General features: G+C 54.3%; 39 protein-coding genes, 2 tRNA genes and 1 rRNA gene. 28 read left to right on the forward strand and 14 right to left on the reverse strand.

Features of this window, described 5'->3' with window-relative positions; translation table 11 throughout:
* The 7 genes from rrf to yjfF all read left to right on the forward strand — a co-directional run.
* Nucleotides 1-101, forward strand: a 5S ribosomal RNA gene (gene rrf, locus ACMV5I_RS22390); the annotation flags it as partial.
* A 94-nt stretch (nt 102-195) separates the two neighbouring features.
* Nucleotides 196-272, forward strand: a tRNA-Asp gene (locus tag ACMV5I_RS22395).
* Nucleotides 273-325: 53 nt separating this feature from the next.
* Nucleotides 326-401 (forward strand) — tRNA-Trp (locus ACMV5I_RS22400).
* A 297-nt stretch (nt 402-698) separates the two neighbouring features.
* Nucleotides 699-1,655 (forward strand): galactofuranose ABC transporter, galactofuranose-binding protein YtfQ, encoded by a 957-nt coding sequence (gene ytfQ, locus ACMV5I_RS22405; protein WP_121608339.1) that lies wholly within the window; start codon nt 699-701, stop codon nt 1,653-1,655.
* Nucleotides 1,656-1,677: 22 nt separating this feature from the next.
* The gene (gene ytfR, locus ACMV5I_RS22410; RefSeq protein WP_414825292.1) at nt 1,678-3,192 is read left to right on the forward strand and encodes a galactofuranose ABC transporter, ATP-binding protein YtfR; all 1,515 of its coding nucleotides are present in this window, start codon (nt 1,678-1,680) and stop codon (nt 3,190-3,192) included.
* On the forward strand, nt 3,189-4,211 hold the full coding sequence (ytfT, locus tag ACMV5I_RS22415; RefSeq protein ID WP_094982439.1) for a galactofuranose ABC transporter, ATP-binding protein YtfT: 1,023 nt from the start codon (nt 3,189-3,191) through the stop codon (nt 4,209-4,211). Before ytfR ends, ytfT begins: the two co-directional genes overlap by 4 nt.
* Entirely contained in the window at nt 4,208-5,200 is a 993-nt protein-coding gene (gene yjfF / locus ACMV5I_RS22420) for a galactofuranose ABC transporter, permease protein YjfF (RefSeq protein ID WP_414825293.1), read from the forward strand. Before ytfT ends, yjfF begins: the two co-directional genes overlap by 4 nt.
* A 4-nt stretch (nt 5,201-5,204) precedes the next feature.
* Here yjfF and hdfR read toward each other — a convergent pair whose 3' ends face one another.
* Nucleotides 5,205-6,032, reverse strand: coding sequence for an HTH-type transcriptional regulator HdfR (hdfR, locus tag ACMV5I_RS22425; RefSeq protein WP_121608341.1), 828 nt, complete (start codon nt 6,030-6,032; stop codon nt 5,205-5,207).
* A gap of 119 nt (nt 6,033-6,151) precedes the next feature.
* Between hdfR and ACMV5I_RS22430 the strand changes: the two genes are divergently transcribed.
* Complete coding sequence (locus ACMV5I_RS22430) at nt 6,152-6,490, forward strand: DUF413 domain-containing protein (protein WP_021181829.1); 339 nt, start codon at nt 6,152-6,154, stop codon at nt 6,488-6,490.
* A 28-nt stretch (nt 6,491-6,518) separates the two neighbouring features.
* Here ACMV5I_RS22430 and ACMV5I_RS22435 read toward each other — a convergent pair whose 3' ends face one another.
* Nucleotides 6,519-8,042: a YifB family Mg chelatase-like AAA ATPase gene (locus tag ACMV5I_RS22435; RefSeq protein WP_046808033.1), complete on the reverse strand. Its 1,524-nt coding sequence runs from the start codon at nt 8,040-8,042 to the stop codon at nt 6,519-6,521.
* Between the two features lie 342 nt (nt 8,043-8,384).
* Between ACMV5I_RS22435 and ACMV5I_RS22440 the strand changes: the two genes are divergently transcribed.
* From ACMV5I_RS22440 to ACMV5I_RS22475, 8 genes are all read left to right on the forward strand, one after another.
* Complete coding sequence (locus tag ACMV5I_RS22440) at nt 8,385-9,617, forward strand: MFS transporter (protein ID WP_284122297.1); 1,233 nt, start codon at nt 8,385-8,387, stop codon at nt 9,615-9,617.
* Nucleotides 9,618-9,750: 133 nt separating this feature from the next.
* Nucleotides 9,751-9,849: an ilv operon leader peptide gene (gene ilvL, locus ACMV5I_RS22445; protein WP_071681478.1), complete on the forward strand. Its 99-nt coding sequence runs from the start codon at nt 9,751-9,753 to the stop codon at nt 9,847-9,849.
* A 141-nt stretch (nt 9,850-9,990) separates the two neighbouring features.
* Nucleotides 9,991-11,637, forward strand: coding sequence for an acetolactate synthase 2 catalytic subunit (gene ilvG / locus ACMV5I_RS22450; RefSeq protein ID WP_202729036.1), 1,647 nt, complete (start codon nt 9,991-9,993; stop codon nt 11,635-11,637).
* Nucleotides 11,634-11,891, forward strand: coding sequence for an acetolactate synthase 2 small subunit (gene ilvM, locus ACMV5I_RS22455; RefSeq protein ID WP_121608345.1), 258 nt, complete (start codon nt 11,634-11,636; stop codon nt 11,889-11,891). Before ilvG ends, ilvM begins: the two co-directional genes overlap by 4 nt.
* Before the next feature lie 21 nt (nt 11,892-11,912).
* Entirely contained in the window at nt 11,913-12,839 is a 927-nt protein-coding gene (gene ilvE, locus ACMV5I_RS22460; protein WP_024482841.1) for a branched-chain-amino-acid transaminase, read from the forward strand.
* Between the two features lie 74 nt (nt 12,840-12,913).
* Nucleotides 12,914-14,764 carry a dihydroxy-acid dehydratase gene (ilvD, locus tag ACMV5I_RS22465; protein WP_414825294.1) on the forward strand — a complete coding sequence of 617 codons (1,851 nt, stop codon included), beginning with the start codon at nt 12,914-12,916 and terminating at the stop codon, nt 14,762-14,764.
* Between the two features lie 5 nt (nt 14,765-14,769).
* Nucleotides 14,770-16,314, forward strand: coding sequence for a threonine ammonia-lyase, biosynthetic (gene ilvA / locus ACMV5I_RS22470; protein ID WP_121608346.1), 1,545 nt, complete (start codon nt 14,770-14,772; stop codon nt 16,312-16,314).
* Nucleotides 16,315-16,335: 21 nt separating this feature from the next.
* Complete coding sequence (locus tag ACMV5I_RS22475; RefSeq protein ID WP_021807370.1) at nt 16,336-17,037, forward strand: DUF2461 domain-containing protein; 702 nt, start codon at nt 16,336-16,338, stop codon at nt 17,035-17,037.
* A 182-nt stretch (nt 17,038-17,219) separates the two neighbouring features.
* Here ACMV5I_RS22475 and ilvY read toward each other — a convergent pair whose 3' ends face one another.
* Complete coding sequence (ilvY, locus tag ACMV5I_RS22480) at nt 17,220-18,101, reverse strand: HTH-type transcriptional activator IlvY (protein ID WP_024527663.1); 882 nt, start codon at nt 18,099-18,101, stop codon at nt 17,220-17,222.
* Between the two features lie 167 nt (nt 18,102-18,268).
* On the opposite strand from ilvY, the gene ilvC reads away from it, so the two are divergent.
* Complete coding sequence (gene ilvC / locus ACMV5I_RS22485) at nt 18,269-19,744, forward strand: ketol-acid reductoisomerase (protein ID WP_021181818.1); 1,476 nt, start codon at nt 18,269-18,271, stop codon at nt 19,742-19,744.
* Nucleotides 19,745-20,041: 297 nt separating this feature from the next.
* Here ilvC and ACMV5I_RS22490 read toward each other — a convergent pair whose 3' ends face one another.
* Together ACMV5I_RS22490 and ACMV5I_RS22495 are read right to left on the reverse strand one after the other, a co-directional pair.
* Nucleotides 20,042-20,974 (reverse strand): sugar kinase, encoded by a 933-nt coding sequence (locus ACMV5I_RS22490; RefSeq protein WP_024527662.1) that lies wholly within the window; start codon nt 20,972-20,974, stop codon nt 20,042-20,044.
* 153 nt (nt 20,975-21,127) lie between these two features.
* On the reverse strand, nt 21,128-21,331 hold the full coding sequence (locus ACMV5I_RS22495; RefSeq protein WP_021181815.1) for a 2-hydroxymuconate tautomerase family protein: 204 nt from the start codon (nt 21,329-21,331) through the stop codon (nt 21,128-21,130).
* A 321-nt stretch (nt 21,332-21,652) separates the two neighbouring features.
* Between ACMV5I_RS22495 and pdeH the strand changes: the two genes are divergently transcribed.
* Both pdeH and ACMV5I_RS22505 read left to right on the forward strand, forming a co-directional pair.
* Nucleotides 21,653-22,453, forward strand: coding sequence for a cyclic-guanylate-specific phosphodiesterase (pdeH, locus tag ACMV5I_RS22500; RefSeq protein ID WP_414825301.1), 801 nt, complete (start codon nt 21,653-21,655; stop codon nt 22,451-22,453).
* A 103-nt stretch (nt 22,454-22,556) separates the two neighbouring features.
* Complete coding sequence (locus tag ACMV5I_RS22505) at nt 22,557-24,602, forward strand: AsmA family protein (RefSeq protein WP_414825295.1); 2,046 nt, start codon at nt 22,557-22,559, stop codon at nt 24,600-24,602.
* A 7-nt stretch (nt 24,603-24,609) separates the two neighbouring features.
* Here ACMV5I_RS22505 and ACMV5I_RS22510 read toward each other — a convergent pair whose 3' ends face one another.
* The 3 genes from ACMV5I_RS22510 to yhjD form a co-directional block, all read right to left on the reverse strand.
* Entirely contained in the window at nt 24,610-25,362 is a 753-nt protein-coding gene (locus ACMV5I_RS22510) for a CDP-diacylglycerol diphosphatase (RefSeq protein ID WP_202729018.1), read from the reverse strand.
* A gap of 92 nt (nt 25,363-25,454) precedes the next feature.
* Nucleotides 25,455-26,777: an MFS transporter gene (locus ACMV5I_RS22515; protein WP_021807376.1), complete on the reverse strand. Its 1,323-nt coding sequence runs from the start codon at nt 26,775-26,777 to the stop codon at nt 25,455-25,457.
* Between the two features lie 350 nt (nt 26,778-27,127).
* Nucleotides 27,128-28,114, reverse strand: a complete 987-nt coding sequence (gene yhjD, locus ACMV5I_RS22520; protein ID WP_202671927.1) for an inner membrane protein YhjD — start codon at nt 28,112-28,114, stop codon at nt 27,128-27,130.
* Between the two features lie 321 nt (nt 28,115-28,435).
* Here yhjD and ACMV5I_RS22525 point away from each other — a divergent pair, with 321 nt between their 5' ends.
* Nucleotides 28,436-29,302, forward strand: coding sequence for a crotonase/enoyl-CoA hydratase family protein (locus ACMV5I_RS22525; RefSeq protein WP_121608351.1), 867 nt, complete (start codon nt 28,436-28,438; stop codon nt 29,300-29,302).
* Between the two features lie 19 nt (nt 29,303-29,321).
* Here the strand turns inward: ACMV5I_RS22525 and pdeR are convergent, their stop codons facing one another.
* Nucleotides 29,322-31,313: a cyclic di-GMP phosphodiesterase gene (gene pdeR, locus ACMV5I_RS22530; RefSeq protein ID WP_121608352.1), complete on the reverse strand. Its 1,992-nt coding sequence runs from the start codon at nt 31,311-31,313 to the stop codon at nt 29,322-29,324.
* Nucleotides 31,314-31,724: 411 nt separating this feature from the next.
* On the opposite strand from pdeR, the gene spy reads away from it, so the two are divergent.
* Nucleotides 31,725-32,228 carry an ATP-independent periplasmic protein-refolding chaperone Spy gene (gene spy, locus ACMV5I_RS22535; RefSeq protein WP_202810036.1) on the forward strand — a complete coding sequence of 168 codons (504 nt, stop codon included), beginning with the start codon at nt 31,725-31,727 and terminating at the stop codon, nt 32,226-32,228.
* A 70-nt stretch (nt 32,229-32,298) separates the two neighbouring features.
* Here spy and ACMV5I_RS22540 read toward each other — a convergent pair whose 3' ends face one another.
* On the reverse strand, nt 32,299-33,519 hold the full coding sequence (locus tag ACMV5I_RS22540) for a Tm-1-like ATP-binding domain-containing protein (protein ID WP_414825302.1): 1,221 nt from the start codon (nt 33,517-33,519) through the stop codon (nt 32,299-32,301).
* 385 nt (nt 33,520-33,904) lie between these two features.
* Between ACMV5I_RS22540 and ACMV5I_RS22545 the strand changes: the two genes are divergently transcribed.
* Nucleotides 33,905-34,441: a TetR/AcrR family transcriptional regulator gene (locus ACMV5I_RS22545; protein ID WP_226906696.1), complete on the forward strand. Its 537-nt coding sequence runs from the start codon at nt 33,905-33,907 to the stop codon at nt 34,439-34,441.
* A gap of 409 nt (nt 34,442-34,850) precedes the next feature.
* Complete coding sequence (locus tag ACMV5I_RS22550; protein ID WP_202671925.1) at nt 34,851-35,702, forward strand: helix-turn-helix domain-containing protein; 852 nt, start codon at nt 34,851-34,853, stop codon at nt 35,700-35,702.
* On the opposite strand, the gene ACMV5I_RS22555 is transcribed toward ACMV5I_RS22550, so the two are convergent.
* Genes ACMV5I_RS22555 through ACMV5I_RS22565 form a run of 3 tightly spaced genes read right to left on the reverse strand, consistent with a single transcriptional unit; the run spans nt 35,692 to nt 39,027 of the window.
* The gene (locus tag ACMV5I_RS22555) at nt 35,692-37,479 is read right to left on the reverse strand and encodes a hybrid sensor histidine kinase/response regulator (protein ID WP_141133172.1); all 1,788 of its coding nucleotides are present in this window, start codon (nt 37,477-37,479) and stop codon (nt 35,692-35,694) included. The genes ACMV5I_RS22550 and ACMV5I_RS22555 overlap by 11 nt on opposite strands.
* On the reverse strand, nt 37,476-37,970 hold the full coding sequence (locus ACMV5I_RS22560; protein ID WP_121608357.1) for a molybdopterin-dependent oxidoreductase: 495 nt from the start codon (nt 37,968-37,970) through the stop codon (nt 37,476-37,478). The genes ACMV5I_RS22555 and ACMV5I_RS22560 overlap by 4 nt, the downstream gene beginning before the upstream one ends.
* A 22-nt stretch (nt 37,971-37,992) precedes the next feature.
* On the reverse strand, nt 37,993-39,027 hold the full coding sequence (locus tag ACMV5I_RS22565; RefSeq protein ID WP_414825296.1) for a glycosyltransferase family 9 protein: 1,035 nt from the start codon (nt 39,025-39,027) through the stop codon (nt 37,993-37,995).
* A 303-nt stretch (nt 39,028-39,330) separates the two neighbouring features.
* Between ACMV5I_RS22565 and ACMV5I_RS22570 the strand changes: the two genes are divergently transcribed.
* From ACMV5I_RS22570 to ACMV5I_RS22585, 4 genes are all read left to right on the forward strand, one after another.
* Entirely contained in the window at nt 39,331-40,896 is a 1,566-nt protein-coding gene (locus ACMV5I_RS22570) for a PTS transporter subunit EIIC (protein WP_065683959.1), read from the forward strand.
* Nucleotides 40,897-40,908: 12 nt separating this feature from the next.
* On the forward strand, nt 40,909-42,261 hold the full coding sequence (locus ACMV5I_RS22575) for an adenylosuccinate lyase family protein (RefSeq protein WP_414825297.1): 1,353 nt from the start codon (nt 40,909-40,911) through the stop codon (nt 42,259-42,261).
* Nucleotides 42,254-43,462: an N-acetylglucosamine-6-phosphate deacetylase gene (locus tag ACMV5I_RS22580; RefSeq protein ID WP_414825298.1), complete on the forward strand. Its 1,209-nt coding sequence runs from the start codon at nt 42,254-42,256 to the stop codon at nt 43,460-43,462. Before ACMV5I_RS22575 ends, ACMV5I_RS22580 begins: the two co-directional genes overlap by 8 nt.
* 299 nt (nt 43,463-43,761) lie before the next feature.
* A complete protein-coding gene (locus ACMV5I_RS22585) occupies nt 43,762-47,010 on the forward strand; it encodes a S8 family serine peptidase (protein ID WP_414825299.1) in 3,249 nt (1,082 codons plus the stop codon).
* A gap of 50 nt (nt 47,011-47,060) precedes the next feature.
* Here ACMV5I_RS22585 and ACMV5I_RS22590 read toward each other — a convergent pair whose 3' ends face one another.
* Nucleotides 47,061-48,608, reverse strand: a complete 1,548-nt coding sequence (locus tag ACMV5I_RS22590; protein ID WP_414825300.1) for a hypothetical protein — start codon at nt 48,606-48,608, stop codon at nt 47,061-47,063.
* An 896-nt stretch (nt 48,609-49,504) separates the two neighbouring features.
* Between ACMV5I_RS22590 and ACMV5I_RS22595 the strand changes: the two genes are divergently transcribed.
* Nucleotides 49,505-49,620: hypothetical protein (locus ACMV5I_RS22595; protein WP_414824650.1), on the forward strand; the 116-nt coding region annotated here is incomplete at its 3' end.

Genomic DNA, 49,620 nt, shown 5'->3' on the forward strand with positions numbered 1-49,620 from the left:
GCGGTGGTCCCACCTGACCCCATGCCGAACTCAGAAGTGAAACGCCGTAGCGCCGATGGTAGTGTGGGGTCTCCCCATGCGAGAGTAGGACACTGCCAGGCATCAAATAAACGTTATCAGTATGACATCTGGTAATGCGCGAAATCACCCAGGTGGTTTTGCCAGCATCGAAAGATGCGACGTAGAAGAATCGGTGGAGCGGTAGTTCAGTTGGTTAGAATACCTGCCTGTCACGCAGGGGGTCGCGGGTTCGAGCCCCGTCCGTTCCGCCACTTATTTAAATTATGCCTGCTACTGTTAGCAGGCATAATGTTAAGCGTAATTTAGGGGCGTAGCTCAGTTGGTAGAGCACCGGTCTCCAAAACCGGGTGTCGCGAGTTCGAGTCTCTCCGCCCCTGCCATATTAGAAACCCTTCGCTTTCGCGAAGGGTTTTTTTTGCTTTCTACTCGCCCAGAATTGCCAGTCCTCCCGCTAACGCGTACAAAATTCCCGCCGAAATCGTTCCCAATTTAGACATTTCTAGCTGTATCTATGCACAAAATGGTTGTAATCCCGCGCTGTGATATCGCTCATCATTCCTCCCTGTATTTCAACTACACCTTATAAGCCCCACGAGTTTTTTGGGCACACTCGATGAAAGCGAATACACCCACAGCCATCTCTGTCTGACCGATTCAGGCAGAGCGAGGAGAAAAACATGGTTAAGCGTTTACTGTTAGCGGCCGCCGTAAGCGGTGTGTTGATGGGAGCGGCGCAGGCTGCCCCCTTGGTTGTCGGCTTTTCTCAGATTGGTTCTGAATCAGGATGGCGTTCGGCAGAAACCAAAGTGGCGAAACAGGAGGCGGAAAAACGGGGTATTACGCTGAAAATCGCCGATGCACAGCAAAAGCAGGAAAACCAGATCAAGGCGGTGAGATCCTTTATTGCTCAGGGTGTTGACGCCATCTTTATTGCGCCGGTGGTGGCCACCGGTTGGACTCCGGTATTGCAGGAAGCGAAAGAGGCCAAAATTCCGGTCTTCCTGCTGGATCGCATGATCGAAGTGAACGATCCCTCGCTGTATACCGCTGCAGTCGCCTCTGACAGCGTCCATGAAGGGAAAGTCGCAGGCGAATGGCTAGTGAAAGCCGTTGCGGGCAAGCCCTGTAACGTGGTGGAACTGCAAGGCACCGTCGGGTCCAGCGTAGCCATTAACCGTAAGAAAGGCTTTGCGGACGGTATTGCCTCTGCCGATAACGTCAAAATCATCCGCTCGCAGTCTGGCGACTTTACTCGCAGCAAGGGTAAAGAGGTGATGGAAAGCTTTATCAAGGCTGAGCAGAACGGCAAGAACATCTGCGCCGTCTATGCACATAACGACGATATGGCCATTGGTGCTATCCAGGCGATTAAAGAAGCCGGCCTCAAACCGGGCTCACAGATCAAGGTTGTTTCCATCGACGGCGTGCCGGATATCTTTAAAGCGATGATGGAAGGGGAAGCCAACGCCACGGTTGAACTGACGCCAAATATGGCAGGACCTGCGTTTGATGCCTTGATTGCATTGAAGAAAGACGGCACACAGCCACAGAAATTTATCCAGACCGAGTCGAAACTGCTGCAGCCTGAAACTGCCAGACAGGAATACGATATGAAGAAAAGCATGGGATATTGATCGTTAACAGGCGGAGCAGATAATGGCCACACCTCAGGCAGCATTATTGGCGATAAACGGGTTATCCGTGGAGTTTCCAGGTGTAAAAGCGCTGGAGCAGGTTGATTTCACACTACAACGCGGTGAGGTGGTGGCGCTTCTTGGGGAAAACGGCGCGGGCAAGTCCACGCTGATTAAGGCATTGACCGGTGTTTACCAACGCTCCGCCGGTGAGATCTGGCTAGAAGGCACCGCGATTGCGCCACAGAATACGGCCCAGGCGCAATCGTTGGGGATTGGCACCGTCTATCAGGAAGTTAACCTGCTGCCTAATATCTCGGTGGCCGCCAATCTGTTTATCGGTCGCGAACCTACCCGCTTTGGCCTGATCGATCAAAAAACCATGTTGCGTAATGCCCGTAAGCTGCTGGAAGGCTATGGCTTACCGCTGGATGTCAGCCAGCCGCTGGGCAACTACTCTATCGCCATTCAGCAAATTGTCGCGATTGCTCGCGCCGTCGATCTTTCCGCCAAGGTGCTGATCCTGGATGAACCCACTGCCAGCCTGGATGCCAAGGAAGTCACCATGCTGCTGGATATTCTCAGCCAACTGCGATCTCAGGGAATGGGGATGATCTTTGTCACCCATTTTCTCGAGCAGGTTTACCGCATCAGCGATCGTATTACGGTGTTGCGTAACGGCAAGCTGGTCGGGACCCGTGTCACCGCCGAGCTACCACGGATCGAATTGGTGCAGATGATGCTTGGCCACAGTTTTGATGAGACGCTGCTCAAACGCAGCGAACATCAGGCCGTGCAGGCTCCGCCGTTAGTAGAATTTAGCGGCTATGGCCGACGCGGCATGCTTGAGCCCTTCGATCTGGCGATCCGGCCTGGGGAAATAGTCGGCCTGGCTGGTTTATTGGGATCGGGACGTACCGAGACGGCACAACTGATCTTCGGCATTAAGGCTCGGGATAAAGGTATAGCGAAGGTTGAAGGCAAAACGGTGGCGATCCCTACGCCCCGTAAGGCGGCCAGCCTGGGATTTGGTTATTGCCCAGAAGATCGTAAGACCGACGGCATTGTTGGCGCAGCCACTGTGAGGGAAAACATTATTCTGGCATTGCAGGCGCAACGTGGCTGGTTACGGCCTATCCCGTTGCGTGAGCAAACCCGAATTGCGGAGGATTTCATCAAACTGCTGGGGATCCGCACACCGGGGCCGGAGCAGCAAATCCAGTACCTTTCCGGCGGTAACCAGCAGAAGGTGCTGCTTTCCCGCTGGCTGGCGACTAAACCCCGTTTCCTGATCCTGGATGAGCCAACGCGTGGCATTGACGTAGGGGCTCATGCGGAAATTATCCGCCTGATTGAACGGCTTTGTGATGAAGGGTTGGCGCTGCTGGTGATCTCCTCCGAACTGGAGGAGCTGGCAGGTTATGCCGATCGCATTGTGGTATTACGCGATAGAAAACATGTGGCGCAGCTTGAACATGATGCCATTACGGTTCCCGCCATTATGCAGGCCATTGCCGTGCAACAGGGGGCAGCATGAACCACAGGAGTTTTCCCATGACCGGTGGACCGCGCAAAGTAAGGTGGGTAATGCCCGCCGGAGCGACGCAGCTGGGGGCGCTGGCGGTGATTTTGCTTATCGATAGCCTGGTCGCCCCCCATTTCTTTTCAATCCATATTCAGGATGGTCGCCTGTTCGGCAGCGTGATTGATATTTTTAATCGCGGTGCCCCTGTTGCACTGCTTGCCTTGGGTATGACGCTAGTGATCGCCACCGGTGGGATCGATCTCTCCGTCGGTGCGGTGATGGCGATTGCCGGGGCGACCGCTGCCACCATGACCAGCGCTGGCTACCCATTAGCTTACATCCTGGGGGCCGCATTAGCGGTTGGGGCACTGTGTGGCCTGTGGAACGGCTTCTTAGTTGCGGTGCTGCAAATCCAGCCGATCGTCGCCACCTTGATGCTGATGGTGGCTGGGCGCGGTATCGCGCAGTTGATTACCGAAGGGCAAATCGTCACCTTTGAGAGTGAAGGATTAGCCAAGCTCGGCAGTGGTTCGCTGATGTATCTGCCGATGCCGGTGATCATTGCGGCCATCATGCTGCTACTGATTTGGTTACTGACACGCAAAACCGCGTTAGGGCTGTTTATTGAGGCGGTCGGTATCAATTTACGCTCGGCACGTAATGCTGGCGTCAGTACTCGCTGGGTGATCATTGCGGTGTATATCATTTGCGGCCTGTGTGCGGCGGTGGCAGGGGTTATCGTCACGGCGGATATCCGCGGTGCGGATGCCAACAATGCGGGCTTGTGGCTCGAACTGGATGCGATCCTGGCCGTGGTGATTGGCGGTGGGTCACTGCTGGGCGGGCGTTTTAATCTGCTGCTCTCGGTGGTGGGTGCGCTAATCATTCAGGGTATGAATACGGGAATTCTGCTTTCGGGCTATAAACCGGAGTTTAACCTGGTGTTGAAAGCGGTGGTGGTATTAGCCGTGTTGCTGGTGCAATCCCCCAGTGTGTCATTACAGCGGCTGTGGCGGAGACGTAAATCATGATGAAACGTAACCTTCCCCTATTGATCACTATCGCGGTTTTCCTGCTGGGCTACGCCTTTTGCCTTAGCCAATTCCCCAGTTTCGCTTCTACCCGCGTCTGGTGCGATCTGCTGACCGATAACGCCTTTCTCGGCATTGTGGCCGTGGGTATGACATTTGTGATCCTTTCAGGGGGTATCGATCTTTCGGTGGGTTCGGTGATCGCCTTTACTGGCGTACTGTTGGCCAAGCTGATTGGCACTTATGGTATTGCTCCAGGTTATGCATTTGTCATTGCCTTGCTGATGGGGGCCTCGTTTGGTGCGCTGATGGGGTGGATCATCGACGTACTGAAATTACCTGCATTTATCATCACGCTCGCGGGGATGTTCTTCGTGCGCGGCATGAGTTTTATCGTGTCAGAAGAGTCTTTGCCGATTGATCACCCGCTGTATGCCACGCTGGCAAACTACGCCTGGAAAGTCCCCGGTGGTGGCCGATTTACCTTATTGGCGCTGGTGATGCTGCTGGTCGTGGCGATTGGCATGATCCTGGCGCATCGTACCCGTTTTGGCCATAACGTCTATGCCATCGGGGGGAATCCGGTCTCCGCTGGGCTGATGGGGGTGCCGGTACGGCGTACCACCATCCAGATTTACATGCTTTCCAGCACGCTGGCGGCCCTCTCCGGCATAATTTTCTCGCTATACACTTCCGCTGGTTACGCTCTGGCTGCCAGCGGTGTCGAACTGGATGCCATTGCGGCGGTCGTCATTGGGGGAACGTTGCTGACCGGTGGTGTCGGCACCATCTTGGGTACCCTGTTTGGCGTGCTGATCCAGGGCTTAATCCAGAGTTACATCACTTTTGATGGCTCGCTCAGCTCCTGGTGGATCAAAATCGTCATCGGCATCCTGCTGTTCTGCTTTATCGGCCTCCAGAAGGCGATGAGCGCCTTTTGGCAAACCAGACGGGCGAAACCCCGCCATCCACGCCTGAAGCCGTCATAGCGGCTCAGGTTGCGGTATTTAAAGGTATTTTCAGCAGTTGGCGGATTAACGGCTGCTGGTCGCTGTTTTGCAGCCAGACGGCATAAAGCGGGCGGATGATCGGCTGGGCGTCAGCAACGGCGATCAACTGAGGGTAGTCTTTTTCCCACTGGCTGGGGAGAAATGCACAGCCGCCGGTCGTTTCCAGCAATTGACGCGTCAGATGTGCGGAAGTGGTGGTCAACACAGGCATGCTGTCGCCCTCAAGCATGCGGGCTTCCTGTTGGTGAAAATCGGCACCCCATTCCAGTTTGATGTAAGGCATGGGGGCAGATTTATCGCGTAGCGACGAGGAAAACAGGCGTAGCGAGAAGTTACCCAACAGTTGGCTGGCCAGCTCATCCATCTTTGGCGGTTCGGTGGTGATTAGCAAATCGAGCTGTCTTTCATGTAGCTGCTTCACCAAAGAATGGCGCAGAGCCACCCTGGCCTCGAGCTGCAAGGCCTCCCGCTGCTGGTAGAGCGATTGCAGCCAGGGCGTGAGATAAGCTTCCCATAGCGACGCGGTGGCACCGATTGAAAGTTCGCTGTGCTGTAGCGATCGCACCACCTCTTTCTTTGCTAACTGCCAAGTGTTCATCAGGCTCTCAGCATAGGGCAACAGCCGCTCTCCTGCTGGTGTCAGGCGGATATTGTTACGGTGGCGGGTGAATAAATTCGCCCCTAATTGTGTTTCAAGCTGACGGATACGGAAACTCACCGCAGACTGCGTTAAGTACAGGGATTCCGCTGCGCGGCCAAAGTGTCGCGTTCTACTGACCTCCAAAAAGGTTTTCAGTAATTCGGTGTCCACACCAATCTCCAAAGTTTTTTATCGTTAAGATTTAAATGTTTTGTTTTACACGATGTCAAGCCTATCTAATACTCCGCGCCATAAACAGCACGGCCATGAGAGAATTAGGAGCGTGTCAGATGGCGGATAGCTTCACCACCAACAGTCGTTTTTTTGATAATAAAAACTATCCTCGCGGGTTCTCCCGTCACGGCGATTTCACCATTAAAGAAGCGCAATTGCTAGAGCGTTTCGGGTATGCGTTCAACGAGTTGGATGCCGGCAAACGCCAGCCAGCCACTGAAGAAGAGCAGTTGTTCGTTGCAGTGTGTCGCGGTGAGCGTGAACCGGTAACCGAGCAAGAAAAAGTATGGTCTAAATATCTGGCGCGCACCCGCCGCCCGAAAAAATTCCATACGCTGTCAGGTGGCAAGCCGCAGGCTGATGCGGTAGAAGACTACACTGAAAGCGACGATTGATCATCATGGGGCCATTCGGCCCCATTTTTTATTCCAGGCTGCGGTGTAGCTGCAGCAGCAGGCGATCCATACTGCGATAGCTGAGCGCTTCGCTGAGATGGCGTTTATCAATCTGTTGTTCCCCCGTCAAATCGGCCAGCGTGCGTGCCACTTTCAGGATGCGATGCCAGGCTCGAACCGATAATCCCAGTTGGCTCAGCGTTTTCTCCAAAAACTCCGCTTCCGCCGCAGGCAAATGGCAATCCCGATCCACCTCGCGGTTACTCAACAGCGCATTCACCTTACCAGCCCGTGCCAGCTGCCGCTCGCGTGCCACCAGCACCCGCTGACGAACCTGTTGGCTGCTTTCCCCCGCATGGTGCTGCTTGGCCAGTACGCCCGGTGGCAGCAGTGGCACCTCAATCGATAAATCAAATCGATCGAGGAAGGGGCCGGAAAGTCTGCCGAGGTAGCGCAAGATTTGCTGTGGTGGCGTGCGATTGTGGATTCCTTGATAGTGCCCGGTTGGGCTGGGGTTCATCGCCGCAATCAGCTGCACCCTAGCTGGGAAGCGTACCTTGGCGCTGGCGCGTGAGATGACGATTTCACCGGATTCCAGTGGCTCACGCAACGCATCTAACACTCTCCGTTCAAATTCGGGTAACTCATCCAGAAAAAGCACGCCGTTGTGCGCCATGGAGATTTCCCCTGGACGCGGCAAGGAACCGCCCCCAACCAGGGCAGCCATCGAAGCGCTGTGATGCGGGGCACGAAACGGCCGCTGTCGCCATGGCAGGGTTTCATCAGGGTGATGTAATAAGCTGGCAACGGCGACGCTTTCCAGCGCCTCCCGATCGCTTAACGGTGGCAGCAAACCGTTGAGGCGGCTGGCCAGCATGGTTTTTCCGGTGCCCGGGGGGCCAAGCAGCAATAGGTTGTGGCCCCCGGCCGCGGCAATTTCCAACGCTCGCTTTGCCTGCTCTTGGCCAATGACTTCCTGCAGGTCGGCAGTTTCCGTTGACGTGGCAGCCGCAGGAGGCGCTACGGCGATCGGCAGATCCCCCTTTCCCTGCAAAAAAGCGCAAACCTCCAGCAAATGTTCCGCAACTCGGGTCGTGCTGTTGGGAAGCAACCCCGCCTCTTTGCCGTTGGCCGCTGCGAGGATCAGCTCACGCTTGGCCTCGGCTGCCGCTATTGCCGCCGGAATTGCACCGTGTACCGCCCTCAATGCGCCAGAAAGCGCCAATTCACCCAGGAACTCATAGTGCGCCAACTTATCTGCTGGCAGTTGCTCTGAGGCTGCCAGAATGGCCAGCGCAATGGGTAAATCATAGCGCCCCCCTTCCTTAGGCAAATCGGCCGGTGCCAGATTGACGGTGATGCGTTTGGCCGGAAAGGTGAAGCCGTTGTTGATCAGTGCGCTGCGCACCCGGTCACGGGCTTCTTTCACCGTGGTTTCCGGCAGGCCGACCAGTGTAAGGCCGGGTAATCCGTTGCTGATATGGACTTCAACCATGACCGAAGGCGCCTGCACGCCGATCGTGGCACGGGTATAGATTACCGCCAGTGACATATTGCTCTCCTCGCTGAAGGCAACATGATGCGTGAACAGCCCGATAGCCGCGCGCTGCTCATCGTCAGCTTGCGTAGTGCTACAAAATTAAAAGTAATTTATTTCATCATGTTAGTGATGTTTTTCGAGTCGGTACGCATTTCGTTGTAATACCCCTTAACAATTACCACAAGGTTGCAACAAATTAGCAGGCTAACCAAGTTGCAACAGCAGGGCTAATGGGTGTATTTAACAATTGGTTAAAATAAAAATCACTTCTTTAACAAAGCCCCGACCGCTACCGCACCCGCTGCGGCCGCCGCTAAACCTGATGACCTCGTACTCTACGGTAGGGATAACACTATGTTTGGTTGGACTCCGCTGCAGCGCAATGCGGCAATTGCCAGCTTTTCAAGCTGGACGCTCGACGCTTTCGATTTCTTTGTGCTGGTCTTTTTGCTCAGCGATATTGCTCAGGCTTTTCAGGTGGGGATGGAACAAGTCACCCTGGCGATCCTGCTGACGTTGGCGGTACGCCCGATTGGCGCGCTTATTTTTGGCCGTGCGGCGGAAAAGTATGGCCGTAAACCGATCCTGATGTTGAATATCGTGTTTTTCTCGGTATTTGAGCTGTTGTCGGCGGCCGCTCCTTCTTTGACCGTCTTTCTGTTGCTGCGTGTGCTTTACGGCGTGGCGATGGGCGGCATCTGGGGTGTGGCCTCTTCGCTGGCGATGGAAAGCATCCCAGACCGTTCGCGCGGCCTGATGTCCGGTATTTTCCAGGCGGGGTATCCGTTTGGCTATCTGTTGGCAGCGGTGGCCTACGGCCTGCTGTTTGAAGTGGTCGGTTGGCGTGGCATGTTCGTGATCGGGGCCGCGCCAATCCTGTTGCTGCCGTTTATCTACTTCTGCGTTGAAGAGTCGCCGGTGTGGCTGGCGGCACGGGCACGTAAAGAAAGCACCGCTCTGCTGCCAGTTCTGAAGAGCCATTGGAAGCTGTGTGTCTATCTGGTGCTGCTGATGGCGGCGTTCAATTTCTTCTCTCACGGCACGCAGGATATGTATCCGGCCTTCCTGAAAATTCAGCACGGTTTCGATCCTAAAACCGTCAGTATCATCGCCATTAGCTACAATATCGCGTCCATTATCGGCGGTATTTTCTTTGGTGCCCTGTCGGAAAGAATTGGCCGTAAGAAAGCCATTATTATTGCTGCCCTATTGGCGTTACCGGTGATCCCGCTGTGGGCCTTCGCCAGCGGTTCGTTCATGCTGGGGCTGGGGGCGTTCATGATGCAATTCATGGTGCAGGGCGCGTGGGGGGTGATCCCAACCTACCTCAACGAACTGGTACCAGCGAATACCCGTGCGGTGTTGCCGGGGTTTGTTTACCAGTTGGGTAACCTGATTGCTTCGGTGAATGCGACCTTGCAGGCCACGATTGCGGAACATCATGGGCAAAACTACGGCCTGGCGATGGCGATGATCGCCGGGACGGTGGCGATCGTGATCGCGGTGCTGGTGTATTTTGGCAAGGATACGCGCGGCAAAGCGATTGCGGTAGAAAGTAAAGCGCCCGGTGCTGGTGTTAGCGTTTGAATTTCATGCGCTTTGTTGCCGCTTTGACCCGGCAGCGCCGAATAATAACGCAAAAAAAGTGTTGTCAGGTTACCGGCTGCTATGGTAACTCTGTAGGCATTAGTTCGAAACGAGCACAGTGAACAAACCGATTATGAAAGCCCTAGCCCAAGTGATTAGCCTAGTCGTGATTAGCGTGGTGGTGATTATTATCCCACCGTGCGGGGCTGCACTTGGACGAAGAAAGGCTTAGAAAACAAGCCGGAATCGCAAGATAACCCCCGCACCCAAAAGGTCCGGGGGTTTTTTTATGCCAAGAAAATGTGAACAAGGAGCAGAGAATGACCAACAGAATAAAATCCTGCGCTTCTCGCAACAAGGCGGGGAAATAACCATGAATGGTGCTCAGTGGGTAGTTCAAGCGTTGCGTGCACAGGGGGTAGACAAGGTATTCGGCTATCCCGGTGGTGCGATCATGCCGGTCTACGATGCGTTGTATGACGGCGGGGTTGAACATCTGCTGTGTCGTCATGAGCAGGGCGCGGCGATTGCGGCCATTGGCTATGCCCGTTCCAGCGGCAAAGTTGGCGTCTGTATCGCCACCTCTGGCCCTGGCGCGACCAACCTGATCACCGGGTTGGCGGATGCGCTGCTGGACTCGGTGCCAGTGGTTGCGATCACCGGTCAGGTAGGCTCTGCGCTTATCGGTACCGATGCTTTTCAGGAGATCGATGTTCTGGGCCTGTCTCTGGCCTGTACCAAACACAGTTTCCTGGTGGAGTCGCTGGAAGCGCTGCCAGGGATCATGGCAGAGGCTTTTGCCATCGCCACCAGCGGCCGCCCAGGCCCGGTACTGATCGACATCCCGAAAGACATCCAACTGGCGCAGGGCGATTTGCCTCCTCATCTGATGCCGGTAGAAGACCAGTTTGAACATCCTACGGCGGAGCTGGCTATGGCCACGCAGTTGCTGGCACAGGCGCAGAAGCCGATGCTGTATGTGGGCGGTGGCGTGGGGATGGCGCAGGCAGTCCCGGCATTACGGAAATTTGTCGAGCTGACGCAGATCCCAACCGTGGCGACCTTGAAAGGCCTGGGCGCGCCGGATGCCAACCATCCGTATTATCTCGGCATGTTGGGTATGCATGGCACTAAGGCTGCCAACTTCGCCGTGCAGGAGTGTGATTTATTGATAGCCGTAGGCGCGCGTTTTGACGACCGGGTGACCGGCAAGCTGAACGCCTTTGCGCCGCACGCCAAGGTGATCCACATGGATATCGACCCGGCGGAAATGAGCAAACTGCGTCAGGCGCATGTGGCCCTGCAAGGGGATCTGAAGACGCTGCTGCCAGCTCTGCAACAGCCAATGCAGATCGCCCCCTGGCTGCAACGGGTGGCGGAGCTGAAAGAAACCCACCCTTGGCGTTACGACCATCCGGGCCAACCGATCTACGCTCCGTTACTGCTCAAGCAACTGTCTGAACGCAAACCGGCCAATACCGTGGTGACCACCGACGTGGGCCAGCACCAGATGTGGACCGCGCAGCACATGAGCTTTGAACGCCCAGAGAACTTCATCACCTCTAGCGGGTTGGGGACGATGGGCTTCGGTATCCCCGCAGCGGTAGGTGCGCAGATGGCACGTCCGGAGGACATGGTGATCTGCGTGTCCGGGGATGGTTCCTTCATGATGAACGTGCAGGAGCTGGGCACCATCAAACGCAAACAGTTACCGCTGAAGATCGTGTTACTGGATAACCAGCGTTTAGGGATGGTTCGCCAGTGGCAGCAACTGTTCTTTGATGGCCGTTACAGCGAAACCAACCTCTCCGATAACCCCGATTTCCTGATATTGGCCAGCGCCTTCGGCATCCCCGGCCAACGTATTACCCGCAAAGACCAGGTCGCAGACGCGCTCGATACCTTGCTGAACAGCGAAGGGCCTTATCTGCTGCAGGTTTCCATTGATGAACTCGAGAACGTCTGGCCGCTGGTGCCGCCGGGCGCAGGCAACGAAACCATGTTGGAGAAAGTATCATGATGCAGCATCAACTCTCGATCCAGGCCCGCTTCCGCCCTGAAATGTTAGAGCGCGTATTGCGCGTTGTCCGTCACCGTGGCTTCCAGGTCTGTGCTATGAATATGGCTTCGGGCATCAATAGCGACGATATAAATATTGAATTGACCGTTGCCAGCCAGCGCCCTGTGGATTTACTGTCATCTCAGTTAAGCAAACTGATGGATGTCTCCAGCGTTGAGATCCAGCAACAATCATCACAACAAATCAGCGCCTGATGGCGCAGAAGGAATAACACAATGACGAAGAAAGCCGATTATATCTGGTTCAATGGTGAGATGGTTCCCTGGGCCGATGCCAAGGTTCACGTAATGTCGCATGCGCTGCACTACGGAACGTCGGTATTTGAAGGAGTTCGTTGCTATGACTCACATAAAGGCCCGGTAGTATTCCGCCACCGTGAACATATGCAGCGTCTGCATGACTCGGCCAAAATTTACCGTATGCCGGTAACGCAAAGCGTCGATGAGCTGATGGAAGCCTGCCGTGCTACGCTGCGTAAAAACAATCTGGTCAGCGCGTATATTCGTCCTTTGGTGTTTGTTGGTGATGTTGGCATGGGCGTTAACCCACCGGCAGGCTATAAAACTGACGTGATTATCGCGGCGTTTCCTTGGGGCGCGTATCTGGGTGAAGAAGCGCTGGACCAAGGTATCGATGCGATGGTCTCTTCCTGGCACCGTGTGGCACCAAACACCATTCCTACCGCGGCTAAAGCCGGGGGTAACTACCTTTCCTCACTGCTGGTGGGCAGCGAAGCACGCCGCCACGGCTATCAGGAAGGTATCGCGCTGGACGTTCACGGCTATATCTCTGAAGGCGCAGGCGAGAACCTGTTTGAAGTGAAAGACGGCGTGCTGTTTACTCCACCGTTCACCTCTTCTGCCCTGCCTGGTATCACGCGTGACGCGATCATCAAGCTGGCAAAAGACATGGGCTTCGAAGTGCGCGAGCAAGTGCTTTCCCGTGAGTCTCTGTATCTGGCGGACGAAGTGTTTATGTCCGGCACTGCGGCGGAAATCACGCCGGTGCGCAGCGTGGATGGTATTCAGGTTGGGATCGGCAAGTGCGGTCCAATTACCAAGCAGATCCAGCAGGCGTTCTTTGGCCTGTTTAGCGGCAAGACCGAAGACAAGTATGGCTGGCTCGATCCGGTTAATCCGTAAATAACAACGACAGACAAGACTAAACGGGCGGTTCGTTCGCCGTCCGTAATATGACAATTTTTGGAGTGAAGAGCATGCCTAAGTACCGTTCCGCCACCACCACCCACGGCCGCAACATGGCGGGTGCCCGCGCATTATGGCGCGCGACCGGGATGACCGACGACGATTTCGGCAAACCGATTATTGCGGTGGTCAACTCCTTCACCCAGTTTGTGCCGGGCCATGTGCACCTGCGCGACTTGGGCAAGCTGGTTGCAGAACAGATCGAAGCCTCTGGCGGTGTTGCCAAAGAGTTCAACACCATTGCGGTGGATGATGGGATCGCCATGGGCCACGGCGGCATGCTCTATTCTCTGCCGTCGCGCGAGCTGATCGCCGACTCGGTGGAGTATATGGTGAATGCCCACTGCGCCGATGCGATGGTGTGTATTTCCAACTGCGATAAGATCACCCCAGGGATGCTGATGGCGTCATTGCGCCTGAATATTCCGGTGATCTTCGTTTCCGGCGGCCCGATGGAAGCCGGTAAAACCAAGCTTTCCGACAAAATCATCAAGCTGGACCTGATCGATGCGATGATCCAGGGGGCCAACCCGAACGTCAGCGATGCCGACAGCGCGCAGATCGAGCGTTCCGCTTGCCCAACCTGCGGCTCGTGCTCCGGGATGTTTACCGCCAACTCCATGAACTGCCTCACCGAAGCGTTGGGCCTGTCTCAGCCGGGCAACGGCTCGCTGCTGGCGACCCACGCCGATCGTAAGGACCTGTTCCTGAACGCCGGTAAGCGCATCGTTGAACTGACCAAGCGTTACTACGAGCAGGACGATGAGAGCGCACTGCCACGCAGCATCGCCAACAAGGCCGCGTTCGAAAATGCGATGACTCTGGACATTGCGATGGGTGGCTCCACCAATACCGTACTGCACCTGTTGGCGGCAGCGCAGGAAGGCGAGATCGACTTCGCCATGGCGGATATCGATCGCCTGTCCCGCAAAGTGCCACACCTGTGCAAGGTGGCGCCAAGCACTCAGAAATACCATATGGAAGACGTGCACCGTGCCGGTGGCGTGCTGGCCATTCTTGGCGAGCTGGATCGCGCCGGGCTGATGAACCGCGATGTGGATAACATCCTGGGGATGAAGCTGCCAGAGACCCTGGAAAAGTACGACATCATGCTGACCCAGGATGAAGCGGTGAAGAAAATGTTCCGCGCAGGCCCGGCAGGTATCCGCACCACCCAGGCATTCTCACAGGACTGCCGTTGGGACACGCTGGACAACGATCGTGCCCATGGCTGTATCCGCTCCTTGGAAAACGCCTTCAGTCTGGAAGGGGGCCTGGCAGTGCTGTATGGCAACATGGCCGAAGACGGCAGCATCGTTAAAACCGCTGGCGTGGATAAAGACAACCTGACTTTCCGTGGGCCAGCCAAAGTTTATGAGAGCCAGGATACGGCCGTTGAGGCGATTCTTGGCGGTAAAGTGGTGGCCGGCGACGTAGTGGTGATCCGCTATGAAGGGCCAAAAGGCGGGCCGGGCATGCAGGAAATGCTCTACCCAACCACCTATCTGAAATCGATGGGGCTGGGCAAGGCTTGTGCGCTGATCACCGATGGTCGCTTCTCAGGCGGCACCTCCGGTTTATCCATTGGTCACGTTTCGCCGGAAGCGGCCAGCGGCGGCCTGATTGCGCTGGTGGAAGAAGGGGACATGATCGATATCGATATCCCGAAACGCAGCATGGTGCTGGATGTGCCGGAGAGCGTACTGGCTGCACGCCGTGAGGCGGAACTGGCACGCGGTGATGCGGCCTGGACACCGAAAGCGCGTGAGCGCCAGGTATCTTATGCGTTACGTGCTTACGCTACGCTGGCCACCAGTGCTGATAAAGGCGCAGTGCGGGACAAGAGCAAGCTGGGAGGCTAACCACCATGGCGGTATCACAACCCCTACCCGACGCCCCCTGTGGCGCCGAATATTTGCGAGCGGTACTCCGCTCGCCAGTTTACGAGGTGGCTCAGGTCACCCCGTTACAGACCATGGGCAAGATCTCTGCACGCCTCGGCAATACCATTCTGGTGAAGCGCGAAGATCGCCAGCCGGTGCACAGCTTTAAGCTGCGCGGGGCTTACGCGATGATTGCCAGCCTGGATGAAGAGCAGAGGGCGCGTGGCGTGGTCACGGCCTCTGCGGGCAACCATGCGCAGGGCGTCGCCTTTTCTGGCAACCGTTTGGGGATCAAAACCCTGATCGTGATGCCGGTGTCGACGGCGGATATCAAGGTTGATGCGGTGCGGGGCTTCGGCGGTGAAGTGTTACTGCACGGTGCCAACTTCGACGAAGCCAAGGTCAAGGCGATTGAGCTCTCGCAGCAGCAGGGCATGACCTTCGTACCTCCGTTCGATCACCCGGCAGTCATTGCCGGGCAGGGCACTTTGGCGATGGAGCTATTGCAGCAGGACGCGCATCTGGACCGGGTGTTTGTCCCTGTTGGCGGTGGCGGCCTGGCGGCCGGTGTGGCGGTGCTGATCAAGCAACTGATGCCGCAAATCAAAGTGATTGGCGTGGAAGCCCAGGATTCGGCTTGTCTACGTGCAGCTCTGGATGCTGGGCAGCCGGTCGATCTGGCGCGCGTTGGGCTGTTTGCCGAAGGCGTGGCGGTAAAGCGCATCGGTGATGAGACCTTCCGTCTGTGCCGTGAATACCTTGATGATGTGATCACCGTAGACAGCGATGCGATCTGCGCAGCGGTGAAAGATCTGTTTGAAGACGTGCGGGCCATCGCCGAACCTTCTGGCGCACTGGCGTTGGCGGGGCTGAAAAAATACGTGCAGCAGCACAATATTCAAGGTGAGCGGCTGGCCCACGTGCTTTCCGGTGCCAATGTGAATTTCCACGGCCTGCGCTACGTTTCCGAACGCTGCGAGCTGGGCGAACAACGTGAAGCGCTATTGGCAGTAACCATTCCAGAGCAGAAGGGCAGCTTCCTGAAGTTCTGCCAACTGTTGGGCGGCCGTGCGGTCACCGAGTTTAACTACCGCTATGCCGATGCTGACAATGCCTGCATCTTCGTCGGTGTCCGCCTGACCAGAGGCCATACCGAGCGGCTGGAAATCATCGATGAGCTGAACCGTGATGGCTATCAGGTGGTAGATCTGTCCGACGATGAGATGGCAAAACTGCACGTGCGTTACATGGTTGGTGGGCGGCCTTCGAAACCGCTGCGTGAGCGTCTGTACAGCTTTGAGTTCCCAGAGTCACCGGGCGCTCTGCTCAAGTTCCTGCAAACGTTGGGCACGCATTGGAATATTTCGCTGTTCCACTACCGCAGCCACGGCACCGATTTTGGTCGCGTGCTGGCAGGGTTTGAGCTTTCTCAGACTGAGCCAGAGTTTGAGCAACACCTGCAGGCGTTAGGTTACGACTGCCATGATGAAACCGACAACCCGGCGTTCCGTTTCTTCCTGCAGGGCTAACATCGGCGACAAGGATAGCGTATGAGTAATGAGTTCACCGGGTTCAGCCAACAAGGGCTGGACTTCCTGCAACAGGTGCGGATCGAGAACGACAAGGAGTGGTTTGATGCCAATCGGGGCGTGTATGACCGTGAGCTGTTAACGCCGTTCCGTTCGCTGGTGGATGCGCTGAGTCCTGCGATGCTGATGATTGACCCGCAGTTTGAAACCCGTCCGGCCATTGGTAAAACGCTGTCGCGCATTCATCGCGACACGCGTTTTTCCCATGATAAATCCCGCTACCGTAGCCGCATGTGGCTGACCTTCAAGCGGCCAAGCAAAGACTGGAAACTGGCACCGGTGTACTTCTTTGAACTGGGGCCGGACATGTTGCGTTATGGCCTGGGTTATTACAGCGCCGACAAAGCCACCATGGATCTGTTTCGCCATACCTTGCTGCGCAGGCCACAGCCGTTTTTGGAGGTGGCCGAGTGCTGCCGCGCGCCGTTCGAGCTGGTGGGGGAAAGCTATAAGCGCCCGCTGGTGAAGGAACAGGCACCGGAGATTGCCACCTGGTACAACCGTAAGTCCTTTGCGGTGATGGCCACAGATAATCAGGTGGAAAAGCTGTTCAGCGCCGATCTGGTCGCTACCCTGACCCAGAGTTTCCAGCAGTTGGAGCCGCTGTACCAGTGGCTGATGCAAGTGGAAGCGATGAAGCAGATCGACCCCGCAGACCTATGAATACCCGTCGTCTTTCAAGCCACAGCGTTGTTGGCTGCACTCACTCACCCCAGTCATTTACCCAAAAGTAAGCTCCTGGGGATGAGCGAGCTGGCCGCCTAGCTGTGACTTGAAATCCATAGGGTATTATTAAGTTGTGATAAACAACCTCATTGAGTTTTGAGTGGGAATCGCACTTCTATTCACAAAAGTTGCCAGAACGCCTCAATCAGCGGTTCGTTGAGGCGTTTTTTCGGCACGCAGACCCCCAGTTCGAACGGTTCGACCATCGAGATATTCTCCAACTGAGAGATGCGGTTGCGAACGGGCTCCGGGCTATTATCTACCACAACGCTAGGGATCAGCGCGATACCGCAGCCTAATGCCACCATCGAAACAATCGCCTCATGCCCGCCGACGGTGGCGTAAATCAGCGGATTGGTGATGTGCTGGCGGCGGAACCACAGCTCGATGCGTTTTCGTGACGGGCCATGCTCCGGCAGGATAAACGGCATATTGGCCCAGTCCGGCTGCTCGGCAAAAGCCTGCGTTCGTACCGCACACGGCAGAGCGGGAGCAATCAGCACCAGCGGGATCTCACCGATTTGGGTGAAGGCGACGCTGGTGGGGAGGGTTTCAGGCCGCCCGGCGATACCGAGATCGGCTTCGTTAGATTGCACCTTGTCCACCGCATCGGCGGCATCACCGGTGGTCAATTTGATTTCAACCAGGGGATGCTGAGCACGGAAGCGATCGAGGATCGGCGGCAGATGGCTGTAAGCGGCGGTGACCGAGCAAAACAAGCGCAGTTCGCCGCTCAGCGATGGGCCGTGCTGGCCAAGCGAATGTTTCAACTGCTGATACTGCAGCAGCGTTTGTTGTGCGAACACTTTCAGCTGTTCACCCGCATCGGTCAGCTCTACGGTGCGGTTATCACGCAGAAACAGCGGTTGTCCAAGCGTTTCTTCCAGCCGTTGGATCTGGCGGGAAAGCGTGGAGGGGCTGACGTGCATCGCCTTGGCCGTACGGCCAAAGTGATGGCTTTCAGCCAGGTGCAGGAACAGCTTGAGATCACGTAAGTCCATAATCAGTACGCTCGCAGCGGGGTGTTGCAGAAATTGCAACGTCACGTTCGTAATATATCAATTTAAGCAACGCAATTCCTGTTATACATTGGTTTCAACGGATCCCGTACCGACAGGGTTGGGATGAAAATAATATTGCACGACACAACATTAACTGGAGCATCACCATGGCTAACTATTTCAACACATTGAACCTGCGTCAGCAGTTGGCGCAATTGGGTAAGTGCCGTTTCATGGCGCGTGACGAATTTGCGGATGAAGCTGGTTACCTGAAAGGGAAAAAAGTGGTGATTGTCGGCTGTGGTGCTCAGGGTCTGAACCAGGGTCTGAACATGCGTGATTCCGGCCTGGACGTGGCTTATGCGCTGCGTAAAGAAGCGATTGCCGAGAAGCGTGCCTCATGGCGCAAAGCCACCGAGAACGGCTTCAAGGTTGGCACCTACGAAGATCTGATCCCGCAGGCCGATCTGGTAGTTAACCTGACGCCAGACAAGCAGCACACCTCAGTAGTTCGTGCCGTACAGCCGCTGATGAAAGACGGTGCTGCGCTGGGCTACTCCCACGGCTTCAACATCGTTGAAGTGGGCGAGCAGGTTCGTAAAGACATCACCGTAGTGATGGTTGCGCCTAAGTGCCCAGGTACCGAAGTACGTGAAGAATACAAACGTGGTTTCGGTGTACCAACGCTGATCGCGGTTCACCCGGAAAACGATCCAAAAGGCGAAGGCATGGCGATTGCCAAGGCATGGGCGGCAGCCACCGGCGGCCACCGTGCAGGCGTGCTGGAATCCTCCTTCGTGGCAGAAGTGAAATCTGACCTGATGGGCGAGCAGACCATCCTGTGCGGTATGCTGCAAGCGGGTTCTCTGCTGTGCTTCGACAAGCTGGTGTCTGAAGGTACCGACCCGGCGTACGCAGAAAAACTGATCCAGTTCGGCTGGGAAACCATCACCGAAGCGCTGAAGCAGGGCGGTATCACCCTGATGATGGATCGCCTGTCCAACCCGGCGAAACTGCGTGCCTATGCGCTGTCTGAGCAGCTGAAAGGCATCATGGCTCCGCTGTTCCAGAAGCACATGGACGACATCATCTCTGGTGAGTTCTCCAGCGGTATGATGGCAGACTGGGCCGCAGACGATGTGAAACTGCTGACCTGGCGTGAAGAGACCGGTAAAACCGCTTTCGAAACCGCGCCGCAGTTTGAAGGCAAAATCAGCGAGCAGGAATACTTCGACAATGGCGTACTGATGGTAGCAATGGTGAAAGCGGGCGTTGAGCTGGCCTTCGAAACCATGGTGGATTCAGGCATCATCGAAGAATCTGCTTACTACGAATCACTGCACGAGCTGCCGCTGATCGCCAACACCATCGCGCGTAAGCGTCTGTATGAAATGAACGTGGTGATCTCCGATACCGCAGAATACGGTAACTACCTGTTCTCTTATGCGGCGGTACCGTTGCTGAAAGAGTTCATGACCACTCTGCAGGCGGGCGATCTGGGCAAATCTGTTGCTGGTACCACCGTTGACAACGCGCAGCTGCGTGACGTGAACGAAGCGGTGCGCAACCACCCAATCGAATCCGTTGGCCGCAAACTGCGTGGTTATATGACCGATATGAAACGTATCGCAGTAGCCGGTTAAATACCCGTCGTCTTTCAAGCTGTAGCGTTGTTACCTGCACATAGCTATTCGGCCCATCCGTGGGCCTTACCCCTTCGGGGCCGCTGTGTACAGCGTTCAAATCTGTTCCCGACAGATTTGTCACCCCAGTCACTTACTAAACGTAAGCTCCTGGGGATGAGATAGTTTGGCGCCTAGCTACAACTTGAAATCCATAGGGTATTAAGATTGGTTTTCGAGTCCAATAAACTCGGTTCAGTGCACCAATTAAAAAGGCCAGCATAGTTGCTGGCCTTTCGCCTATCTAGACGACGGGTATTATTGTGGCATTGCTTCGCGTGGGATAATGGCCCCGCGATACTGGATCACCGTGCTGGCGGTCAGGTGGCCACGTTTGGCCGCGCTAACCGCATCACCGCCGGTCAGGCGCACAGCCAGATAGCCCGCGCTGAAGGAATCCCCGGCGGCGGTGGTATCAATCACTTTCTCTTTTGGCAGTTTGACCGCCGGTACGTCATGGGTTTCCCCATCGGCGCTGAACACCAGGCAGGAATCTGCGCCACGCTTAATCACAATCTCACTTACGCCAAAGTCGCGGGTACGGCTCACCACCTGCTCAACCGGCTGTTTACCCCACAGTAAATCTTCATCATCCAGCGTCAGGAAGGCGATGTCGGTACAGGCCAGGATCTCGCGATAGGCCTGCTGAGTCTCTTGCTGGTTTTGCCACAGCCGCGGCCGATAGTTGTTATCGAAGATCACTTTGCCGCCGTTGGCCCGGCATTGGCGCAGCAGGGTCAGCAGTTTTTCCCGGCTGGCAGGGTTGAGGATCGCCACGCTGATACCGCTCAGATACAGGTAATCAAACTGCGCCAGCTGCGCGCACAGGCTCTCTGCCTGCGGGCCATCCAGCCAGTAACGGGCGGCAGCATCGTTGCGCCAATAATAGAAGGTGCGCTCGCCGGTATCGTCGGTTTCGATCACGTACAACCCCGGCAGCTTGTTGTCCAACTGCTGGATCAGATCGGTTTTCACCTGCTCCTGCTGCCAGGTTTGCAGCATTTCCCGGCTGAAGCTGTCGGTGCCCAGTGCGGTGACGTAATGCACGTTCAGCGCCTGTTGCGGCACTTGGCGGGCAATATAAACGGCAGTGTTGAGAGTGTCGCCACCGAATCCACGGCTGAGATCGGCGCCTTTCTGCGACAGTTCGATCATGCATTCGCCGATCACGGCGAGGTTTTTGCTGTTCATGATAATCCCTGGCTTGATAATGAGTCTGGTTGCTGCGAATACGTCCAGTCTCAACGCAAGGGCGAAGCGAGTCAATAGGAATAAAACAGCGTTTTAATTAGTTTATGATCGCGATCGGGAAACGCGTGGTTTCCCGCCGCTGAGGAAGGAAAACTACTTGGCCGCCGCGCGCAGATCGGTGACGCATTGACCACCAATCCCCCAGTTATCGGTTTCCACTTCATCGATTACCACCACGGTAGTGGCCGGATTTTTGCCGAGCGTATCGACCAACAGTTGGGTCACGCCAGCGATTAGCTGTTTTTTCTGCTCCGCGGTTGCACCTTCGCGGGTAATTTTGATATTTACGTAGGGCATTCTACTTTCCTCTTGTTATAAAAACGCTTACCCGTCGTCTTTCAAGCTGCAGCGTTGTTACCTGCGCTCGCCCACCCCAGTCACTTACGAAAAGTAAGCTCCTGGGGATGAACGAGCTTGTCGCCTAGCTGTGATGTACAGGGATGTACAAACGCCGCGAGCGCATGGACGCGCAAGAGCGGCCAACTTGAAATCCATAGGGTAATTTTAGGACGGGTAATGGCTTAATGTAGAGGGCTTTGAACGGAGCTTAAAGTTTTATTGCGCGTTGCCGATAACAAGATCGACAATTTCCGGCAACGTTATCGTTCCCATTCCCTAATGGCGATAGTACCGATGATAACCAACATGATCTCTGGTCTACTGACGCCATTGTTTGCCGCCTGGCAGCGTGCCAAAGTCTTCCGTTACTGGCGACAGTGTCGGCGTTTGTATACCTTTCAACCCATTTACCGCACCTGCGGCAAACTGCTGGCGGTGGAGTTGCTCACGGCGGTACATCATCCGGCGTCACCGGGCAAGCCGGTATCCCCAGAACATTACTTTGCCGCGCTGGGGCTACGTCAGCGCCTGGCGGTCATTCAGGAACAGCTCGATTTACTGCAGCAATGGCAGACGTTGTTTACCCATCATGCGCTAATGGTCTCCATCAATATCGACGGCAAGGCCTTACAGGCCCTACAGCGGCACCCGGCGATGCAGCGGCAAATCAGCATCATGCCTTATCTGCGTTTTGAGCTGGTTGAGCACGCGGACAGGGCGTTAAATGGGCCACTGCAGCATATCCCCGGGGCGGAGCGCCTGTGGCTGGATGATTTCGGTAGCGGGTTGGCGAATTTCTCCGCGGTCAGCAGTTGGCGTTATCAGTATATCAAGGTGGCGCGCGAGCTGTTTATGTTGCTCAAGCAGAGCGATGAGGGCATCCAGCTGTTTTTTACCCTGGTGCGCCTGATGAGCCAGCACAGCGACGGGGTGATTGTCGAAGGGGTAGAAACAGAGCAGGAATGGCGACTGGTACAGCGCTCTGGCGCGTTTGCCGCCCAAGGGTATTACCTTAGCCGCCCTGCACATTTTGACCAGCTTAAAACCCTGCCTACGCGGTTTATTGCCCCCACCCCCTGACCCATTAGTTCCCAAAGCGTGAACTCTAGCCTATCCTCTACTAGGCTTTCAGTAAGGCTGCTTATCAATTTGAGCAGTCTGCTATCGCCTCGAGGGAACCGTTATGACAAGAACAGGCAAAACATTTAGCTGGATTGGCGGCATCGTGCTGTTGATCATCGTGGTTTTGGTGGTGTTCATTGCCACCTTCGATTGGAACCGTCTCAAACCCACCATTAATAGCAAAGTCTCTGCCGAACTGCAGCGCCCGTTTGCTATTCGTGGCGATCTGGGCGTTAACTGGGAACGTCATCAGGATGAGGGGGGATGGCGCGCCTGGGTACCGTGGCCTCATATCCACGCCGAAGATATTATGCTGGGCAACCCGGCCAAGATACCGGGCGACGAGATGGTCACACTGCAACGTGTCGATGCCTCGATCGCGCCATTGGCGCTGCTGGGCAAAGAGGTGCTGATCCCGCGTATCTGGTTGAAGCAGCCAAATGCCTCGCTACAGCGCTTGGCGAACGGTGACAATAACTGGACCTTCAACCTGGCCAACAGCGCCGATAAAGACCCCAACCAACCACAGTCAGACTGGTCGGTCAGCATTCACGATATCGTGTTCGATCGCGGCCAGATTGACTTTAAAGACGCCACGCTCAAGGCCGATTTCCAGGCGTTGATCGATCCACTTGGCAAGCCTCTGCCCTTTAGTGAAGTTGCGGGTAAACAGCCGGGGGATAAAGCGACGACGCCGGATTATGTTTTCGGCTGGAAGGTTAAAGGAAAATACCACGGTGAAGCGCTGTCAGGCAGCGGCAAAATGGGTGGCATGCTGTCACTGCAAAGCGCTGATATACCTTTCCCACTGCAGGCCGATGTCCGTTCCGGCAATACCAGAGTACAGGTCGCGGGGACGTTGTCCGATCCGCTGAACTTTGGCGGTCTGGATCTACGGCTGAAATTCTCCGGTGACAGCCTGGGAAACCTGTATGCGCTGACCGGTGTGTTGTTACCGAATACCCCTCCTTATTCTACCGATGGTCATCTGATCGCCCAGTTGCATCAACCGGGCGGCGCGGTATTCCAGTATCAGGGTTTTGACGGCAAGATCGGTGACAGTGATATCCACGGTGATTTGAAGTACGTTGCGAGCCACCCTCGGCCCAAGTTGAGTGGTGAGGTGCTCTCCAAACAGCTGCGTTTCGCCGATCTTGCGCCATTGATCGGCGCGGATTCCAATCAGCAGAAAGCCAATCGCGGCGAGAAAACCCGCCAGCCGAGCGATAAAGTGCTGCCGGTTGAGAAGTTCGAAACCAAAAGCTGGGGGGTAATGGATGCTGACGTCAAATTTACCGCCAAACGTATTGAGCATGGCAGTTCGCTGCCGCTAAGCGATCTGAATACCCACCTTAAGCTGGATAACGCGGTGATCCTGATGGACCCGCTGCGCTTCGGCGTGGCGGGGGGCAACCTGAATGCCATCGTCCGTCTTGATGGTAGCAAGAGCCCGATGCAGGGGCGGGTAGATATGCATGCGCGTAAGTTCCAGCTGAAACAGCTGCTGCCGAACGTGGAGTCGATGAAGCGCAGCCTGGGAGAATTGAACGGTGATGCCAAGCTAACGGGTAGCGGCAACTCGGTGGCCGACTTGCTGGCGACCAGCAGCGGCGACCTGCGCCTGCTGATCAATGACGGCGTGATCAGCCGCAGCCTGATGGAAATCCTGGGCCTGAACGTAGGTAACTACCTGGTAGCTCAACTGTTTGGCGATGACGAAGTGGGGATCAACTGTGCGGCGGCGGATGTCGGCATTCGCAGCGGGTTGGCGACGCCACGGCTGTTCGTGTTTGATACGGAAAACGCCATCATCAACATCACCGGCAACATCAATTTCGCCACCGAGCGGCTGGATCTGTCCATCGACCCGGAAAGCAAAGGGATGCGGGTGCTGACCCTGCGTTCGCCGCTGTATGTTAAAGGGACATTCAAAAAACCGGATGCGGGCGTGAAGGCCGGGCCGTTGATTGCCCGCGGGGTGGCTGCTGTGGCGTTGGGCGTTGTCGTTGCTCCGGCAGCGGCATTGCTGGCCCTGGTTTCACCGAGTGACGGTGGCGAGGAAAACCAGTGTGGCAAGATCCTGCAGCAGATGAAGAACAAGAAGTGACCCAATATTACTGTAGTACCTGGCAGCTGTGATCCTGGATCTCTTCGGCGGAGGCCAGATTCAGCTGCCATAGGTTACGTTTCACAGCCAACAGCAGGAAATCCCCTCCCGGCAAGGCCGTCATCGCCATGCCGTAGCTCCCCATGCTTTCACGTGCGCCCTCAACGCCCTGAGCCAGCAAACGGAATGCCCCAAGCTGCTTGAGTTCAGCAGCGCTGGCGCGGCGAGCCAAATAATCATGCCCCAGTAACCCACCAGGTAGCGGCTGCCAGCTTTCGCTGAAATCCCCTGGCAGCTGTGCCAGCCGGGTTTTTACCGCCGGTTGCAGGCAGGAAATATGAATATGCAGCTGATTTTGCGTACGGCCGTATTCGGAGTTGATCGCCAGTGAGATGGCGGCATCGTCGATCGGTTTACCGAGTTTATCCGCCATAAAATGCCGGGCCTGCCAGGCTAAGGCGAAGAAGTTGGCGGTGTCGGGTTGTAATACTTGCGGACTTTCGATGCCGGTGATTTTGGCCGTTGGCATCAACAGGTATTGCAAAGGCCCATTGCGGTCTTTCAGCACCACGAACCCTGCCTGCTCATCTACCTGTGCGCAGGGGGCCGGATTATGGTTTTGTTGCTGATTTGGCAGGCATTGCTGGCTGACGATATGCCACAGTGCATCCGGGTGGGCCGGTTTCAGCCAGAAATAGGCGGCAATGGCGATAATAATCAGCAACGTAACAGACAAACAGAGCCAACGGCGCAATGACATGGGCGGGTTTCCTCAGCAAATGGGGGGATAGCATAGCCGGGATTTGTGACAACAGACAAACAGGCCCCCATAGGCAGGGGGCCGGGAGAGGATTACAGAGACGTGTGGCGGGTTTCTTTCATCAGCAGCAGCGCGATCAGCGTCAGGCTAGCCATGGCCGCCAGGTACATACCAACGTAGAACAGCCCGTAGTTGTTAGCCAACCAGGTCGCAATATAAGGCGCTACCGAAGCCCCCAGGATCGAGGCCACGTTATACGAGAACGAGGCCCCGGTGTAGCGCACTTCTGTTGGGAACAGTTCAGGCAGCAGTGCGCCCATCGGGCCAAAGGTCAGGCCCATAATGCTCAGCCCAAGCAGCAGGAAAGCCATCACCAACAGCTGATTGCCGGAACCCAACATGCTCGGGAACAGGAAGGCAAAGCCGATCATCAACAGGGTGATGACAATCATGGTTTTGCGGCGGCCAAAGGCATCGGCCAGCAAACCGGCGATCGGCACCATCACGCCAAAACCAATCACCGCCACCATCAGCATCCACAGGAAGCTGTTACGTGAATATCCCAGCCCCAGCGGCTCTGCGGCCGTGCCGTAGGTCATGGAGTAAACGGTCATCAGGTAGAACAGCGTATAGGTAGCCAGCATGATGAAGGTACCCAGGATGGTGGCCTTTTTGTGCTTGCTCAGCAGTGTTCCGAGCGGGACCTTCACCTGTTTGCCTGCTTTGGCCACCTTGGCAAAAACCGGGGTCTCGTGCAGCGAAATACGCACATACAGACCCACCAGCACCAGCGCGGCAGAGAGGATAAACGGTACGCGCCAGCCCCAGGTCATGAACTGTTCGTCAGTCAGCAACCAGGAGAGCAGCAGGAAGGTGCCGTTGGCGAAGAAGAAGCCGATCGGTGCACCCAACTGCGGGAAAGAGCCGTACAGCGCACGTTTGTTGGCAGGCGCATTCTCGGTGGCCAGCAACGCGGCACCGCCCCATTCGCCACCCAGACCCAGGCCTTGGCCAAAGCGTGCCAGCGCCAGCAGGATCGGTGCAAAGATACCAATGGTTGCATAGCTTGGCAGCAGGCCGATCAGCACGGTGGAAATCCCCATGGTCAGCAGTGAAGCCACCAAAGTCACTTTCCGCCCGACGCGATCGCCGAAGTGGCCGAATAGAGCAGAGCCGATTGGCCGTGCCACAAAGGCGATGGCGAAGGTGGCCAGCGATTGTAGCGTTGCAGCAGCCGGGTCACCCTGTGGGAAGAAGATATGCGGGAACACGATCACCGCAGCGGTGGCATAAATATAGAAATCAAAGAACTCGATGGCGGTACCGACCAGAGAGGCGACGATGACTTTTCCCCGGGAGTTAACCGGTGTGGACGCGGCATCGGCGTCCAAGGGGGTAGCGATGGTGGCTTGCATAGTTATTTCTTATATTTTGACTAGGGAAAAATTCATCTTAGTCATAGCAAAATGGCTTTTCAACGGGGAGATTTTGTACTATCTGGCAAATAAACTGTTAAAAAGACTAATGTTTTAACGAGTTGATGTTCTATGGTCGTTAACGTGGTGAAGTGAGCTATAAGCAGAGAGAATGACTGGAAAAGGTGCAAAGAAAAGTTATAGGGTAGTTTGTTGTGCTGGTTTTGGCCGGTTGATTAGTCTGGTTTTAGAGTTATTGACTGCTTTTTGGTTTGATTATCGAAATAAAAAACCAGTCGCAACCTTGCGACTGGCATGAATGCAATGCTGATGGTGGATATTCACTTGCCCTACGGCAGGGTTTTGTCTTCTTTATACTGTGCCGTGGCAATCCAGGCGGCGCAAAACAGCGTCAGGCGGGCAAAAAAGTAGAAGAACGCCATCAGCCCGATCACCGAGCCAAAGGCGGCGCCGGAAGGCGATTTGGCGACCTGCGGTAGCGTCATGGTCATCACAAACTTGATGGCTTCAAAGCCAATTGCGGCGATCAGCGTGCCGCGCAGCAGCGCTTTTTTCTTCGGCTTATGGCGCGGCAGCATCCAGAAGATCCACAGAAACAGCAGGTAGTTGGCAAAAATGGAGATCGATAGCGCGATCAGCGTCATCGCCGGCCGCAGCCATTCAATGCCATCCAGCCCCAACGCATGCACGATGGCCGCCTGGGCAGAACCCGCAATCGAGGTTAACGACAGTGTGACGATCAGTGCCACCACCAGACCGGTTAATGAAATAAAATCGCGGGTGTAGCGAAAATAGATTTTCTCCTGATCCTGCGGATTACGTTCCCAAACGTCACGGGACTGGGCGCGGATCGCCTCACGCAGATTGCCCATCCAACTGATGCCGGAGTACAGCGCCAGCGCCAGGCCGGTCAGGCCGACGGTGGTACGTTGCTGAATGGCGGTGTTCACCGTGTTCTTCAAGGTACTGGCCAACGTGGGATCGCTGATGCTATTGACGATCTTATTGATCAATTCGGCCAGCAGGTCCGGGTTGGATGCTAGCACAAAGCCCACGGCGGCAAACGACACCATCAGGATCGGAATCAAAGAGAGAAACGAGAAGTAGGTAATGGCGGCGCCAAACTGGCTGCCAAGACGGTCGTTGAAGCGTTCGGTGGCTCGCAGCAGGTGAGCGATGGTGGGCCAGGCTTTAACGCGCTCTATCAGGCGAGCGAACCCCGAAAGGCCTTTATCCAGTTTTTGGTTGCCGGTTTTGATGGCGATCGTCGGTTTCTCAATGGCCTCAGGCTGCTCTGGAGCGGCTTTATTCTGCATTACGTCACGGTATCCTTCAGATAAATCAATGGGCATGTGCTTGATTATAGCCAAATATGCCCTCGATTTGGTCGCTAATGGACGAGATTGGGTTAATTCTGATGATGGCCTCTACCAACCGCTGCGAGCAAGAACGCTCGATTTTGTCCTATTCACCACACGTCTGTTTTTCTGCCGGATCCCTGCAATTTTATCTATCTCAGCGCCAGAAAGGCTTTTACTCATCTTATGGCGCGCGCTTTTTCACCCGGTATGCGCCTACTGCAGCCGTAGGGGCTGGAACGGTTATCTCCTGAATCAATAGATAAAATGGAAGGTCTTATGAAATTATTCAATCACCCCACCTGTCGCCCATTTACCGAAGCGGGCAACCTGTCGCAACTTTCCGCTTATTACGAGGAAGATCGCCACATTATGTGGATGCTAATGCGTGCAGAGCCGCGCCCTTGTTTCAATCAGGCGCTGATAGAAGACATCATGACGCTGGCGCAGGCGGCGAAAGAGTCGACGTTGCAGTTCGACTTTTGGGTCACCGGTTCGCTGGTGCCAAACATGTTTAACGTCGGTGGGGATCTGAGCTTTTTTGCCGAAGCGATCAAAAACCGCAAGCGTGAGGCGATGATGGCGTATGCCCGGGCCTGTATCGACTGTGTGCATGCCGCAGCACGAGGCTTTGATACCGGGGCCATCAGCATTGCCATGGTGGAGGGCAGCGCGCTAGGGGGCGGTTTTGAGGCGGCATTGGCGCACCATTTTGTTTTGGCGCAGAACAACGCACGGATGGGGTTCCCAGAAATCGCCTTCAATCTGTTTCCCGGTATGGGCGGTTATTCACTGGTAAGCCGCAAGGCAGGCATGCGCCTGGCGGAAGAGCTGATCTGGAGCGGGGAATCTCACACCGCCGAATGGTTCGAAAGCTATGGGCTGGTGGATAAGCTGTTTCAACCGGGTGATGCCTATATGGCGACTCGTACCTTCATCGACACCATCAGGCCCAAGCTGAACGGTATGCGCGCCATGTTGCGCGCGCGTCAGCGAGTATTGCAGTTAACCCGCTCCGAGCTGATGGACATTACCGAGGATTGGGTGCACTCGGCCTTTACTATCGAGGAGAAGGATCGCCTGTACATTGAGCGGTTGGTGATGCTGCAGGATCGGCACACGCTTAATCAGCGTCACGCTGGCTAAGCGTTAATTCCCGCCCGCATCACTTTGGTGATCGCGGGCTATAGGTTTTCAGCCACTGTTCTAATTGCTCGGGTAGCATCGGCCGGGCGAACAGGAATCCCTGTTTTTCATCGACCCCTACGCAGTCCAGGAAGCGATTTTCACTGTCCGTCTCAACCCCTTCGGCAATCACCTTAAACTGTAGCGCTGCGGCGACCGCGACGATGGCGCGGATCAGTGATTGTGATACCGGGGCCAGATTGACGCCGCGAACAAAGCTTTGATCCAGCTTGATGGCGTCCAGAGGGATACGTGCCAGCTGGGCCAGAGAGGAGTAACCGGTGCCAAAGTCATCCAGATGAACCTGTGCACCCAAGGCCCGTAGCCGGGCTATCACCTCACGCGCCCGGCTCTCATCTTCTATCAGGCTGCTTTCGGTCAGCTCAAAATCCAGAGTGCAGGGTGCAAGCTGGTTTTCCCGCAGTACTTCAACCAGATCGTTTACCACGCTGTCATCCACCAACTGCCTGGCGGAAAGGTTAACCGCGATGCGTAAATTCAGCCCCTGTCGTTGCCAAATGGCAGCCTGTTTCGCGGCGGTTTGCAGCACCCAGCGGCCAAGTGGGGCAATCAGCCCGGACTCTTCGGCATAGGAGATAAACTGTAAAGGTGGGATCAGCCCGCGTTCCGGCGAATCCCAGCGGACCAGCGCCTCTACGCTGTGCACGGCTCCGTTGAGCGTTGTGATCTTGGGTTGGTAATACACCACCAGTTGCTCCTGTTCCAGCCCCTTACGAAGGTTGGTATCCAGCCACATGTATTCGGCAACGCGGCGGTTCATTTCCGGCGAGAAGACGATAAAGGTGCGTTTGCCGTGCTCCTTGGCGACGTACATGGCGGTATCGGCGCTGCGGATCAGGCTGTCCAGATCGTGACCATGTTGCGGGCACAGGGCAATGCCAATCGAACAGCCGGTGTAGACCTCGATCAGGCCGATGCGGAAGGGCATTTGCAAGCGATCGATAATGCGCTGGGCCAGCTCTTGCAGCATGATCCGGTCGGCCTGGGTGACCAGCACCAGAAATTCATCGCCCCCCAGACGGGCAAGTTTTTCTCCATGATCCAGGCAACTGAGAATGGCGTGAGACACCTCGATCAGCAAGCGATCGCCAAACATATGCCCATAGGCGTCGTTTACTTTTTTGAAGTTATCCAGATCGAGATAGACCAACCCAACGTGGCTGTCACCGCGTTCGCTAATCGCCCGGTTAATATCATCCTGAATGGCGTTGCGGTTTGGCAGGCCAGTGATGGTATCGGTATTGGCCAATAGCCGCAGGCGTTCCTGGGCGCGGCGTTCTTCGGTGATATCCGTGCCGGAACAGATCAGGAACACCTCTTTTTTGCCGCTGCCGCTGTGGACGAACTTGTTGCGAAACAGGAATAACCGCTCGCCTTTGACCGTTTTGATCCAGCGCTCCACCTCATAGGAGGCCCCGTTGCGAAAGAAGGTGGCAATATTGCGCCGGGATGCAGCGGCCTCTTCGGGGCTCATAAACATCTTGAAGACGTTTTTGCCGATCACATCCTGTTCCTGCAGGCCGGTATACTCTTCGCTCAGGCGGTTAAAGCGCTGGACGCGGCCGTGTTGGTCAACGATGACAATGACGGAATTAGCCTCTGACACCACCTGTTCGGCAAACGATAGGCCGTGCACCAAATCACGTGCCACGGCCTCGGTATCGGTATAGGCAGAGGCGGTGCCCGCCCACTCTAATTTATTGACCCGGCGGCCGACCAAATGCAGGTGGATGGGTTGGCCGCTGAGCAGAATGGTCAGATCCAGGCTGGCGGTGACCCCGCTCAGACGGCGGATTTTCGCTGCCTGCATTTCGTCGAGGGCCACGGCAAGGTGTGTTTTGCCTTTGATTGCCGTCAACTGCAGGGCATTGCTGTCAAACGCCAGATGCCAGTAAGGGCTGCTGGTGCCAAAATGGGTGTTAAGGAGTATCGGGCCTTGGTCTGCGAACATGATCATTCCTCAAAAAGGGACAGCCGGACCCTACGCTGCAGCCTGAAAGACGATGGGGATCGCGTGAGCGACGTCTGTATAGAGTGTAAAAGAGAACCGCGCAGTGTGCGAAAATCAGTTTTTGGCTTCGTTGAGCCAGGGTTGTGGCCAGGAATGCTAAATTAATCCCTAGCTGGAGGTGGACAAAAGCCACACTAATAATTACGCTTGGGCAATCTAATCTTCCAAATAACAGACGCCTTCTCCATAATTTATTCATAATTGACGAATATTACCATTTTTGATTTTAAAAAATTTACACTCCCTCGCATTACTATATATTCATGCGCATATTATTATTTCCGACGACGAGATAGTGAGCCTGTTAACGTACAGCGCTCCTGATGAAGAATAACTTTTAAGGAAATAATTATGCGTAAACTGACCGCTTTATTTGTCGCTTCAACGTTAGCCCTGGGTTCTGCTTCTGCCGCCTTTGCAGCCGACGCAACTACCGCCCCGGCAACCGCATCGGCCACAACCGCCGCCCCGGTGAAAATGATGCACTATAAAGACGCAAAAAGAGAAAGTCCTTTTGCTGGCTTGAACCTGACCAAAGAGCAGCGCCAGCAGATGCGCGATATCATGAAAGAGTCGCATCAAAAACGCGGCCCGGGTGCTAAAGACGAGCGCCAGGCACTGCACAGCATGATCGCTTCGGAAAGCTTCGACGAAGCCAAGGCAAAAGCCCAGATCGATGCGATCGGTAAAGTGCAATCTGAGCACATGCTGGAACGCGCCAAAGCGGAAAACAAAATGTATAACCTGCTAACGCCAGAGCAGAAAAAGCAATACAATGAGAATTATCAGAAACGCGAGCAGAAGATGATGGAGCATATGAAAAAAATGCGTGATCATGTCCCTGCTGCTGAATAATTAACATTGCTAGCATAATAAAAATGCCGGGTTATTTGCCCGGCTTTTTTTATTTTATTTTCTGACAGGATTATTTAGTCGTAGCAGCAATGGCATTAAATTGTTCGATAATAATCGCGGCGAACAGGGGATCGTTGATATGGTACGGCACTTTGAGCAACCGGCGTTTTGCGGTCTGTACCAGCGTCCGTTCCAGCGAGTGAACAAAAGCGCTCAGCGCCTGTGGATCCCAGAAGGGCTGCCCTGGCGCATCCAAAGTTGAAAAGCCACCCAGCGGTACGACAAAGCATACCTCCCCGGCACACGCGTTCAGCTTGTCACCAATCCAGCGCCCTAACTGGGTATTCTCCTGCGCCGTGGTGCGCATCAGCGTTACCTGGCTGTTGTGGCAATAAAATTGACGATTGGCGTAGCGGGCCGGAATGGTTTTCGGGTGACCGAAGTTGATCATATCCAGCCCTCCGCATGACATCACACCAGGGATCTCAGTGCGGGCGATGGCCCCAAAGCGATCTTCGTTGCAGGCCAACACGCCATCAAACAGATAGTCGCACACCTCTGTGGTGGTCAGATCCAATACGGCGTTGAGCAAGCGGCTGTCGATCAGCTTTTCCATTGCCTGGCCACCACTGCCGGTAGCGTGAAACACCAGGCAATCCCAGTCGTGCTCAATGGCGCTGGTCACGGCCTTGATACAAGGCGTAGTGACGCCAAACATGGTCAGGCCGGTGGCGGGTTTGCTGTCGGCATCATCATCGATATGAAAGCGGATTGCCCCGGCTATCTGGTTGGCGGCATTGCTCAATACCTTGCGTGAAATACGATTTAGCCCGGCGATATCGGTGACGGAATACAGCATGGCAATATCGCTGGAGCCGACATAGCCAGCGACATCACCCGCAGCCATACTCGATACCATCAGCTTTGGCAGGCCGATGGGCAACTGTTGCATGGCGGGTGTGATGATCGCGGTGCCACCAGACCCGCCCAAACCGAGCAGCCCAGCAACATCACGACGTGAGAGCATGAAGCGCTCAAAAGCGATAGCCATGGCCGCAATCGCCTGCCCGCGATTAGCACAAAAAACGGCTTGTTCACCTTCCGGATGGTAACCCGCGATCTCATGTGCAGAAACGTCCGCATGATACAGAGAAGGCTTACCGGAAGTGGAGAGATCGAGGGTGATGACGGGTAAATCGAGATTGGCGATCAGATGACGGACATATTCCAGTTCTTGTCCTTTAGTATCTGCTGTGGTAGCAATATAGACAAAACCTGGGGTGCTGCTCATCATCTGTTCCTGAAAAAGGTTCAGACAAAGGTCTGAACAAATTGATTTTAATGCTATTTTTTATAGTGGGTTGTGAACCCTGGTGTCGGACAATAAGGTACTATCGTTTATTTGTTGGTCATAATGAGACTGCCGTATCATTTTTGCAAGCATTAATTTGCTTAAAGTGAGACTTGTGTCCCGTTTTTGGCTATCTTAGCGGTAATTTTTTACGTTGCCGATGGGCCAGGATCTGTCGGTGAGGCTGTCTATCGTATTGACTCCAAGGCTGGAAGATACGAGGAAGTTCGAGGAAAACGTGCCAATATCCGCATTTCCCGCTCCACGGGATGAATCTTTGACACATACTCGTGCCAAAACCCGCAGCTTGCTGCTGGCCTGTGCGATGGAGCTCTACGATGGTGGGGTCTTCCCTTCGATTACAGAGCTGGCGGCGCATGCGCAGGTCTCCCGTGCCACCGCTTATCGCTATTTTCCCACCCAAAGCGCCCTGATCTCCGCCGTTGTGGCGAAAAGTCTGGGGCCGATCCTTGAATGGCAACCGCAGGATAATGATGCGCTCAAGCGCATTCATCAACTGTTGGCGTTTGCCTATCCGCAGATGGAGCAGCATGAAGGCGCGCTACGTGCGGCGTTACAGCTATCGCTCCAGCAATGGGCTAACGCGACGCCGGGCGAAAAGTTTGTGCGTGGCAATCGCAAACGGCTGTTGAAGCTGGCGGTGGAGCCCTTGCAGAACAAACTCCCTGCTGAAGCCCTGCAACGCGTAATCCACGCCTTTTCGCTGATTTATGGTTCCGAGGTGTTCCTGGTGCTGAAGGACATTTGGGGTTTAGAGCTCGATGATATTCAAGATGTGACCCAGTGGATGGCCAAAGCCATCATTCGCCAGGCTGAAGAAGATGCCAACGCTGGAGGGTAATCTGCCGATCGAGGTTGGCCATGCTGACGGGCCGGGGAGTGTTCTCCGGCCTTTTCATTGGTTTTTTGGCTAATAAAAAACCGGAACCCTTGCGGGCCCCGGCTTAACGAGGGGTGAAGCAATTAACTCTGCGGTTAAACTTGCTCAGCTTGCAACTCCCTGTCGATACTTTAATCAGGTGTTGTGGCCGGCTTATAATTTCCCTGGTGTTGGTATGGTTATTACTAACTTATCGTTCTACTATCGTTTTTATAATATATCACTTCTGATACCATGTTTGACCATAAAAGATGGTATGTCAAGCAAGCTATTAGGCTAAGATTGTATAGTATGCGAGATTTCGATAACGTTTTTGTACGGATGGGTGTCAAAGCGACTGAAAAATCAGCGAGATATATCGAAGGATAAAATGTTTAACAATCATCAAAAATTCGATTCGCAGTCGATTGCAGGCAAGGTCAGGGAACTCTTTTTGCAGCATGGGATCGGCAAGCGACAACATGCCAAGGAACTCAGCCGCATTTTGGATCTGAGTTTTTCCCATGCTCACCGCAAGCTGAAAGGCCAGAGCCCATGGACGCTGGAACAAATCAACAGCGTGGCACTGGCTTTGGGAGAAACGCCGGCGTCCATCGTCGACATTCTGCCCGAAAGCGAGCCTGTTGGGTCCACTGTGGCACAGGATGCCATCTTTTCTGTGGCCGGGGTGGTGTTACCTTGTGTGGCGCACATTAGCAGCGAACTAGTGGGCAGCAAGCAGGCCGAGTTTGTTGGCTTGCAGCAGGATGGGCAGTGGATGGTTTATCGAGCCAGCGAGGCCCCACAGGGCAAGCGTTTTGCTGTCGAACTGATCGAGATCCGCCCCAGCCATAGCGAAGACGATCGCCTGAGCATTGCGGTATTGGATGATGCACATCAGGCCGCTGATGAGCTAACCAAGTATCTCAATAGCCAAGGATTCAACGCCGTGGCTTTCTATGACGTCAGCAGTTTCTGCCAGGCGCTGGCCAAAAACCCGTTTGATGGCTACGTGGTGGATTGGTTGATAGGCCACGAAACGGCGCAGAAATGCATCGAAACTATTCGCACTTCCGATCATGCAGATGCGCCGATCCTGGTGCTGACCGGCCAGTTGGGCACCGATTTGCGTGAGTCAGAGATTGCCAGAGCGATGCGCGATTATGACGTGTTAGGCCCGTATGAAAAACCGGTGCGGCTCCATGTGATCGAAGCCGCACTGCAACGGTGCTTTAATCTGTAGTGACAAACAGCGACGTGAGTGAGGTGGATAGCGCCTCCATGCGTACCGGTTTCATCAGATAATCGTCAAACATGGCGCGTTGCTCGCTAGGCAGCAGCTCCGGCGTATAGGCGCTGATACCGATAATCGGGATATTACGGTTCGGGCCGCGCTGGTCACGCAGCTGTTGCGCCACTGCCACACCATCGATGCCGGGCATTTGCAGATCGAGCAGCAAGGCATCGTAAGGCCGCCGCAGCAGCTTTTGCAGCGCACGTTCCGACGAGTCACACAGCTCATATTGATAGCCCAACTTGTCGAGCAGGGCGATAAAGGCCATGCCTGCGGCAGGATTGTCGTCTACCACCAGGATTTGCTGCTCTTTTTTCAACAGCGTCGCTGCCGGACGTGGGCTTTGCTCTGGCAACTGTTCTTCACTGATCTCAACGGGAATGCTGACGATAAAGGTGCTGCCTTCTCCCACTTCGCTGTACACCGTGATCGTGCCGTCGAGCAATTCAACCAGGCCGTGGACGATCGCCAATCCCATGCCAACCCCGCTGTATTGGCGAGTATTAGACTGATCGAGCTGGGTAAAGGGCTCAAAAATCTGCGGTAGCAGGGCATTGTCGATACCGATGCCAGTATCCGTAACTTCAATGATCAACGAACTCCCCGCAGGTTGACTACGCAGGCAGCTGTGCAGCGTGATGGTACCGCTTTCGGTATATTTAAAGGCGTTGGTCAGCAGGTTAACCACGATTTGCCGTAGCCGCTGAGGGTCGGAATAGACCTGCGCATGGGTGAATTCCACTTCACGTACCAGTTTGACCCCAGGTTTATGGGTCAGCATGGCGATTTCATCCGTCGTTTCGTCGATCACCTGCTGGGCATTAAAGGGAACAATGCGCAGCTCCATCATGCCGCTGTCCAGGCGCGCATAATCGGTGAGATCCTTCATCTGGCTTTCTATCTGCTCGGCGGCGGTTTCCAGCCGGTGGAAAGTATCTTTGTGCTCATGGGATACGCGGGTATTGGTCAGCACATCAATGGCGGACATGATGCTTTGCAGCGAGGTGCGCAGTTCATGCCCGATGGCCCCGAGGAAGGCGTTTTTGGTGCGGATAGCCTTTTGCTCTGCGCGAATGGCCTTCGACTGTTGGCTGATGGTTTGGCGCTGCTGGCGGATGACGATCAGCGTGATGGCAATCAGCGCGATCACCGAGAACATGATGATCACCAGGCCATAAAAGATGATGTGCCTTTTCTCGATAAAATCTTCGTAAGCCCCGGTGCGCTGCTTCACTTCAGCGTGGTCCGCCAGGTTGGCCATCATAATCGCGGAGGGTTTGATCTGTTGCATGGCCTGCGAAATCAGCCCCAGATCTACCTGAGGGCTGTTGACCAACTGATCCAACTGGGTAATTTCATTGCGCATCCGTTCAACGAGCTCGGGATATCCAGGCTCGTGATACAGCGGCAGGGTCGATTCTGACGGGCGGGCGAGCACCGAATAGCGAGAATAGAGAATATCGAACCTTAGCCTCAGATTATCGATATCCACCTGGTTGGTGCTTTTTTGCTGTTCCACCAGGGTTTCAAATTCCGCCAGCTTGATGGCGAACTTGGCGATCGACCAAGAGTAGTTTTCCTGCGTACCGGCAACGGCATACAGCCCTTTTTTGGACAAGGTGGCGCTGTAGTAATACAGCGTCACCGTTGAGGCGAGCAGGAATAAGGCGGCAAAAATGGCCGGAATGGCCAACCTGCCGCTGTCTTTGAACCTGACTAACTTCATTTAATGACGATCCTGTTGATCTGCCAGATAAAGCGCGAGTTATACAGCGGAGAGTTGAGCTCCGCGCCCCCGGCATCGCGGGGATAGATCAGAAACAGCGGCCCGAAATCGCGCACCTTTAACATTTCCCCGCCCATTTTATAGGCCAGGATCATATTGTATTTAGCCACGTCCGAGATGGGCACATCAATATAATAATCGTTCAGCGCGTAGAGCGTCATCATGGTGCCTTCGGCACCCACTTTAGCCAAAATATCCGCCAGCAATACGCCATCGAATTTTACTCTGGGCGTCCACGAAGTGGTGGTCGTGATGCTGTGGACCGGCATGGCAAACAGCTCTTTATCGGTAAAGACATAGGTTTTGTTCTCGGCGTCGGTGATGTTTTTAATCTTGCCGCCGACTTCCAGGGTAAAGCTGAGAGCACTGGTTTGGGTAATGACCAAAGCCAGCAGGGCAAACGCGGTATTTCTTATTGCGGTCAACAGCATCGGTAGTTCTCCAGACCGGGGATCAGGCCCACGGCAATTCGTTTAGCATCAGGGTAGTGAAGGCTAGTTCGACCTGCTCCAGGTCATGCTTTCTGGCGCTGGCCTGCACGTTGTTCAGCTCGGGGAGGGCAAAATAGACAGGCTGACATAAAGGATAGTCTCGCACCCGCAATTCGGGAGCGATTGAGGTAAAGAAGGCGGTAGTTGGGACATCGTAGCCTGCGGCAATATGCACCGCAGCGGTATCCGATGTCAGAACATAGCGGGCATGCTTCACCCAGGCCAGGAAATCCGCGGTAGCGGTGGAAAGCGGTTGAATATCCACATAATGCGGGTGATCCACCGCGCCGAACCCCAGCACCGGGCAGGCAAACTTCTCCCACAGGGCATTCACCAGTGGCACATGAGCACTGGCCGGGATGCTGCGTAACGGCGTACTGGCGGTGGGGCAAAACAGCAGGTAGGGCTTGTTCTGCCAGCACTCAGGTAATGGCGGCAGACACAGTTTTTGCATCCAGCGGTTGGCTTTCGCCGCAGCAGGAATAGCGGCAGGTTCAACGCCCAGTGCCTGCAGGAAAAAATCAATCATCGGCAACGTGGTGAAGGCTGGCCAGAACAGTTGATTACCGGCATCGATACACAGTTCTTGCTCAGGAATATGCTCCGCTTTCCACGGCAGCCAACGGAGATCCGCCACCACGCCTGCCGCCAGATGATAAAGCTGATCGACATAGTGGGGCGCGCGCCCTGGCCGATAGATAATAGTACGCAGGTTGGGATTAAACTCGCGCAGCGCCTCAAGCGCGGTCAGGCCAATAATGGAATCGCCCAGCGTTACGCCCATGCCGTTAATGATGTGCACGACCGATTCGTTGCAATAATCCACGCTGAAAGGGGCCGCAGCGGCGTTGCGGATACCGCGGTAGCCAGCCAGGCTAAAATAATCACCGGAAAAACTCTCCTGTTGTTCAAGATCCCATGAGGCGACCATGACGCCGTCTGCTGTCAGCAAACTTCCCCGGTGATATAACACTTCATCCTTTGTTAACACTTCCATTATTTGTCCTGTCTACGAAGGCGTGGCTAAGGCTAGGAGGAATAGGCAAAAGAATGGCAGAAAACGCCGCGTTTTGCAGGTGAGAATAAGCGAAATAGCATTAAAAAGATTGGAGTTTACGCCTTACCGCTAGCCGCCTGTCTGAAAACGACCGGGGCGGCTATTTGCCGTACCTGTTAATTGGCCCCAAGCCCTGATTTTTGACGGGCAAAAAATGAGCCTTGAATCAGCCAGTATTTGGCCTTGATGGTGGGCGCGCTGGCATTGTTTGATAGAGCGGTAAAGTAAACCAGGGGCCACATAATGAAATCCAACTTTAAAAACGAAATACAGACGTTTGGGCGTTCCCTATTATTGCCTATTGCCGTGTTAGCCCCGGTGGGGATGCTAATGGGGATCTGTAGCGCGCTGGGCCAGGCGTATATGATCGATAAACTGCCGTTTCTGGGAAATGCCTACTGCAAGGCGATCTTGTCTTCGGTGGGATTAATCAGCAGCGTAGTGTTCCAGAATATCCCATTGCTGTTTGCCATGGGGGTCGCTTATGGCATGTCGAAGAAGGAAAAGGGCATTGCGGTCTTCGCTTCGGTCATCGCCTATCTAACCTTACTGATCTCCATGCACGTGCATCTGAAAGTGATGGATCAATTGGTGACGGAGAATATGGCGCTGGTCGGGCAGGGCATGGTGCTCGGCATCCATACGCTGAAAATAGAGGCGCTGGGAGGGATCATTGCCGGTTTGCTTGCCGCCAAGGTGACAGACCGGTTCTACCGGCTACAGCTGCCGTTGGCCTTTGCCTTCTTCAGTGGGAAGAAATCGGTCGCCATCCTGTCGATTGCCTTCACCATCCCGGTCGGCCTGCTGATCCCGTTCGTGTGGGATGTGTTTACCTATGGGATGCGGAGCATCTCGACCGTGATGATGGCGCCGAATATCGGTGCAGGGATCTACATGACTCTGAACCGTTTGCTGATCCCGTTTGGCTTGCACCATGTGCTGAGTTCAACGGTGCGCTTCACCGAAGCGGGTGGTACCTATCTGATTGATGGTCAAACCTATGTCGGCATTCTGCCCGCCATGAACAAGATCCTGTTTGAACTGGGACCCAACCATCCAGCATGGAATGAGTTCATGCCAACGCTATCAAGCTACCTGGCTTCGTCGCAGATGCTGACCACGTTGTTCCGCGTTCCGGCTATCGGGCTGGCGATGTACCACATGGCCTATTTCAAAAACAAGAAATTTGCCAAAGGGATGATCCTGACCGTGGTACTGACGGCGTTTCTCGGCAATATCACCGAGCCGCTTGAGTTCTCCTTCCTATTTATTGCGCCGCAGCTCTTTGTTATCTATGCGATCTTATGCGGTCTGTTGACCATTCCTCTGCAAATGTTGGACGTCTCGATTGGTTATATTCGCGGCACGATCTTTGACTTCGGCATCTTCGGGCTGATGTACGAAAACACCCACTGGCCGAACCTGCTGCTGCTGGGCGCGATTAACTTTGTGGTGTTCTATGGCGTGTTCCGCTATGCCATTGGCAAGTTTGATATCAAAACGCCTGGGCGTGAGAAAGAGATGGCGGACAGCGCGCTGCTCAATAACAAAGAGTACGACAAGGTGGCGGAGCTGGTCGTAGAAGGGCTGGGCGGTAGGCAGAACATCAAGCGGGTAGAAAACTGTGTGTCGCGGCTGCGTATCGACCTTGGCGACCAGAAGCTGATGAACATGGAGTTGCTGAAAGAGGCCGGTTCATTGGGGACCTTTATTCCCTCCAGTAACCATATTCACGTGGTCTTCGGGCCGCACGTCGAGTTTGTCCGTAACGCGGTAGACGACAATCTTGCTGGCATCCAGCAACGTTAAGAGGAACATAGCATGCGCGCACTTTATGATTCCAAAAGTAAAACCATCGATCATCAGGGTATGAAAGACCTTTTCACCCACGAGGCCAGGGTACAGTCATGGCTAGATGTGGAAGGCGCTCTGGCGATGGCGCAGGCCAAGGTCGGTATGATCCCTGCTGCTGCGGCAGAAAATATCGCTGCCAACTGCCAGTTAGAACGGATCGATCTGGCGGAGATCGACCGATTGATGCGTCAGATTGGCCACGGGTTTGTGCCTGTCATTAAGGTGCTGGTGAAGGCTTGTGATGCAGAAAGCGGCAAGTACGTGCACTACGGCGTGACGACCCAAAACATACAGCAGACTGCTCATCTGCTTATCGTGCAGACATTCCACCGTCATCTGATGAAGTTTGTCGATGACACGCTGGTCAATCTGGCCCGCCTGGCGAAGGCACATAAAAATACCCTGATGGCGGGGCGCACCCACGGCAAACACGCCTTGCCCATCACCTATGGCTATAAGGTTTCCGTGTGGATTTATGAGTTGCTGGCGGCGGTGGAACGTATGCAAGAGGCAGAAAAGCGAGTTTTCACCGTGATGATGGGCGGCGCGGTGGGCGCTTTTCACGCCACGGGGGAAGCGGGCAGAACGGTGCAGGATCTGGTCGCCGAACAGCTCGGGATGCATTCGATGCTGGTGCCTTCACGCAATGCCAGAGTGTTCCGCGCCGAGTACATCAGCAACCTGTGTTTGCTGGCAACCACCCTGCATAAAATTGCCGAAGAGGTTTATCAGACGTCCAGCGAGGAGTTTGGCGAAGTCTCCGAGGCGTTCACCAAAGGCACCGTGGGCAGCAGCACCATGCCGCAGAAGGTCAATCCCAAGCTGGCAAAGGGCATCATTGCCAACGCCCAGAAGCTGTATTCGGTGATGACGGCGGTGCTCTATGTCTGCCCAAGGCCGTTTGAGGCGGACAGCTCGGCCTACTTTATCTTTGATGCCAGCCTGCAGGAAAGCATTGAGCTGATGGCCGAGATTATCCTGCGTGCGGAGGAACTGACGCGCACGCTGGTGATAAACCCTGAGCGGATGCACGACAACGTGATGCTGACGCACGGGCTGATCAACAGCGAGAAAATCATGATGAAGCTGGTGGATAAGCTGGGTAAGGATCCGGCCCATGAGCTGGTTTACAACATGGCGATGCGCAGCACCCATGAACACCTCGAATACGGTGAAATACTAAGCCAGGATCCGGTCATGGCCGAAAACTTCACGGCGCAGGAGATTGCGGAGCTGCTGGATCCCGGTGCTTATACCGGCCTGTGCGCCGTATTGGCCGATGAACTGGCTGACCGGGTCTTGGAGAGAAGCCATGAATGACCAGCGCTCCGGGGTCATTAAATCCAACCGGATCGTGTTCCCCGACGGTATCAAGGCCGGTTATCTATTGGTGCAGCAAGGGCAAATAAGCGGGTTCGCCAGCTACTTTTCCGGTAGCTGCATCGACCATAGCGAGCGGATCGTCATGCCCGGGTTTGTCGACATCCATGTACATGGCTGGGGGCGGGGTTCGTTCGGCTACAAGGGCAATAAGGAGTCGCTGAAGTGGATGAGCCACGATTTGGTCAAGGCCGGTGTCACTTCTTACCTGCCCACTTCCGGCACTATGCCAAATGATTTCCTTGAGACGTCGTTAATAGAGGCTGCCGACTATATTGCCACGGCAACGCCAGCGGACGGGGCCGAAGCCATCGGCATCCATATGGAAGGCCCCTACATCAGTGAAAAACACCTCGGCATGCAGCGAGCCGACTGTTTGCAACGGCCAAGCATTGAAGGATTCGAACGCTTTAACCGGCTAGCGGGGCAGAACATCCGCCTGATGACGCTAGCGCCAGAGCTGGAAGGGTCGTTGGAGTTGATTCGCCATCTGCGGGCGCAGGGAATCACCGCGTCGGCAGGGCATACTGATGCTACCTTTGCTGAGGTTACGGCAGCGGTAGAGGCGGGATTAAATCACTTCACCCATGCTTACAGCGGGATGCGTGGCTTCCATCACCGTGAGCTCGGGGTGGTCGGTGCGCTGATGTACTATCAGGATACCTACGCGGAAGTTGCGAAACAGAGCGGCATCACCATCAAACCGGAGGCCTTTGATCTGCTTTATCGCCTGAAGCGCGATCGGCGCATGGTGCTGATGAGCGACTGTATGGGCTATGTCGATTTCCCGGAAGGCTATGAGTTTCACCATTACCTGCGCAAAGAGACCTTCCGTATCAAACAGGGGCAGTTAGAGATTACCTCAGAGGGTGGCGATACGCGCCACGTTTGCCCCTGCGACTATGGTGCGGTCCAGCAGTTGGAGATGAACTTTCTCGATTCGGTGAAGAACATCGTCGATCGTCTGGATAAGGGGCTGGTGTCTGTCGCCAGCATTGCTTGCGAGAACCCGGCGTTTCTGGCGGGTGCACAGAGCCGGAAAGGATCACTGTGCCCGGGGAAAGATGCCGATATTCTGGTGTTGGATGAAGGGCTGGAGCTGGTGGAGGTCTACTGCCGGGGCGTTCGTCAGACACTATAACCTTACCTAATGCACGGCCAACGTTGGTTGGCCGTTGTACCCTCCCAATCCCTCCTAGCTAAAACTCTCAGTGGTACAACCTCAAAAAATTTCAGCGATTTTATTGATGAAGGCCGTCACATAATCTAATTATTTGATGGGCTGTAAAAAAATATGTTGATATTTATCAATATGTGTCAGTTCAAAAAGTGAGCAAACTGCGGGTGCTCGTTTGAAATGGTATACAAATCAATAAAAAAGGTGTGGCCAACTTGGCACAAAGAAATATTTCTGTGAGCATTATTGAAAGGAATATCAACATGAATTTGATTTCAAAGGTATTTTTTCACAAGGCTTTGCAACAACCCAACAAAATAAATCAAAACCAGGGGAAAAAAGTCACGCTTAACAAGTCACTCATTGCCTTGACCATTTCCGCCGCCATCTCGCCGATGGCCGGGGTGGCCACCGCAGCTTATGTGGAAACAGGGCAGATAGGCGATAAAGCCAGTTGGGAAACAGAGGAATACAGCAGGGATTGGGGTATAACTGCGATGAAAGCATCCAGCGCCTATGCGCTGGGGTACTCTGGGCAAGGGGTTAACGTTGGCGTAATGGATTCTGGTGCTCTGTTATTTATTCATCAAGATCTTAACGGCGATCGCTTCCATGCAGTCCAGGCTAATGGCATCTACGGTTCGTCCGGTTTGCGTTACCCACAGTCGGCCCCGGGGTTACAGGGCGAATATATCGAGGGTGAAGCATTTGATATCAGCGGCCAATGGGTAGCCGGTGTTAACGATGGCCATGGGACCCACGTAACCGGCACCGTTGGGGCTAATCGTGATGGTGAAGGCATGCACGGTGTTGCCTGGGGCGCCAATATTTATGTCGCTAATACCGGTGGCACAGATAGCAATAACTATGGCCCGTTCCAGGATTACCAGTACTTCTATACCGGTTGGAAAGCGCTGGTTGATTCCGGTGCAGAGGTGATTAACAACAGCTGGGGCACCAACATTCGTATTGTCGACAACGGGTCAACCGGCAGTGATGGTGGCAATACCGGTGTGCATATACCTGCCAATAACATGACCCAATCAGAATATGAGTACTTTTATTTCAATAAAGTCTATGGAGACAATCCGTCCTTTGTTGATGCTGCCTATGATGCCGTGAAAGGCACCACGGTGGTGCAGATATTTACCACGGGCAACCGCGATTTTGCCAATCCATTCTATCGTGCACTTTACCCTTATTATCACCCTGAAGCCGAGCAGCACTGGATTGCTGTTGCCGGGTTGCAACGGGTAACCGGTACCGATAAATACTCCCTCTCTTATACCTGGAATGAGGCTGGCGAGGCCAAATGGTGGACCGTGGCTGCGCCGGGAAATGGCATCTATTCAACCACGGTGAATGCGACAACCGGGGCTCCGGGCTGGGGAAACTCATCAGGTACCTCCATGTCGGCTCCCCATGTGGCTGGTGCCATGGGCGTACTGCTTTCACGCTATCAGGATATGAGCGCTCTTCAGGTTCGTGATGTGATGTTCACCACTGCCAGCCACCAGAACCCAGACGGCAGTACGCTGGCCAACTGGACTGCGGCTGACGGCGTTCCCGATGTTCGCTACGGCTGGGGAGTGCCAGATCTTGATAAAGGGATGTATGGGCCCGGTCAATTCCTTGGCAAGGTTGAATACAACATGGCCACAACACCGCTTGATGTCTGGAGTAATAACATCAGCCAGCAAGCGCTGGATGCGCGTAAACAAGAAGATTTGGCCTGGCTACAGAACTATAAAGATCAGGGTATTGCGGCTGGTGGAGCCTATGAGCTGGGTAACAGCTTCGTAGTCAATGACGGTAACAGCGATCCGACGGATCATATCGTTAGCCAGGAGGATGCGGAAAAATGGCGGCAAGATTATTACGCTGCGCGTGCTGCTGCTATTGAGGCCAAAATTGACGCCGGTCTCTATACCGGTTCACTGGTTAAACTCGGTGCGGGCACGTTGATCATGACCGGTGATAACAGCTATCAGGGTAATACCACCGTGGAGAATGGTGCCCTGTATGGTTTCACTGAGTCCTTTGGTAGCGGCACCGTAGCGGTGAATGGCGGTAAGTTCGGGGTCATTGGCCACTATAACGATACGTTTACACTGAAGGGGCCACTGACATCGACAGCAAGCCATAAGGCCAATATTGACGTCAATGCCGGGGGCACTTACGTCGTCAGCACGGATGAACATGTCAATGTGGGTCAGTTGACCTTTAACGACGGTTCGATGATTACGGTGGGCTCCAACGACAGGGACGTGTACGCAGACGTGTTTAATAATGGCACTGTCGCTGTTGGCACGGTCACCGCTGATGCCTTAACCGGTGTTGATAAGGCTATTGCCACACCTCAGTACGCGTTCTTCAACACCGAGGTCGAGGTTTCTGGTAATGCTCTCACCGCCAGTTTTGGCCGTAATGATGATGTGACGTTTGCCTCTTATGCTTCAAACCACAATGGTCGCTCTATTGCCAATACGATTGAGGGCACGGGTAGGGGGACGCTTTTCGACTCCCTGCTGATGGCATCTGGTGAGGAGGTTAGTAATACCTACAATTCACTCGGTAGTGATATGTACCTCAATACGCAAAATGCCAGCATCGTTAATTCAATGACTATGTCGCGCGTTATCAAGGATCAGGCGGTTGGCATAGGTGGAGGGCGTTATGTCGAAACGGCCGATGGTTCGGGCCGCTTCTGGATGGCGCCTATAGGTAGCTGGTCTAATGTGGATTATGGTCAATCCAGCATGGACGTCGATTTCTTCGCGGCCTTAATCGGCAGTGAAATCGATGTTAGCAGCAGCACTAAACTCGGGCTGTACTTCGGGGCGGGTAGCACCGATTTCAAAGGGGGAAGCAGCGGTAAAATCGACAGTGACGACCTGCACTTCGGGGTTTACGGCGTCTCGAAAATCGCTGATGTGGCTTCGCTGAATTATGGTGCGATGTACACCAAGCAGGATCGTGATGCTAATCGTACTTTGAGTGTTCTCGATCAGGTTGGCACAAATTCTGTTTCCCCAAATGTGGATATTACCCAGCTGTTTGCAGAGGCGGCCTATTCAGGATTCAATACCGATAGCTATTCCGTTGAGCCTTATTTCGGTATCAGCTGGATGCATATCAAATCCGATGGCTATGTGGAAACGGTTAATAATATGGTGTTTACCACCAACGTTGATAACCAGGATCTGCAGGTCACCACCTTTGGCGTGCGTACCGCGGTGCCATTTACCTTGGCTAATCTGGATATGGCAGTGAAGGGCGATCTGTATGGTACGCACTTCTTCGGTGACACCACTCCAGAAGCGACAATGTCTCTTGCAGATAGCGGAGTAGCCAGGATCCAGGGGGGCAAATTGTCTAACCTGGTTGGCGTGGGGTTAGGTATTGAAACCAAGCTCGGTAAAGCGACCACCTTCGGTCTGTCATACACCGGTGCCTATAATAGCGATATCACCTCAAACGGTTTTTACGCCAAGTTAAAAATCGATTTCTAGAGTGATTACGCGATAAAACAACCACCGGCCAAGGCTGGTGGTTGTCCCGATCAAATGAAAAAGTCAGGGTATCTCTGTTCTAGCAGGGCGCGCAGCTGCTGACGATCCAATCCTGCAATCTCCTGAATAAATCCCTCTGCCGGGATCTTCTTCTTCGCCCGGGAAAGCCCGTGCTGGCTGAGCAGCGAGATATCATCGCGGCTGAGATAGAAATTCACCTTGATGTAATCCAACTGATAATACTTCAGATAGCTCGAGATTTTATTGGTGAAGGTGATCAGCAAATCAAAGGGGATCTGCTTGAGCGTGTGTATCTCATTGATATTCACGTAGCCGACAATTTCAATATGGAAGTGCGACTTCAGCACCTCCTTGAAATAGCCCACCTTACTTTCCGAAGAGTTGGTCACGATAATGACGCGCTTTTTCTCCTCGCTGTGGACTCGGTTTTGCAGCTCGTATTTCTTCAGGATCAACACCAGCGTGGACAGATGCACCGGTGAAAAGGTGGTTTGATAGTGCTGCGCGATGGGCGCGGTGGCCTGGGCTACGCCCTGATAGAGCTGGGCGTGCCGGGTCTGCACCTGATGCAGCTTTTTATCGTCAAAGTAGAGATTGAACTTGTTTTGTACGATGGTCGAATAGACGAACTGGTAGATCTCGGCGAAGAAGGGCGAACGGTTGTGGATTTCTGCCCGCAGCAACGGGGTCAGGGTTTCACAAAGGCGGCCAACGAGCGTAATCAGCGTGGGATCGTAGATATCGAACGGTCGCCAGGTGTAGGTCAGCGATGAAATCAGCAGGTCGAGAAAGCGGTTTTCGTGCTCGCCATCCAGCAACCCAAAGTCAGAGGATTGAATAAAGCTCAGGTTATCGCTGTGGGTAATAAAATGCCCGCGCCGCATGCGATGTAGCGCAATGCTCATATACACCAGGAAGTATTTTTTGCTGTTATAGCCCAGCGTGATCCGCTGGCTCAGCCGCTGTTGGTATAGCTCGGCAGCGGCACTGATTTCCTGTTGGCACACCTTTAAGAACTGCGTGGCAATGGAGCGATTAATCGGCTCATTGGCCTTGTGGGGCACCAGCAGGTGATCTTCGCCGATCTCGATGGTTTTCAGGATCGTCAGACAAATGGCGATGCGCAGCAGGATCTCGTCGCCATCCAGCCGCGACCCCTGTTTGGGAATGGCGGTAACGGCGAGATGGTTCGCCTGTAAAAATGCCGACAGCGTCTGGTTATCGTTTTTGAGCGTGGTTGGGCTGACGTTAAACTTGCGGTAATACTCGCTTTTGTTCACCACGTTCTGCAGGCACAACGCCACGCTGAGATCTTTAATGCGTTCATCGGCGGTGGTGATGTAGCGGTTAAACGGGATTTGTTCCAGAAAGGCGATATATTCCCGGTAGCCGATTGCCGTGACGATCCACTGCCCATCGATATGCAGGTGGCAATCTGGCTCCAGGAACTCGTTAATCTCCTTCATGGAGCGCTTCAGCGTCGACGTGGTTTTGCCAAACCTGGAGGTGACATCCTCGATTATCACCGGGCTGTGTTCCTGAATATATTTCAATAATGACAGGTCAAAACTGTTCACTAAGGCGTCTCAACGTCTGGTCTGGAGTCGGATAGTTGAGGGTATAGAAATTCGCGGGGATTGTCTGTGAGCCGGGTGGGCAAGGTGAGTGTAGTGGCACACTGAACACCTAAAAATCACATTAATTTAAATCTAATTGAGTATTATGTTCTAAATATCATCTACTATCAGAAAATATAATCCTATCAAGTGGGGAAAATACACTAAATATGTCGGAGTATTTATATAAGTCTTTCTCAGAAAAATAAAGATAAATTTGCTGGCAAGCATCTCGACAAATTAGTCCCCTAAGCGAGGTGCTCCTGCTGGGTTCTTGATAAAAAGTAGAGAGGGTAGGTATGCGGCCGCCTGCCTGGCTCAAAATTTGGTCGAGTGTTATCTGTTACTCGCGGTCCGGGAGCGTCCTTTCCGATGTCTGCCCTTTTCGGAAGCTACTATGTCTGACCAAGAATGTGGCTTCCGTACTTTGTTAAAGTCGGAATTCCCGTACAAAAATAGTTCCATTTTGCTCGGCGACTAAGTTGGACATTTTTTCGATAGCGTCGGTTTGTCAAGGTACGCCATGCGGCCGCTGGCACTGAATGGGGCAAGCCCAACACACGACATGTTATGCACTGGTCAGATGCGTTCAGGCTTTGTTGAATAAATAAGATTTAGATAACAGATCCTCCAGTCAGTCATTTTCTCAAATAATCCGTATATTTATAGCCATAGCCTCACCAACCTGCGCATCATAGTCTCGTAGAGTAAGAATGCTTGACCGATTCGATTTATTCAAAAAAGCAGATACTATTTGCTGTAGTGTATTCCAAAACCACTTGTCTATTTCTTTCAAAAATAAGGTCATTTAATGGCATGATATCTTGGGTATTTCTAACGCCAAGTGGCGTTGTTGAATAAATCGAACTTTTGGCCGTAGTCAGGATCAGATCACCACACTCCTCATCCTGCAGCGATATCACGTGGCAAAACAAAAGTTCAAAATCACCAACTGGGCCACCTACAACAAGGC

The organism is Serratia sp. T13T92 (assembly GCF_047530105.1).
Taxonomy (GTDB): Bacteria; Pseudomonadota; Gammaproteobacteria; order Enterobacterales; family Enterobacteriaceae; genus Chania; species Chania fonticola.

Bases quoted from the DNA above. Each gene is read 5' to 3' on its own strand.
- ACMV5I_RS22540 (WP_414825302.1), bottom strand. From the start codon at position 33,519: ATGAGCAGCACCCCAGGTTTTGTCTATATTGCTACCACAGCAGATACT.
- ACMV5I_RS22555 (WP_141133172.1), bottom strand. From the start codon at position 37,479: ATGAAGTTAGTCAGGTTCAAAGACAGCGGCAGGTTGGCCATTCCGGCC.
- ACMV5I_RS22560 (WP_121608357.1), bottom strand. From the start codon at position 37,970: ATGCTGTTGACCGCAATAAGAAATACCGCGTTTGCCCTGCTGGCTTTG.
- ilvY (WP_024527663.1), bottom strand. From the start codon at position 18,101: ATGGACTTACGTGATCTCAAGCTGTTCCTGCACCTGGCTGAAAGCCAT.
- ilvA (WP_121608346.1), top strand. From the start codon at position 14,770: ATGGCGGTATCACAACCCCTACCCGACGCCCCCTGTGGCGCCGAATAT.
- pdeH (WP_414825301.1), top strand. From the start codon at position 21,653: ATGGCGATAGTACCGATGATAACCAACATGATCTCTGGTCTACTGACG.
- ilvL (WP_071681478.1), top strand. From the start codon at position 9,751: ATGAAAGCCCTAGCCCAAGTGATTAGCCTAGTCGTGATTAGCGTGGTG.
- ilvM (WP_121608345.1), top strand. From the start codon at position 11,634: ATGATGCAGCATCAACTCTCGATCCAGGCCCGCTTCCGCCCTGAAATG.
- ACMV5I_RS22510 (WP_202729018.1), bottom strand. From the start codon at position 25,362: ATGTCATTGCGCCGTTGGCTCTGTTTGTCTGTTACGTTGCTGATTATT.
- ACMV5I_RS22505 (WP_414825295.1), top strand. From the start codon at position 22,557: ATGACAAGAACAGGCAAAACATTTAGCTGGATTGGCGGCATCGTGCTG.
- ACMV5I_RS22575 (WP_414825297.1), top strand. From the start codon at position 40,909: ATGCGCGCACTTTATGATTCCAAAAGTAAAACCATCGATCATCAGGGT.
- ACMV5I_RS22545 (WP_226906696.1), top strand. From the start codon at position 33,905: ATGGAGCTCTACGATGGTGGGGTCTTCCCTTCGATTACAGAGCTGGCG.
- ACMV5I_RS22475 (WP_021807370.1), top strand. From the start codon at position 16,336: ATGAGTAATGAGTTCACCGGGTTCAGCCAACAAGGGCTGGACTTCCTG.
- ACMV5I_RS22585 (WP_414825299.1), top strand. From the start codon at position 43,762: ATGAATTTGATTTCAAAGGTATTTTTTCACAAGGCTTTGCAACAACCC.
- ACMV5I_RS22565 (WP_414825296.1), bottom strand. From the start codon at position 39,027: ATGGAAGTGTTAACAAAGGATGAAGTGTTATATCACCGGGGAAGTTTG.
- ytfQ (WP_121608339.1), top strand. From the start codon at position 699: ATGGTTAAGCGTTTACTGTTAGCGGCCGCCGTAAGCGGTGTGTTGATG.
- spy (WP_202810036.1), top strand. From the start codon at position 31,725: ATGCGTAAACTGACCGCTTTATTTGTCGCTTCAACGTTAGCCCTGGGT.
- ACMV5I_RS22515 (WP_021807376.1), bottom strand. From the start codon at position 26,777: ATGCAAGCCACCATCGCTACCCCCTTGGACGCCGATGCCGCGTCCACA.
- pdeR (WP_121608352.1), bottom strand. From the start codon at position 31,313: ATGTTCGCAGACCAAGGCCCGATACTCCTTAACACCCATTTTGGCACC.
- ilvG (WP_202729036.1), top strand. From the start codon at position 9,991: ATGAATGGTGCTCAGTGGGTAGTTCAAGCGTTGCGTGCACAGGGGGTA.
- ACMV5I_RS22495 (WP_021181815.1), bottom strand. From the start codon at position 21,331: ATGCCCTACGTAAATATCAAAATTACCCGCGAAGGTGCAACCGCGGAG.
- ACMV5I_RS22570 (WP_065683959.1), top strand. From the start codon at position 39,331: ATGAAATCCAACTTTAAAAACGAAATACAGACGTTTGGGCGTTCCCTA.
- ACMV5I_RS22525 (WP_121608351.1), top strand. From the start codon at position 28,436: ATGAAATTATTCAATCACCCCACCTGTCGCCCATTTACCGAAGCGGGC.
- ACMV5I_RS22440 (WP_284122297.1), top strand. From the start codon at position 8,385: ATGTTTGGTTGGACTCCGCTGCAGCGCAATGCGGCAATTGCCAGCTTT.
- ilvE (WP_024482841.1), top strand. From the start codon at position 11,913: ATGACGAAGAAAGCCGATTATATCTGGTTCAATGGTGAGATGGTTCCC.
- ilvC (WP_021181818.1), top strand. From the start codon at position 18,269: ATGGCTAACTATTTCAACACATTGAACCTGCGTCAGCAGTTGGCGCAA.
- ilvD (WP_414825294.1), top strand. From the start codon at position 12,914: ATGCCTAAGTACCGTTCCGCCACCACCACCCACGGCCGCAACATGGCG.
- ACMV5I_RS22430 (WP_021181829.1), top strand. From the start codon at position 6,152: ATGGCGGATAGCTTCACCACCAACAGTCGTTTTTTTGATAATAAAAAC.
- ACMV5I_RS22550 (WP_202671925.1), top strand. From the start codon at position 34,851: ATGTTTAACAATCATCAAAAATTCGATTCGCAGTCGATTGCAGGCAAG.
- yhjD (WP_202671927.1), bottom strand. From the start codon at position 28,114: ATGCAGAATAAAGCCGCTCCAGAGCAGCCTGAGGCCATTGAGAAACCG.
- ytfR (WP_414825292.1), top strand. From the start codon at position 1,678: ATGGCCACACCTCAGGCAGCATTATTGGCGATAAACGGGTTATCCGTG.
- ACMV5I_RS22580 (WP_414825298.1), top strand. From the start codon at position 42,254: ATGAATGACCAGCGCTCCGGGGTCATTAAATCCAACCGGATCGTGTTC.
- ytfT (WP_094982439.1), top strand. From the start codon at position 3,189: ATGAACCACAGGAGTTTTCCCATGACCGGTGGACCGCGCAAAGTAAGG.
- ACMV5I_RS22490 (WP_024527662.1), bottom strand. From the start codon at position 20,974: ATGAACAGCAAAAACCTCGCCGTGATCGGCGAATGCATGATCGAACTG.
- yjfF (WP_414825293.1), top strand. From the start codon at position 4,208: ATGATGAAACGTAACCTTCCCCTATTGATCACTATCGCGGTTTTCCTG.
- ACMV5I_RS22435 (WP_046808033.1), bottom strand. From the start codon at position 8,042: ATGTCACTGGCGGTAATCTATACCCGTGCCACGATCGGCGTGCAGGCG.